Here is a 57,671-nt window from a genome sequence, read left to right as displayed (position 1 = left end):
AAAACGCGGCCTAAGCCGCGTTTTCTCTTGATGCGTACGACTTAGTTTTTGGCTTTGTCGACGATCTTGTTGGCACCGATCCACGGCATCATGGAGCGCAGTTGCTCGCCGATCACTTCGATACCGTGAGCGGCGTTGTTACGACGCTTGGCGGTCATCGAAGGGTAGCCGGTAGCGCCTTCGCTGATGAACATTTTGGCGTATTCGCCGTCCTGAATACGTTTCAGGGCGTTGCGCATGGCCTGACGGGATTCGGCGTTGATCACTTCCGGGCCGGTCACGTACTCGCCGTATTCGGCGTTGTTGGAGATCGAGTAGTTCATGTTGGCGATACCGCCTTCGTACATGAGGTCAACGATCAGCTTCAGTTCGTGCAGGCATTCGAAGTAGGCCATTTCCGGCGCGTAGCCAGCTTCAACCAGGGTTTCGAAACCGGCCTTGACCAGCTCAACGGTACCGCCGCACAGAACGGCTTGTTCGCCGAACAGGTCGGTTTCGGTCTCGTCCTTGAAGGTGGTTTCGATGATGCCGGTACGACCGCCACCAACGCCAGCGGCGTAGGACAGTGCAACGTTTTTGGCGTTGCCCGAAGCGTCCTGGTAGATCGCGATCAGGTCAGGGATGCCGCCGCCTTTGACGAACTCGGAGCGCACGGTGTGGCCCGGTGCTTTCGGCGCGATCATGATCACGTCGAGGTCAGCGCGTGGCACAACCTGGTTGTAGTGAATGGCGAAGCCGTGGGAGAAGGCCAGGGTGGCGCCTTTCTTGATGTTCGGCTCGATTTCGTTCTTGTAGAGCGCGGACTGGAATTCGTCCGGGGTCAGGATCATGACCAGGTCGGCAGCTGCAACGGCGGAAGCAACGTCAGTCACTTTCAGGCCGTGGGCTTCAGCCTTGGCAACAGTCGCCGAGCCTTTGCGCAGGCCGACAGTCACGTCAACGCCGGAATCTTTCAGGTTGCACGCTTGGGCGTGGCCCTGGGAACCGTAGCCGATGATGGCGACTTTCTTGCCCTGGATGATCGACAGGTCACAATCTTTATCGTAATAAACTTTCATGAGGTTCCTCTATATATCCAGGCCGTAAGGCCATTCGCTAATTTGGGTTAGATGCTGAGTACTTTGTCGCCACGGGCAATCCCGGTGACACCACTGCGTACCGTTTCCAGAATCGAGGCCGTCCCGATCGACTGGATGAAGCTGTCCAGCTTGTCGCTTGTACCGGTCAGTTGAACGGTATAAACGCTGGCGCTTACATCAACGATCTGCCCGCGATAAATATCGGTAGTCCGTTTGATCTCGGCACGTTGGGCACCCGTCGCCTTGACTTTAACCAGCATCAGCTCACGCTCGATGTGGGCACTTTCCGATAAGTCGACAAGCTTGACCACTTCGATCAGTTTGTTGAGGTTTTTGGTGATCTGTTCGATCACCTCATCGTGACCAACAGTCGTCAACGTCAGGCGCGACAGGGTCGGGTCTTCGGTTGGTGCTACAGTCAGGCTTTCGATGTTGTAGTTGCGTTGCGAAAACAGGCCGACAACACGAGACAGAGCGCCGGGTTCGTTCTCCAGAAGCAGGGAGATAATGTGCCGCATGATTAGGTACGCTCCGTCTTGTTCAGCCACATGTCGCGCATAGAGCCGTCTTTGATCTGCATCGGGTAGACGTGCTCGCTGGTGTCCACTTGAATATCGAGGAACACCAGGCGGTCCTTCATGGCGAACGCCTCTTCCATCTTCGGCTTCAGATCTTTCAAATCAGTGATGCGCATGCCGACGTGGCCGTAGGCTTCAACCAACTTGATGAAATCCGGCAGCGATTCCATGTAGGAATGGGAGTGACGGCTGTTGTAGCTCATGTCCTGCCACTGACGAACCATGCCCAGCACGCCGTTGTTCAGGCACACGATCTTCACCGGAAGACCGTACTGCAGGCACGTCGACAGCTCCTGGATGTTCATCTGGATGCTGCCCTCACCCGTCACGCAGGCGACGTCAGTGTCCGGGAAGCTCAGTTTCACACCCATGGCCGCTGGGAAACCAAAGCCCATCGTGCCCAGGCCACCGGAGTTGATCCAGCGGTTAGGCTTGTCGAACGTGTAGTACTGCGCAGCGAACATCTGATGCTGGCCCACGTCGGAGGTCACAAAGGCATCGCCCTTGGTCACTTCGCACAGGGTTTCGATCACGGTTTGTGGCTTGATGATGCTGCCGTCGCCCTTGTCGTAAGGGAACAGGCCGCGGTCGCCGCGCCATTCATCGATCTGCTTCCACCAGCTGGCAACCGATTCCTTGTTCGGCGTTTCGCCGATGTCCTTGAGCGCCGCAACCATTTCGGTCAACACGCTTTCTACCGGACCTACGATCGGCACGTCGGCCTTGATGGTCTTGGAGATGGACGCCGGGTCAATGTCGATGTGGATGATCTTGGCATTCGGGCAAAACTTGCTCGGACCGTTGATCACACGATCATCAAACCGCGCGCCCACCGCCAGGATGACGTCGGCGTGGTGCATGGTCAGGTTGGCGGTGTAGCTGCCGTGCATGCCGAGCATGCCGACGAACTGACGGTCCGTACCCGGGAATGCGCCGAGGCCCATCAGGGTATTGGTCACCGGCAGGTTGAGCAGTTTGGCCAATTCGGTCAGAGGTGCAGAACCGCCGCCCAGAATCACGCCACCGCCGGAGTACAACACTGGGCGCTTGGCCGCCAAGAGCATTTCTGCCGCCTTGCGGATTTGCCCCGAGTGCCCACGCACGGCCGGGCTGTAGGAGCGCAGCTTGGCTTTTTTCGGGAAGACGTATTCGAACTTTTCCGCCGGGTTGGTCATGTCTTTCGGGATATCGACCACCACAGGGCCCGGGCGACCGGACTGTGCGAGGTAGAAGGCCTTTTTCATGACTTCCGGGATTTCCGACGCATGCTTGATCATGAAGCTGTGTTTCACGATCGGCCGGGAGATACCGATCATGTCGGTTTCCTGGAATGCATCGGTACCGACCATGGTGCTGGGCACCTGGCCAGAAATGATCACCATCGGGATGGAGTCCATATAGGCAGTCGCGATGCCGGTAATGGCATTGGTTGCGCCTGGGCCGGAGGTTACCAGTACCACACCGGCTTTACCGGTGGCACGGGCATAGCCGTCAGCCATATGGGTCGCGGCCTGTTCGTGGCGAACCAGGATGTGGGTAACAGCCGGTTCCTTGAACAGTGCGTCGTAAACATGCAGCAGAGCACCACCTGGGTACCCGTAGATATAGTCGACGCCTTCGTCACGCAAAAAGCGGACGAGCATCTCACCGCCAGATAAAAGCTCCACGTTGTTCACCTCTAAAACGCCAGAATACCGTCCGTTAAAAACCGACGGGTCTTAATAGGTTTACTTCTCAACAGAGCATGAGCGACGGTGGTCGCCGACTACGTCAGCACTGACTGAGCAAGTATTGGGATCGTCCCAAGTGTTGCGGGCTTTTCCCACCCAGCGCGAGGTAACGCGTTGCGGGTGTTACAGGTCGGCGCGGATATGCGCCTCATGATCTGCTGAGCGGGCCTGCTTCTGGCAGTCCCGATACAGCGGACTTTGGATTCTTCTGTTTCAGCCCCTTCAAGTCAAGCAATAATTGCGCTTTTTTCCAACTAAGCGCATGAGAACGAAGATTAAAGGGGTTTGAGGAGGGATAAAACTCGCCTGAATGTCGTCACGCGGTAGAAATGTGCGCAAGACTGCCGGAAAACCCGGCAGTCAGGCAATTAACGAGCGTCGACGATCAATTGGTCGAACTTTTTCAGCGCATTGCGTAGGCCAAGGCTCTCAAGCGGGCGATCGGCGTAAACCATCTCCGCCATCTCAAGAATCCCTGATGCATTGGGCAACGGCAGGTCCTGCTCGAGGATCTGCTTCATGCGCACCAGGAAGATCCATTGCAACCACTGGTGAAAGTCCAGCGTATCCACCGAAAACGGTTCGACACTGCCAAGCGCTTCAGCGCTGGGGGACACTTCGTCCCACCAACCCTGCACGCGTAACTCACGTTCAATCAGCAACAGCTGTTCGGCAATTGCCGGAAACCGTGCATCCATCAGAGGCTGACCTTGGCTTTTTGCCGCGCCTGGGCAGCACCGGCGGCGTCGCCTTGTGCGGCACGCGCGTCACCAATCAAAGCCCACAGGTTGGCTTGCAGGTCCGGGCGACCGTTGGCCAACGTCAGGCCGCGACGGGCGAACTGCTCGGCTTGCGGCGCGTCGCCCTGGGCCAGGCGCACCTGGGCCAGACGATACAGCACTTGCGGCTCACGCGGCGCCACACGCTGGGCGCGCTCAAGGCTCGACGATGCCCCGTTCAGGTCCCCCCCCGATTGTTGCTGCTGGGCGGTGGTCAACAGAGCCAGTACCGGCCCGTCCAGCTGCTCGTCAGCCGACAGGCCGCCCGCGTTAGACGAAGACGGAATACCGCTCGGCGTCGACGGCGGCATGTTGTAAGTGCCCTGGTTGATCGGCGCGGTCTGGATCGGCGCGGAGCCAGCCGGCCCCGATGTGCTTGGCCCTGGCGTCCAAGGCTCGGCACTGATCGGCGCCGACGTCGCAGCACCGCCGCCCGGCACCATCACCACCACACCCGAATCCTGCGGTATGGACTGAGGCGTAGCCTGGGCAGGACGCTTGACCACGGTCTGACGGAAACCGCCAGTGGCCGAGATACGGTCGTTATTGGAAACGTTCGTGCTTGAGTCCACCACGGGAATGGAACCGCGCTGCACGCTGGAGCAACCGCCGAGCATAACCAGGGCGGTAATAGCTGGAATCCACAACTTGTTCACTTGAAACCCTCTTTGCTTAATGCATCCAGCCCTTGACCCAATCCATCACCGAATCCGCGTCAGCGGGGGCACTGCCACCGCACGCAGCACCAGCAGGTGGCTCGCTGCCGCGAATATACGGCATCTGTACCGCCCCCGGACAGTTGGCGTCGGAGCCTTGTCCCGTGTGCGGATCAATCCACGCCTGCACGATGTTGTCCGGCTGCGGCATGTTAAGCGGCAACGGATCGGCCTTGCGCATGAAACTGGTCCACACCTGCAGCGCACCGGTAGCACCGGTGAACGGGGTTTTGCCGTTATCGTCGCGGCCCAGCCACACCACGGCCAGCACATCCTGGCCGAAGCCTGCGAACCAGCTGTCACGCGAATCGTTACTGGTGCCGGTCTTGCCCGCCAGCGTCAGGTTCGACGGCAGCACGCTGTAGACCGAACGCCCGGTGCCTTCACGCATCACGCGCTGCATGGCGTTCTGAATCAGGTAGATGGAGCCCGCGTCAAAGCGCTGCTGGATCTGGAACGGGTAACGCTTGAGCGGTTCGCCCTCGGCGGTCAGCACACTGCGAATGCCGCGCATCGGGGTATTGAAACCACCGTTGGCGAGGGTCTGGTACATCGTCGCCACTTCCATCGGGGTCATGGCGCCAGCGCCCAGCAGCATCGATGGGAACGCCGGGAACTCACGGGTGATGCCCAGTCGCCCCAGAGTTTTCAGCACATTCGGCACGCCCACTTCAAGCCCAAGGCGCGAGGTGGAGATGTTGTAGGAATGCGCCAGCCCCTGGTACAGGAACACAGTGCCGTGGGAGCGACGATCAAAGTTCTGCGGCGTCCACACCTGGCCATCCGCCCCTTTGACCGACAGCGGGTCATCCGACAGCCAACTGGTCAGGGTGTATTTGCTTGGTTTTTCCAGGGCCGTGAGGTAGACCGCCGGTTTGACCAGCGAGCCGATCGGCCGCACCGCATCCAGCGCACGGTTGAAACCGGCAAAACTGGCCTGGCGGCTGCCGATCATGGCTTGCACTTCACCGGTTTCCGGGTTGGTTACCACCATCGCCGCTTCGACTTCATCCGAGCCTTTGCGGCCGGTCAGGCGTTTAAAGGTGTCGTTGACCGACGCTTCGGCTTTCATCTGCAGGATCGGGTCGAAACTGGTGAAGATCCGCAGGCCTTCTTCGGTCAAGTCTTCGTCGCGGTAGTCTTCACGTAGCTGGCGTTTGACCAGATCGATAAAGCCCGGGAACGAACTGTCGGCCAGCTTGCCGCGAGTGGTAACACCCAGTGGCATTTTTTTCGCCGCCGCGACTTGTTCAGCGGTGGCCACGCCCTGCTGCTCGAGTACATCCAGCACCAGGTTACGGCGCTCAAGCGCACGTTCCGGGTTACGGCGCGGGTTGTAATAGGACGGGCCCTTGACCATCCCCACCAGCAACGCGACTTGATGCAATTTCAATTCGGACAAAGGCTGGCCAAAGAAGAACTGGCTGGCCAGGCCGAAACCGTGCACGGCGCGTTGGCCATCCTGGCCGACGAAGACCTCGTTGAGGTAAGCCTCGAGAATCTCCTGCTTGCTGTAATGCAGCTCCAGCAGCATGGCCATCATGGCTTCGGTGAGTTTACGGGTCAGGCTGCGCTCATTGGTCAGGTAAAAGTTCTTGACCAATTGTTGCGTGAGCGTACTGCCGCCCTGGGTCATCTTGCCGCCGGAAGTGTTAACCCAGATGGCGCGGGCGATCGACTTGGGCGACACACCCCAGTGGCTGTAGAAATCGCGGTCTTCAACGGCGATCAGCGTATCGAGCAGGTACGGTGGCACCTGATCGAGCTTGATCAGGATGCGATCTTCGAGGTTTTTGGGGTAAATACCGCCGATCATCAGCGGTTCAAGGCGTACCACGGGCAGCTTCGAGCCATTGAGCGACGACAGCTCGGCTACGTAATCGCCGGAGAAGCGCACGCGCACCGGCTGGGCTTTCTCCAGGCCTTCATAGAACTGGAAGCCACGGGTATTCAGGTCGACGGTATTGCCGCTGACCGCTGCGGCGCCAGGGCCGTTGCTCACGGGTTCGCGGCGATAGCCCAAGGCGTCGAGTTCGGTAAGGAAGTCTTCCTTGCTCAGCTTTTGGCCGGTGAACAATTCCAGCGGGCGTGCATACACCTTGGCCGGGATGGTCCAGCGCTTGCCGGAGAATTTCTCCTGGACCACGGCGTCGAGGTACACCGCGAAGCCTGCGAGCACCACAAGGCCTACCAGGCTTAGCTTGATGGCCCAGCCCAGCCACGGGCGCAGGCCGCGTGAAGGAGGTTTTTTACGGGAACGGGGAGATCGGGTTCGAGTCATGGCGGCGGATTATACGCACTTTATTGACGATCAACATGAGCCGGACAGCGGTTTGCACGACCGACTGTAACCGCCATAATGCCGGCCATGATTTCCCCCAGACTTTGAAGGATCGCCCGTGAGCCAGTCCCTGATCGCAGCCCTGCAAAACCCGGCTTTGTATCCCCATCCGGTTGAAGCGTTCCAAGTCATTGAGACCCATATTTCCTGGGTCATACTGACCGGCCCGTATGCTTACAAGCTGAAGAAGCCGATGAACTTCGGCTTTCTGGATTTCACCCAACTGGACGACCGCGGCCACTTCTGCCGCGAAGAGCTGCGCCTTAACCAGCGCCTGACTGAAGATTTGTATCTTGACGTGTTGCCAATCACCGGCAGCGCCGAAGCCCCGCAATTGGGCGGTGATGGCCCGGTGATCGAATACGCGCTGAAAATGCGCCAATTCCCGCAAAGCCAACTGCTCAGCACCCTGCAAGCCAATGGCGAGGTCACCAGCGCGCACATTGACGACATGGCCAAGCAGATTGCGCACTTCCACCTCAGCGCACCGAAAGTGCCGCAAGACCACCCCGCCGGCACACCGGATGAAGTGATGGCACCGGTTCGCCAGAACTTCGATCAGATCCGCCCGTTCCTCAGCGACAAAGCCGACCTGGCCCAGCTCGAAGCCCTGCAAGCCTGGGCCGAAGCCAGCTTCGAACGCCTCAAGCCCCTGCTGGCCCAGCGCAAGCTCGAAGGGTTCACTCGCGAATGTCACGGTGATATCCACTTGGGCAACGCCACCTTGATCGATGGCCAAGTAGTGATCTTCGACTGCATCGAGTTCAACGAGCCGTTCCGCTTCACCGATGTGTATGCCGACACGGCCTTCCTGGCGATGGACCTGGAAGACCGCGGCCTCAAATCCCTGGCGCGCCGTTTTATCAGCCAGTACCTGGAACTGACCGGCGACTACCAAGGCCTTGAAGTGCTGAACTTCTATAAAGCCTACCGTGCACTGGTACGCGCCAAGGTGTCGTTGTTCAGCATGCCAAGCGAGGCCAGCCCGGTGCAACGCGCCACCACCCTGCGCCAATACCGCAACTACGCCAACCTGGCGGAAAGCTACAGCACCATTCCGTCGCGCTTCCTGGCGATAACCCACGGTGTTTCGGCCGTCGGTAAAAGCCACGTGGCCATGCGCCTGGTGGAAGCCTTGGGTGCGGTGCGCCTGCGTTCGGATGTGGAACGCAAGCGCCTGTTTGGTGAACAGAAGGTCGAGAACACCCCGCAAGCCGGTATCTACGCCGCCGAAGCCAGCGCCGCCACCTACGCTCGCTTGAATGAAATCGCCGATACCGTCTTGCGTGCTGGCTACCCGGTAGTGCTGGACGCGACCTTCCTGAAAAGCGCACAACGCAACGCCGCTGCCAAGGTTGCCGAGGCCACCGGCGCGCCTTTCCTGATCCTCGATTGCAACGCACCGCAAGCCGTCATCGCTAGCTGGCTGGCGCAACGTCAGGCGGATAAAAACGATCCTTCCGACGCGACACTCACCATTATCGAAGAGCAACAGGCCAACCGTGACCCGCTGACCGCCGAAGAACTGCTGCTGAGCAAACGTGTGGAAACCAACGAGAGCGGCACACTCGACGCTCTGGTAGCGCACATTCGTCAGCGCCTGCCCGGCCTGTAAGAAATATTTCTTGGTCGTGTCGCCGATCTACGGTGCACGACCGAGCAATAGTGGCACTATAATGGCGTCATAATTCCAACAGGAGTCGCCGTCATGAGTCAGCCCAAGCTTCTTGATACTCCGCTCTACGCACTCCTGCATAAAGACGACATCCGCGGCTTCAATCAGGAGCGCCCCAAAGACGGCACCATCGACATGCGCGGTGGCGACTTCCGCGGGCTGGACCTGCGTGACCTGAACGCCACGGGCGTGGATTTCACCGACGCCTACTTCCGCTCTGCCGACCTGCGCGGCCTGGACCTGCGCGAGTGCTCATTGGAAGGTGCCAGCCTGGCCCATGCGCAGATTTCCGGCACCTACTTCTCCCCCGAACTGACGGCTGACGAGATCCTGATGTCGGTCAATTTCGGCACTCGTTTGCGCTACCGCACCAAGTAACTTCATCTTTCGGGCCCCGGCTACGCCTGACGCGTAGCGGCGCCTCCTGCCCGCTTGTCGGCAATACCCTTAAAAATTCTTATAAGCTTTTCAGCCGTTCCTGACCAAAGAACCACGCTTTTCCTACTGAGCGCTACACTCCTTTTCAGGCTTGCCTGGTCACGATACCCACCGCACCATTCGGCCGTCGCAAGGAGGCTTGATGAACGATGAGCTGCAACACCTGAAAAACCTGGGCAAGACGTCGGCGCAGTGGCTGCATGCGGTGGGCATCCACAGTGCGTCCGACTTACGTCGCCTGGGAGCTGTAGATGCCTACCGAGCCGTGCGCACTCGCGGGTTTCGGGCCTCGAAAGTGCTGCTGTACGCAATCGAAGGAGCCTTGATGGACGTGCACTGGAACGACATCCCGACGGAGCGCAAGGAGGCATTGAACCGTCAGCTGGAGGCGATTTCAGCGCGTCAGAAGATTTAGGTCTGCAAGAATTCCCAATGTTTACGGGTAGTTCGAACGTGTGTTTGAGAAAAACCGCAGATCGTCGAAAAACAGAGGTTGACTCTCAAATGAGAATCGTTATGATTATCACAACTGGTCGCGAGATCAGCCGATAACTGAAAGACCATTGGTTCGGACTCTCAGATTATCTCCTCATCAGGCTAATCACGGTTATTTGACCCGGCTCTTGCCGGGTCTTTTTTTACCTGTAAAAAGCCGATTCAGCGCGCAATGATCAACGGATGACCGCGCTCCGGGTGCGGCTGTACCAACACCTCCAAACCAAACACCGCTTTAAGTGGCTCAGGCCGCATCACCTGTGCCGGTGTGTCCAGCGCGTGTGGGCGCCCCTGCTCCAGCAACAGAATCCGGTCGCAATAACGCGCCGCCAGGTTCAGGTCATGGAGAATTACCAGCACCGCAGCGCCGCGATCAGCAAATGTACGTATGGCTTGCAGGGTCGTGTGTTGGTGCAAGGGGTCAAGCATCGAGGTCGGCTCATCCAACAGCAGCGTCTGGCCGGCTTCCCCTGGCCATAACTGCGCCAACACTCGCGCAAGATGCACACGCTGGCGTTCGCCACCCGACAACGCCAGGTAGCTGCGCCCGCTCAAATGGCCCACGTCTGCTGCGTGCAGCGCCGCCTGGATGATTTCGTCATCACGCACGCGTCCGGTCTGATGGGGCAAGCGGCCCATGCCCACAACCTCCTCGACGCGGAATGCGAAATCCAGCGTGGAAGTCTGCGGCAACACTGCCAAACGTTGGGCCCGGTGCGGCCCGCTCCAGTCCGTCAAGGCTTGCTGATCCAGCCACACCTTGCCCTGATCCGGCTTCAGCTCGCCGCACAACGCACCGAGCAGCGTGCTCTTGCCTGCTCCGTTAGGGCCGAGCACACCGAGCACTTCACCCGGCAGCAACTCCAGGGTGACATCCGCCAACACGGTTTTATCGCCACGCCGGACCTGTAACGCTTCTACTCGCAGCATCAGGCGCGCCCTCGCAACAACAAATAAAGAAAAAACGGCGCGCCGATAAAGGCCGTCACGATGCCGATCGGCAGTTCAGCGGGCGCCAGCGCCAGGCGTGCCACCAGGTCTGCAAACAGCAACAGGCTCGCGCCCGCGAGCACAGACGCCGGCAACAGCACCCGATGATCCGGCCCGGCCAACAAGCGCACCAGATGCGGCACCACCAGCCCGACAAACCCGATCATGCCCGCCGCCGCTACCGCTGCACCCACACCCAGGGCTGTGCAGAACACCAGTTCACGCTTGAGCCCTTCAACATTGACCCCAAGGTGATTGGCCTCGGACTCACCCAGCAGCAGTGCATTCAAGGCTTTTGCCCGACGCGGCAACCACAGCGCCACAGCGGCGCTCACCAACAGCAATGGCCACAACCGCGAATAGCTGGCGCCATTGAGGCTGCCCAGGTTCCAGAAGGTCAGGGTACGCAAGGTGGCGTCATCGGCCAGATAGGTAAACAACCCCACCGCCGAACTGGCCAAGGCGGTAAGCGCGATACCGGCCAGCAGCATTGTCGCGACATTGGTCTGACCGTTGCGACGCCCCAGGCGATAGACCAGGGCAGTGACGCCCAAGCCGCCGAGAAATGCGCACAACGACAACAGATAAGGCCCGACCGCATCCGGCAGGCCGCCAAAAAAAGAACCGCCGACGATCGCAATAGCCGCCCCGAGCGCCGCACCGCTGGACACACCGACCAACCCCGGATCGGCCAACGGGTTGCGAAACAAGCCCTGCATCGCCACACCCGACAATGCCAGCACACCGCCCACCGCCAACCCCAGCAAGGTTCGCGGCAGACGAATCTGCCCAAGGATCAATTCGGCCTGCTCCAGGCCTTGGGCTTCAATCGGCACGCCCATCAAGCGCAAGGCGGCCTTGAGCGTATCCAGCAACGGCAGGCTGACCGGCCCCAACGCCAATGAAAGCCAGGTTGCCAGAAGGCATAACAGTGCGAGCCCGATAAACAGCGTTTTCGGTTTAACCAGAGTCGTCATTGGGCAGGTTTAGCCTGGGACGGATAAAACCCGGCAGACAATTGCACCAGGCTTTGCGGCAAACGCGGCCCAAGCCCGCCGACCAGCAGGGTCGGGTCCAGCTCAAACACGCGGCCATTTTTAGCCGCCGGCGTTGACGCCAGAATCGGGTTTTCCTTGAACAAGGCCGCCCGCGCCGCATCGCCGGTGAGGGCACGATCAGCAAACACCAGCACATCAGGGCTCAGACCGGCCAGCGACTCCACCGAAAACGGCTTATAGCCGGTGTGGGTCGCGAGGTTATGCCCGCCCGCCTGCTGCAACAACCAATCGGCGGCCGTGTCCTTGCCCGCGATAAGCGGCTTGCCGCCTGCATGCCCGAGCAACAGCAGCACACCCGGCGCCTTCTGCGTGGCCTGGGCCTTGGCGACCCAGGCTTTCTGCTGATCCAGCTTTTGTTCATATCCGGTAAACAATTCGTTGGCCCTGGTTTCATCACCCAACAGCTTGCCCAGGTGCTGAAGGGTGCCTTTCAAGGTCGGCAAATCCGGCTCGGCCGAGAACATCTCCACCTGCACGCCCGCTCCGCGAATCTGCGCCAGCACCGGCGGCGGCCCCATTTCTTCAGTGCCCACCAACACCTGTGGGCGCAGGCTTAAAACCCCTTCCGCGGACAATTGGCGCTGGTAACCAATGCTCGGCAACGCCTTGAGCGATTCAGGGTGCTGACTGGTGGTATCCACCCCCACCAGCTTTGACTCCCCGCCCAGCGCCGTGACCCATTCCGATAGCGCCCCACCGGCACTGACCCAGCGTTGCGGCAGTTCAGAGGCGTACGCCCCGTGGTTGACCAGCAGTGAGGCAACAAGCGCAATAGCGCTGGTACTCAGGCGCATAACAGGGTTTCCTTCCAAGGGCAGGGCCACTCAAGCACTCATGGATGTGACAGTTAAACCCTGTCTGGCATCGTACAGAGCACCCAATCAGCTAACGGGCGAAGCCGGCATTTGATAATTGTTTGCATTTGAACGTCAAGGCACTTAAGGATCGTTATGAAGTTTCTCTGCCCCTCGGTTGCACTGGCGCCCAACAGCAGCCGCGGTTTTGAAATAGACGGTTGCAAAGTAATCGCCGTGCGCCGTGACGGCGTTGCCTACTTCTACCTCAACCGTTGCCCCCATCGCGGCATCCCGCTGGAATGGCAGCCCGACCAGTTTCTGGACAGCAGCGCCAGCCTGATCCAGTGCGCCACCCACGGCGCCTTGTTCCTGATCGAAAGCGGCGAGTGCATCGCCGGGCCATGCGCGGGTCAAAGCCTTAAAGCCCTGCCCGGCCGTGAAGACGCGCAAGGCCTGTGGGTTGAACTCTAGTCGCCGATCATCACGTCCAGACGCCGGTCGATGATAATTTCCTGCGGCGTGACCCGCGCACCGTAGGCCAACACCTCCACGCCGGCCGCCTTGGCCTCGCGCAGCGCAGCGGCGTAGCCCGCATCGATTTCCGCCGCGGGGCGTACAGCGTCGATCCCCGACAGGTTCACGCAATACAACTGCACCGCCCGCACGCCCTCACGCGCCAGGTGCGCCAATTCACGCAAATGCTTGGCGCCACGTTGGGTCACTGCGTCGGGAAACGCCGCCACCGGCGAGCCGTCAAAGCCCAGGGTGACGCTTTTGACTTCCACATAGGCCGCGCCGTGTGGGTACTCCAGGCGAAAATCGATACGGCTTTTTTCCTGGCCATAAGGCACTTCGCGCTTCAGGGCAGTAAAACCGTTGAGTTCAGTGATCACCCCGGCGCGCAACGCTTCTTCCACCAGTGGGTTGGCACGCGCTGTGTTGACGCACGCCAGCCGACCTTGGGGTGTTTCGGCAATTTCCCAGGTGCCCGGCAACTTGCGCTTGGGGTCTGTGGAGCGACTGAACCAGACCTGGCCGCCCTCCACCATGCAATTGAGCATCGAGCCGGTGTTGGGGCAGTGAATGGTCAGCAACTCGCCGGTCAGCGTTTCGATGTCGGTGAGAAAGCGCTTGTAGCGGCGGATCAGCCGCCCTTCTTCGAGGGGAGGATTAAAGCGCATCAGCCTTGCCAGCTCCGCAAGCCACGGGCGATGCGTTCCACCGCTTCCTGTAGCCGATCGAGGTTTTGCGTGTAGGCAAAACGCACATGGTGGCCGGCCTGATAACGACCGAAATCCAGGCCTGGTGTAAACGCCACATGCTCGGTTTCGAGGAAATGACGGCAAAACGCGAAGGCATCACCGCCGAACGCGCTGATATCGGCGTACAAGTAGAACGCGCCTTCGGGCTCTACGGCGATGCCGAAACCCAACTCGCGCAAGGCTGGCAGCAGGAAATCCCGGCGGCGCCCGAACTCGGCGCGGCGCTCTTCCAGAATGCTCAGGGTTTGCTCGGTGAAACACGCCAGCGCCGCGTACTGGGCCATGCTCGGCGCGCTGATGTAGAGGTTCTGCGCCAGCTTCTCCAATTCGCCCACTGCCGCCGGGGGCGCCACCAGCCAACCGAGGCGCCAGCCGGTCATGCCGAAATACTTCGAAAAACTATTTAAGACGAAGGCCTCGTCGTCGACTTCCAGCACGCTGGCGGCATCGGTGCCGTAGGTGAGGCCGTGATAGATCTCGTCCACCACCAAATGGCCGTTACGCGCCTTGATTGCACTCGACAACCCCGCCAGTTCGTCGCGGCTGAGAATCGTGCCGGTCGGGTTGGCCGGCGAGGCCACCAGCGCGCCAACGCTGTCTGCGTTCCAGTGTTTAGCCACCAGCTCGGCGGTCAATTGGTAGCGCACGTCCGGGCCAACCGGCACCAACTGCGCCGCGCCTTCCACCAGCCGCAGGAAATGTCGGTTACACGGGTAGCCTGGGTCGGCCAACAGCCAATGCTTGCCCGGATCGACCAGCAGGCTGCTGGCCAGCAGCAACGCGCCAGAGCCACCGGGCGTGATCAGGATGCGCTCGGGGTCGACGCTCAGACCGTAGCGCTGCTGGTAAAAACCACTGATGGCCTGGCGCAACTCGGGCAGCCCGCGGGCCGCGGTATAGCGTGTCTTGCCGTTGGCCAGCGCGGCCTGGCCGGCCTGGATAATCGGCTCGGCCGTGGTGAAATCCGGCTCGCCGATCTCCAGGTGGATAACATCATGGCCGGCCGCCTGCAGCTCATTGGCTCGCGCCAGCAACGCCATAACGTGAAAAGGTTCGATGGCGCGACTGCGCGCACTGTAGGGCTGAGCCATTAGCCTTCCTTAGACGGTGAGGACAAAATTCGGATTCTACCGAACCCGCGCGGTAAAACATGCTCTATTGCCTGCTCGGTCCTCCGTGATGAACCGAGCAAGCGCCTGCAAAACGACTAAAATCAACCTTCGAGACACGCTACACCCAGCCATGGCGGGCCATGACAGTTTGCAAGCCTGCCACGTTGGGCCTCGACAACCGGGAGTGGCGCACCCCGAATCTATCTGGTAAGTTCGCCCGCTTGCAGCCGCAGGGCCGGCAGGTGTCGGTGACGTTGCAATCCTGCGCAATGGATTAGAAGAGTGAGAGGCGGTCTATTCATGTCCACCCAAGCAAAGCAACAGCAGACTCAAGGCCTCGGCGGCTTCGAACCCTATGTGGAAAAAAAGGGCGAGGAGTACATGGGTGAGCCCATGCGCGAGCACTTCACCAAGATCCTGAACAAGTGGAAACAGGACTTGATGCAGGAGGTTGATCGTACCGTTGACCACATGAAGGACGAAGCAGCCAACTTTCCTGATCCGGCCGACCGTGCGAGCCAGGAAGAAGAGTTCGCCCTTGAACTGCGAGCGCGTGATCGAGAGCGCAAGCTGATCAAGAAGATCGACAAGACCCTGCAACTGATCAAGGACGAGGAATACGGCTGGTGCGAATCCTGCGGCGTCGAGATTGGTATTCGTCGCCTGGAAGCCCGCCCAACCGCGGACCTGTGCGTAGACTGCAAGACCTTGGCTGAAATCAAGGAAAAACAGGTCGGCAAGTAATCCTGCCGGGCTGAATGCGAAAAACAAAAAATGGGGCGTGCAAACGCTCCATTTTTGTTTCTGGCGCTCAGTGGTTTTCCAGTAGTATCCGGCCCATGACAGCCTCTACCTATATCGGGCGTTTCGCCCCCACGCCCAGCGGCCACCTGCACTTCGGTTCGCTGGTTGCCGCCCTCGCCTCCTACCTCGATGCCCGCGCCAATCACGGCCGCTGGTTGATGCGCATGGAAGACCTCGACCCACCCCGTGAAGAACCCGGCGCCCAGGCGGCGATCCTGCACGCCCTGGAAAGCTATGGCTTCGAGTGGGATGGGGAACTGGTCCGACAAAGCGAACGGCATGAGGCCTACGCCAAAGTCTTGAACGACCTGTTCAACCACGGCCTGGCTTACGCCTGCACCTGCTCGCGTAAACAATTGGAGCCCTACCACGGCATCTATCCAGGCCTGTGCCGCAACCTCGGGCATGAACAGCAAGACGCGGCGATCCGCCTGCGCGTACCGGAGCTGGCGTATCACTTTACCGACCGCGTGCAAGGCGAATTCCGACAGCACCTGGGCCGTGATGTGGGCGATTTCATCATCCGCCGTCGCGATGGCCTGTATGCCTACCAACTGGCAGTGGTACTCGACGATGCCTGGCAAGGTGTCACCGACATCGTGCGCGGCGCCGACCTGCTCGATTCCACGCCGCGCCAGCTTTACCTGCAGGAACTGCTGGGCCTGCGCCAGCCGCGTTACCTGCACGTGCCGCTGATCACTCAGCCGGACGGCAACAAGCTGGGCAAATCCTACCGCTCGCCGCCGTTGACACAAGGCCAGGCCACACCTTTGCTATTAAGAGCGCTGCGCGCCCTCGGCCAGCAACCCGGCAACGAACTGCTGCACGCCAGCCCACGGGAACTGCTGGATTGGGGCATTGCACACTGGGATGCCAGCCAGATCCCGCGCACACTTACCCTGGCCGAAGCGCAATTGAGTTGAAGGCGCTTGCAGCTTGCCAAGCATCCGTTACCATCGCGGCAGTTTTTTAATCAGAGGCCAACATGTACATCTATCGATTGGTCCTGCTGCTGGTCGTCGGGATCTACCTGTTTTCCCCCGCCATCATGGATTGGTGGATCGACGCCACGGGCGCCTGGTATCGCCCTTATCTGCTGTGGCTGATCCTGATCGTCGTGACCTTCATCCTGCAGAGCCAAAAAGATGCCGATGAGCTTTAGCCTCACCCAGATGCTGCTGATCAGCGCCGCCTACCTGGCCGCGTTGTTCGGAGTTGCCTGGATCAGTGAGCGCGGAATGATTCCGCGGGCGATCATTCGCCATCCGTTGACCTATACCTTGTCCCTGGGCGTCTACGCCAGCGCCTGGGCATTTTATGGCACCGTGGGGCTGGCCTATCAGTATGGCTACGGCTTTTTGTCCAGCTACCTGGGCGTGTCCGGCGCGTTTTTGCTGGCGCCGGTGTTGCTGTACCCGATCCTGAAAATCACCCGCACCTATCAGCTATCGTCCCTGGCAGACCTGTTTGCCTTCCGCTTTCGCAGCACCTGGGCTGGCGCGCTGACCACGATTTTCATGCTGATCGGCGTGCTGCCGTTGCTGGCCCTGCAGATCCAGGCCGTGGCCGACTCCATCAGCATCCTCACCCGCGAACCGGTACAGCACCGCGTCGCCCTGGCTTTTTGCGCGCTGATCACGCTGTTCACGATTTTCTTCGGTTCACGCCATATCGCCACGCGCGAGAAGCACGAAGGCCTGGTGTTTGCGATTGCCTTCGAGTCGGTGATCAAGCTGATCGCCATCGGCGGCGTCGGCCTGTATGCGCTGTATGGCGTATTCGACGGCCCGCAACAGCTGGAGCTGTGGCTGCTGCAAAACCAGACCGCCCTCGCCGCCCTGCACACCCCGTTGCAGGAAGGCCCCTGGCGCACGCTGCTGCTGGTGTTTTTCGCTTCGGCGATTGTGATGCCGCACATGTACCACATGACGTTCACCGAGAACCTCAACCCGCGCTCATTGGTCAGCGCCAGCTGGGGCTTGCCGCTGTTCCTGCTGTTGATGAGCCTGGCGGTGCCGCTGATCCTGTGGGCCGGCCTCAAGCTCGGCGCCACTACCAACCCCGAATACTTCACCCTTGGCGTCGGTATTGCCGCCAACAGCAAATCCCTGGCATTGCTGGCTTATGTGGGCGGTTTGTCGGCGGCCAGTGGCTTGATCATCGTCACCACGCTGGCACTCTCCGGCATGGCGCTCAATCACCTGGTGCTGCCGCTGTATCAGCCGCCGGCCGAAGGTAATATCTACCGTTGGCTGAAATGGACGCGCCGCGCGCTGATCGTCGCCATCATCATGGCCGGCTATGGTTTCTACCTGCTGCTGGGCGCCGGGCAAGATCTGGCCAACCTCGGCATCGTCGCGTTTGTCGCGACCTTGCAGTTCTTGCCGGGCGTGTTGTCGGTGCTGTACTGGCCGACCGCCAACCGTCGCGGCTTTATCGCCGGGCTGCTGGCAGGCATTCTGGTGTGGATGGTGACCATGCTGCTGCCGCTGGTCGGCAACCTGCAGGGCTTCTATATTCCGCTGCTGAACATGATCTACGTGTTGGACGACACCAGCTGGCACATGGCGGCGATCGCCTCCTTGGCCGCCAACGTGCTGATGTTTACCTTGATCTCGCTGTTCACCAACGCCAGCCCCGAAGAGACCAGCGCCGCCGAGGCCTGCGCGGTGGACAACGTGCGGCGCCCGCAACGTCGCGAGCTGCACGCGGCCTCACCGCAAGAGTTCGCCACCCAATTGGCCAAGCCGCTGGGCGCCAAGGCTGCGCAAAAGGAAGTCGAGCAGGCGCTGCGCGACCTTTACCTGCCGTTTGACGAGCGCCGCCCGTATGCCCTGCGCCGTTTGCGCGACCGCATTGAGGCCAACCTGTCCGGCCTGATGGGCCCCAGCGTGTCCCAGGACATGGTGGAAACCTTCTTGCCCTACAAGGCCGGCGGCGAAAACTACGTCACCGAAGACATCCATTTCATCGAGAGCCGGCTGGAGGACTACCACTCACGCCTCACCGGCCTTGCCGCCGAACTCGACGCCCTGCGCCGCTACCATCGCCAGACCCTGCAGGAACTGCCGATGGGCGTGTGTTCCCTGGCCAAGGATCAAGAGATCCTGATGTGGAACAAGGCCATGGAAGAACTCACCGGCATCGCCGCCCAGCGTGTGGTGGGTTCACGCCTGAATACCTTGGGCGAGCCTTGGAAAGAACTGCTGCAAGGCTTTATCAACCTGCCCGACGAGCACTTGCACAAACAGCACCTGGCGCTGGACGGCCAGACCCGCTGGCTCAACCTGCACAAAGCCGCGATCGACGAGCCGCTGGCACCGGGTAACAGTGGCCTGGTGTTGCTGGTGGAAGACTTGACCGAAACCCAGATGCTCGAAGACAAGCTGGTGCACTCCGAGCGCCTGGCCAGCATTGGTCGCCTGGCCGCGGGTGTGGCCCATGAAATCGGCAACCCGATCACCGGTATCGCGTGCCTGGCGCAAAACCTGCGCGAAGAGCGCGAGGAAGACGCCGAAATCACCGAAATCAGCGGGCAGATCCTTGAGCAGACCAAGCGTGTGTCACGCATCGTGCAGTCGCTGATGAGCTTCGCCCACGCCGGCGCGCATCAGAACCTGGACGAAGCGGTGTGCCTGGCGGAAGTGGCGCAGGATGCCATTGGGCTGCTGGCCTTGAACCGGCGCAATTTCGAAGTACAGTTTTTTAACCTGTGCGACCCGGACCACTGGGTCGACGGCGACTCCCAACGCTTGGCGCAGGTGCTGATCAACCTGCTTTCAAACGCCCGTGACGCAACCCCTGCCGGCAGTGCGGTACGCGTCAAGAGCGAGGCTTTCGAGCACACGGTCGACTTGATCGTGGAGGACGAAGGCAGCGGTATTCCACAGAACATCATGGACCGATTGTTCGAACCTTTCTTCACCACCAAGGACCCGGGTGAAGGTACCGGTCTGGGCCTTGCACTGGTCTATTCCATCGTTGAAGAGCATTATGGACAAATCACCATCGACAGCCCGGCTGACACCGAAAGCCAACGCGGCACCCGTATTCGGGTGACCTTGCCGCGTCATGTCGAAGCGACGTCCGCTGTGAACTGAGACCGTCGAGAGAATTGAATCAATGCCGCACATTTTGATCGTCGAAGACGAAACCATTATCCGCTCTGCCTTGCGTCGCCTGCTTGAACGTAATCAGTATCAGGTCAGCGAAGCCGGCTCGGTGCAGGAAGCCCAAGAGCGTTTCAGCATTCCCACGTTCGACCTGATTGTCAGCGACCTGCGCCTGCCGGGCGCACCGGGCACCGAGCTGATCAAGCTTGGCCAGGGCACGCCGGTGCTGATCATGACCAGCTATGCCAGCCTGCGCTCGGCGGTGGACTCGATGAAGATGGGCGCGGTGGACTACATCGCCAAGCCTTTCGATCACGACGAAATGCTCCAGGCCGTGGCGCGCATCCTGCGTGACCGTCAGTCGGCCGGCAGTGCTGCGCCCGAGCAGCGCCCCGCCGGCAAGGCCGCCGAGAAGCCGGGTGTGGACAACAGTAATGGCGAGATCGGCATCATCGGCTCCTGCCCACCGATGCAGGACCTGTACAGCAAGATCCGCAAAGTGGCGCCGACCGATTCCAATGTATTGATCCAGGGCGAATCGGGCACCGGTAAAGAGCTGGTAGCCCGCGCCCTGCACAACCTGTCCAAGCGTGCCAAGGCACCGATGATTTCGGTGAACTGCGCGGCGATCCCCGAATCCCTGATCGAGTCCGAACTGTTCGGCCACGAGAAAGGTGCCTTTACCGGCGCCAGCGCCGGGCGTGCAGGGTTGGTCGAAGCGGCGGACGGCGGCACCTTGTTCCTCGACGAAATTGGCGAACTGCCCCTGGAAGCTCAGGCGCGCCTGCTGCGCGTGTTGCAGGAAGGCGAGATTCGCCGCGTCGGCTCGGTGCAATCACAGAAGGTCGATGTGCGCCTGATCGCCGCGACCCACCGTGACCTCAAGAGCCTGGCCAAGATCGGCCAGTTCCGTGAAGACTTGTATTACCGCCTGCACGTCATCGCCCTCAAGCTGCCGGCCCTGCGCGAACGCGGTACCGACGTGAATGAAATCGCCAACGCGTTTCTGCTGCGCCAGAGCGCGCGCATCAACCGTACCGACCTCAGGTTTGCCGCCGACGCCGAGCAGGCGATTCGGCATTACTCGTGGCCGGGTAACGTGCGTGAACTGGAGAACGCGGTCGAGCGTGCGGTGATTTTGTCGGAAAGCCCGGAAATTTCCGCCGAGCTGCTGGGTATCGATATCGAGCTGAGCGACCTGGAAGACGACGATTTCATCGGCCTGGCCCCGCAACAGGGCGGTGGCAGCAATACCAGCCATGAGCCGACCGAAGATCTGTCACTGGAAGACTACTTCCAGCACTTCGTGCTTGAGCATCAGGACCATATGACCGAGACCGAACTGGCGCGCAAGCTGGGCGTGAGCCGCAAGTGCCTGTGGGAACGCCGCCAGCGCCTGGGCATTCCACGGCGCAAGACCGGGGTGGCCAGCGAAAGCTGAGGGCGCGCCCCCACAGGTAACACCCTCAGATGTGAAAAAACTGTTACCGCAGCTTTTTCACGTAACAGAAGCCGGGGCTTACGGTAACGAAGCCCCGGCTTTTTTTCGCCCCTCCAAAAGCCAAAACCAGCTCAAACCCCCGGTTTTGCTGGGCGGAACAAAAGTTGGCACGCACCCTGCTATATGCTTAGTACAAAAACAATAACAAGCTTTGTACAAGACAATAAAAATAAGACGAATCGACTCACGCATAACAAAAACAACACGGCGGAGGCGCAGCTAACTGATTCTTTTGGAGAGGCGTTGCATTTGGGGCTTGCCCCGCAACCAGGCCGAGAACAACAAAAACTGCCCTAAGGCAGAGCCTGAACTGGTTGGATCGTAGATCAGCAACACAGCGACCAAAGCAATCCGTTTGCTCTTGGCTCCCGATTGGGAGTGTCATGAAGGTGAAGCTTCATGGCGAGGGCGATCAACAAAAACAAAAAGCCCGCAACCATAATAAAAATAGAGCACGCAACTACTTCTGGGGGAGCTTCGGCTCCCCTTGTAGTTTCCGGCATTTGACCCGCTCACACCTTTCTTTAAGCTTCTGGCTCAAGCCTTGCAGCTTGTTCCTACACCATCCCTCGACTAAATGCTAGAATCCCCGCCCATCATGCGGTCATTCTTCGTTATGGCCGAACATTCCTTCAAACAGTGCATCCCATGCTGAAGAAGTTGTTCCAGTCATTCCGTTCCCCCTTGCGTCGTACGCAACACATTCGCAGCACGCCTGAAGTGCTTAACAGCAATCAGCATTCATTGCAGCGCGCTCAATTCAGCCGTTATGCGGTGAACATCGTCGAACGTTTGCAGAACGCCGGCTACCAGGCTTATCTGGTGGGCGGCTGCGTACGTGACATGCTGCTCAATATCACGCCCAAGGATTTCGACGTCGCCACCAGCGCCACGCCGGAGCAGGTGCGTGCCGAGTTTCGCAATGCGCGAATCATCGGTCGCCGCTTCAAGTTGGTGCACATCCACTTTGGTCGCGAAATCATCGAGGTCGCGACCTTCCGCGCAGGCCATCCGCAAAACGATGATGAGGAAGACACCAATCAGTCTTCCCGCAACGAGAGCGGCCGTATCCTGCGTGACAACGTGTACGGCACCCTGGAAGAAGACGCGCAGCGCCGCGACTTCACCATCAACGCCCTGTATTACGACCCGGTCAGCGAGCGCATCCTCGATTACGCCAATGGCGTACACGACATTCGCAACAACCTGATCCGTCTGATCGGCGACCCGACGCAGCGTTACCAGGAAGACCCGGTACGCATGCTGCGCGCCGTGCGCTTTGCCGCGAAGCTGAACTTCGGCATCGAGAAACACACCGCTGCGCCGATTCGCGAACTGGCGCCGATGCTGCGGGAAATCCCTTCGGCGCGTCTGTTCGAAGAAGTGCTGAAGTTGTTCCTCTCGGGTTATGCCGCCGACACGTTCGAAATGCTGGTCGACCTGCAGCTGTTCGACCCGCTGTTCCCGGCCAGCGCCGAGGCACTGGAATACAACCCGACGTACACCCACACGCTGATCAGCGAAGCGTTGGTCAACACCGACCTGCGCATCAAGCAGAACAAACCGGTAACGCCGGCGTTCCTGTTTGCCGCCCTGCTGTGGCCCGCCCTGCCCAAGCGCGTATTGCGCCTGCAAGACCGTGGCATGCCGCCGATTCCGGCCATGCAGGAAGCCGCCCACGAGTTGATCGCCGAGCAATGCCAGCGCATCGCCATTCCCAAACGCTTCACCATGCCGATCCGCGAGATCTGGGACATGCAGGAGCGCCTGCCGCGCCGCAGTGGCAAACGCGCCGACCTGTTGCTGGACAACCCGCGCTTCCGTGCCGGCTACGACTTCCTGCTGTTGCGCGAAAGCGCCGGCGAGCAGACCGACGGCCTGGGCGAATGGTGGACCGATTACCAGGACGCCAATGACAGCCAGCGCCGCGACATGATTCGCGACCTCGGCAGCAAAGGCGATGGTGAAGGCGCCGGCCCGAAAAAACGTCGGCGCAGCGGCACCAAGCGCAAACGCAGCGCGGCCGATGCCTCGGGCGCTGCGGGCGAATAAACGTGGAACGTATCTACATTGGCATGGGCAGCAACCTCGCTGCCCCGGACCAGCAATTGCGCAGCGCTGTCGAAGCGCTGGCGCAATTGCCAGACACCAACCTCGTTGGCGTGTCGGCGTTCTATCAAAGTGACTCCCTGCTCCCCGGCCAACCGCGCTACACCAATGCGGTCGCCGCACTGAACAGCGATCTTGCGCCACTGGATCTGCTCGATGCATTGCAAGCCATCGAGAACGACCAGGGCCGCGAGCGCCTGGAACGCTGGGGCCCACGCACCCTGGACCTGGATATCCTGCTGTTTGGCCAGCGCCTGATCGACGAGCCACGCCTCAAGGTGCCGCACTATCAGATGCATCTACGCGCGTTCGTGCTGTACCCGCTGGCAGAACTGGCACCCGCCGACCTGCAACTGCCCAACGGCCAAACACTCAGCGAGCTGCTGGCCGCCTGCCCGTTTGTTGGCCTGGAGCGCCTGCCCCAAGACTGACTCGGTCAATGTGGGAGCTGGCTTGCCTGCGATGCGAGCAACTCGGTACACCCGCCATTGCGCGGTGATGCCATCGCAGGCAAGCCAGCTCCCACCCGTAACAGCGGTAACACCCCACTCGTAACAATGCGGTAACACATCCAATTGACTTCCCGTGTCCTCATCACGACTATAGGCGTCCCGCTGCCGCCAACCCGGCGCTGAAGGGCGCAATCCAGGCCTTATAAGCACTGCTCTCAAGACAGTGCGCCTGTATAAACGAAGACTCACGCGCGTTACTCGCTGTTTCCAAGCGCCTGAACGAGGACCCTTTCCATGCCAGACATTACCCTGACCACCTTGCAGAGCCTCAAGCTCAAAGGTGAAAAAATCACCATGCTGACCTGCTATGACGCCACCTTCGCCCACGCCAGCTGCGAAGCCGGGGTTGAAGTGCTGTTGATTGGCGACTCACTGGGCATGGTTCTTCAAGGGAATGACAGCACCCTGCCGGTCACCACTGACGAACTCGCGTACCACACGGCCAGCGTCAAACGCGGTAACAGCGGCGCCTTCATCATCGCTGACCTGCCGTTCATGGGTTACGCCACCCTTGAACAAACCTTCCAGAACGCCGGCAAGCTGATGCAAGCCGGTGCGCACATGATCAAAGTCGAAGGCGCGGTGTGGCTGGCGGAGTCGATCCGGCTGCTGGCTGAGCGCGGCGTTCCGGTGTGCGTGCACATGGGCCTGACACCGCAGTCGGTAAACATCTTCGGCGGCTACAAGGTGCAAGGCCGCAATGAAGCCCAGGCGCGACAGATGCGTGCCGATGCCATTGCCCTGGAGCAAGCCGGCGCCGCGATGATCCTGCTCGAATGCGTGCCCAGCGAACTGGCGGCAGAAATCACCCAGGCCGTCAAAGTGCCGGTGATCGGCATTGGCGCGGGCTCGGCCACCGACGGCCAAGTGCTGGTGGTACATGACATGCTCGGCCTGTCGCTGACCGGCCGAGCGCCCAAATTCGTGAAAAACTTCATGGCCGGCCAAGACAGCATCCAGGCAGCTCTGGCGGCTTACGTGCGTGAAGTCAAAGCCGTGACCTTCCCAGCCGACGAACACGGGTTCTCTGCATGAACACCGTTAAAACCGTAAGAGAACTGCGCGCCGCCGTCGCCCACGCACGCAGTGCCGGCAAACGCATTGGCTTTGTGCCCACCATGGGCAACCTGCACAGCGGCCACGCCACCCTGGTGACCAAGGCCGCACAACAATCGGACTTTGTGGTGGCGAGCATTTTCGTCAACCCGCTGCAGTTCGGCGCCGGCGAAGACCTGGACAAGTACCCGCGCACGCTGGCGGCCGACCAGGAAAAGCTGCTGCAAGCCGGTTGCAACCTGTTGTTCGCGCCCAGCGTCGACGAAATGTACCCCGGCGGCATGACCGGCCAGACCCGCGTCAGTGTCCCGCAACTGTCCGAAGGCCTGTGCGGCGCCAGCCGGCCTGGGCACTTCGAAGGTGTGGCGACGGTGGTGAGCAAGCTGTTCAACATGGTCCAGCCGGACATGGCCGTGTTTGGCCAGAAGGACTACCAGCAACTGGCGGTCATCCGCGCCATGGTGCATGACCTGAACATGCCCATTCAGATCATCGGCGAGCCTACCGTGCGTGCCGCCGACGGCCTGGCGCTGTCCTCGCGCAACGGTTACCTCAACGAAGAACAGCGCGCGATTGCGCCGGTGCTCTACCGCAGCCTCAGCCAGATTGCGGCGGCTATAAATGGCGGTGAGCAGGATTTCGCCAAGCTGCGTGCCGAGCAGATCGCGCAGATCGAAGCCGCCGGGCTGCGCATGGATTACCTGGAGGTGCGCCAGGGCGTGCACTTGCGTGCGGCCACGCCTGAGGATCGGGATATTGTCATCCTCGTGGCGGCCTATCTGGGTGCGACACGCCTGATCGACAACCTGCATTTGACCCTCAACTGACCCCGCCAGGCACTTCGCCTGTTGCCCTGATCGCTGTGCCGGTATAAAAAAGTACCGGCAACAGCGCAGACAAAGCCAAGACATATCGACACGCTAGGTTTAATGTAATCGCCCTGCGCCATTGTTGGCGCTGACCGGACTCAAACGCCTGATGAAAGACTCAACGTTCCGGATTTAGAAGTGTCCTAAAGGCAAGTCCCCGTAATAAAAGGAAACCCGCAGCGATGGCGTACTACCGCACTCCTCATGACGTTACCGCTCTGCCCGCTTGGCAAGCGCTCAATCAACATCGCCAAGCCATGCAGGATTTCAGCATGCGCGACGCGTTCAATGCCGATCCCCAGCGCTTTTCCCAGTTCACCTTGAGCAGCTGCGGGCTTTTCCTCGATTACTCGAAAAACCTGATCACCGCCGAAACCCGCGCCCTGCTCGTGAACCTGGCCAATGAAGTCGGCCTGAAAGACGCGATCAACGCGCTGTACGCAGGCGAACCGGTCAACTCTTCCGAAGGCCGACCCGCCCTGCACACCGCGCTGCGCCGCCCAGTGGGCGACAAGCTGTCGGTCAACGGCGTGAACATCATGCCGGACGTGCACAAGGTGCTGAACCAGATCACTGACCTGGTCGGCCGCATCCACGACGGCCTGTGGCGGGGTTACACCGAGAAGCCCATCACTGACGTGGTGAATATCGGCATCGGTGGTTCGTTCCTCGGCCCGGAGCTGGTTTCCGAGGCCTTGCTGTCCTACGCCCACAAAGGCGTGCGCTGCCACTATCTGGCGAACATCGACGGCAGCGAGTTCCACGAGCTGACCCAGAAGCTGCGCGCCGAGACCACGCTGTTTATCGTTTCGTCCAAATCCTTCAACACCCTCGAAACCCTGAAAAACGCCCAGGCCGCCCGCGCCTGGTACCTGGCCCAGGGTGGCTCGGAAGCCGAGCTGTATCGCCACTTTATCGCCGTATCGAGCAACAACGCGGCCGCCGTGGCGTTCGGTATCCGTGAAGAGAACATCTTCCCAATGTGGGACTGGGTCGGCGGCCGTTACTCGCTGTGGTCAGCCATTGGCTTGCCAATCGCCCTGGCCATCGGCATGTCCAACTTCAAAGAGCTGTTGTCCGGTGCCTACACCATGGACCAGCACTTCCAGAACGCGTCGTTCGAGCAAAACATGCCGGTGCTGCTGGGCCTGCTGGGCGTGTGGTACGGCAATTTCTGGGGTGCGCAGAGCCATGCGATCCTGCCGTATGACCACTACCTGCGTAACATCACCAAACACTTGCAACAGCTGGACATGGAGTCCAACGGCAAAAGCGTGCGCCAGGACGGTACGCCGGTGTCGACCGATACGGGCCCGGTGATCTGGGGCGGCGTCGGCTGCAACGGTCAGCATGCTTACCACCAGTTGCTGCACCAGGGGACACAACTGATCCCGGCCGACTTCATTGTGCCGATCGTCAGCTTCAACCCGGTGTCCGACCATCACCAGTGGCTGTACGCCAACTGCCTGTCCCAGAGCCAGGCACTGATGCTCGGCAAGACCCGCAGCGAAGCCGAAGCCGAACTGCGCGAAAAAGGCCTGCCGGAAGCCGAAGTGCAGAAGCTGGCGCCCCACAAGGTGATCCCGGGCAACCGTCCGAGCAACACCATCGTGGTCGAGCGCATCAGCCCACGTCGCTTGGGCGCACTGGTCGCCATGTATGAACACAAAGTGTTTGTACAAAGTGTGGTCTGGGGCATCAACGCCTTCGACCAATGGGGCGTGGAGCTGGGCAAGGAGCTGGGCAAAGGCGTCTACAACCGCCTGACCGGCGCCGAAGAAACCCTGGCTGACGATGCGTCGACCCAGGGCCTGATCAACTACTTCCGCGGTCGTCACCGCGGCTGAGGCCGGTACACCAAGGCCAACGTCCGTTTGGACGTTGGCCTTGAACCCTCTCCCCACAGCGTGCATCTTTATGCCTTGTCGCTAAAACAAGAATAAGGACCGCTCATGTTCGATATCCGCACATTCCCCCGCGCCGATGCCGTCCGCCAGGCCGCGCAGCTCAGTCAAGACGAGTACCAGCGCCTCTATCGCCAATCCATTGAGCAACCCGATACTTTCTGGGCCGAACAGGCCAAGGGCTTTCTCGACTGGATCAAACCCTGGCACACCGTGCAACACTCGGACATCACCACCGGCGCCGCCCAGTGGTTTGCCGGCGGCCAACTGAACGTCAGCTACAACTGCATCGACCGTCACCTGGCGCAACGCGCCGACCAGCCGGCCTTTATCTGGGAAGGCGACGATCCTGCAAAGTCCTCCAAAATTTCCTACCGCCAACTTCATCAAAACGTCAGCCGCCTGGCCAATGTGCTGAAAAGCCGTGGGGTGAAAAAAGGCGACCGGGTGTGTATCTACATGCCGATGATCCCGGAAGCCGCCTACGCCATGCTGGCCTGCACACGGATTGGCGCGGTGCACTCGGTGGTGTTCGGCGGCTTCTCTCCGGACGCCCTGCGCGACCGTATCCTCGATGCCGACTGTCGCACCGTGATCACCGCCGATGAAGGCGTGCGCGGCGGCAAGCCGGTGGCGCTGAAAAAAAATGTCGACAAAGCCCTGGCCAGTTGCCCGAACGTCAGCACGGTACTGGTGGTGGAGCGCACGGGTGCGGAACTTGACTGGGTAGAAGGCCGCGACCTCAAGTATCAAGCCGCGCTGGACGCCGCCAGTGCTGATTGCCCGCCCGAGCCGATGGACGCCGAGGACCCGCTGTTTATCCTCTACACCTCCGGCAGCACCGGCAAACCCAAAGGCGTGCTGCACACCACCGGTGGTTACCTGCTGCAAGCGGCGATGACCTTCAAGTACGTGCTCGACTACCGTGACGGCGAAGTGTTCTGGTGCACCGCCGACGTGGGCTGGGTCACCGGCCACAGCTATATCGTGTACGGCCCGCTGGCCAATGGTGCCACTTCGCTGATGTTCGAAGGTGTGCCGAGCTACCCGGACAGCTCGCGTTTCTGGCAGGTCATCGATAAACACCAGGTGAATATCTTCTACACCGCGCCCACCGCACCGCGCCCACCGCACTGCGTGCGCTGATGCGTGAGGGCCACGGGCCACTGCAGAACACCTCGCGCGCCAGCCTGCGCCTGCTGGGCAGCGTCGGTGAGCCGATCAACCCCGAGGCCTGGGATTGGTACTTCAACGCCGTAGGCGAGCAACGCTGCCCGATTGTCGATACCTGGTGGCAGACCGAAACCGGCGGCATCATGCTCAGCCCGCTGGTCAGCGCGCAACGGATCAAACCCGGTTGCGCAACCCAACCCATGTTTGGTGTACAGCCCGTGCTGCTGGATGAGCACGGCAAGGAGCTCAGCGGTGCCGGCAGTGGCGTGCTCGCTATCAAGGCCAGTTGGCCGGGGCAAATCCGCAGCGTCTACGGCGACCCGCAGCGCATGCTCGACACCTATTTCAAACCCTACCCCGGCTACTACTTCACCGGCGACGGTGCGCGCCGCGATGAAGACGGCGACTACTGGATCACCGGCCGCATTGACGACGTGATCAACGTGTCCGGGCACCGCATCGGCACCGCCGAAGTGGAAAGCGCGCTGGTGCTGCATGACCAAGTGGCCGAAGCCGCTGTGGTCGGTTACCCCCACGATGTCAAAGGCCAGGGCATCTATGCGTTTGTCACCCCCATGAACGGCGTCGAGCCCAGCGATGAGCTGAAAAAACATCTGCTGGAGCTGGTCAGCAAGGAAATCGGCAGCTTTGCCAAGCCGGAACTGATCCAATGGGCGCCCGCCTTGCCGAAAACCCGCTCGGGCAAGATCATGCGGCGTATTTTGCGCAAGATCGCCTGCAACGAACTCGACAGCCTCGGCGACACCTCGACCCTGGCCGACCCGAGCGTGGTGGACGGCCTGATCGATAAACGCCTGAACCGATAGGAGCCACCCAGAGTCGCCATGGAATTTATCCGTAGCCGTATCGAAACCCAGTTGATGAGCCTCACCGGCTTGTCACTGGGTCAGCTGGACCTGGAAAACCCCAAGGGCGACCCTGGCCTGTTCGGGCCGGACTCTATCAGTTGGCAGGTGCATGGCGACTTCAGCAGCATGCTGATCGGCGGCATCAGCGCGTTGATGCTGCAAGCCTTGCACCCGCTGGCCCTGGCTGGCGTGTGGGACCACTCAAACTTTCGCCAGGACATGCTCGGTCGCTTGCGCCGCACCTCGCAGTTTATTTCCGGTACCACGTTCGGCTCGCGCCAGGACGCCGAATGGCTGATTGAAAAGGTGCGCACCATCCACCTGCAAGTGGTCGGGCATGCACCGGATGGTCGAGCCTATGCGGCCAGCGACCCGGAGCTGCTGACGTGGGTACACGTGGCGGAGGTCAGCAATTTCCTGGCGGCGCACCTGCGTTATCGCAACCCGCACCTGTCGGGGCGCGACCAGGACCGCTACTACAATGAAATTGCCTTGGTGGCCGAGCGACTGGGCGCCCGCCACGTTCCGCGCTCGCGGCAGGAAATTTCCGAATATATGGCGCGTACTCGTCCGCAACTGCTGTGTGACGATCGCAGCCGCGAAGTGCTGCGCCTGCTGGTCAATGCACCCGCACCCAGCACCTTGGCCAAACCCTTTGGCAGCTTGATGATGCAGGCCGGCATCGACCTGCTGCCGGACTGGGCCAGCGCTATGCTCGGGCAACACCAAAGCTCGATGCAACGCTTGGTGATCCGCGCGGGTGTGAAGCGCAGCGCGCCCTTGCTGCGCTGGGCAATGCGCAATGGTTCGGTGCAACGCGCCCAGCGGCGGATGGGGTTGATGTAGCGCGGAGCCTATAACTGTTAAACTTCGCGCCCTCTTTTACCCGCAAGGCGCGCTCCATGACTCCCTTGAATCAGGCGCTGCGCGCCGCTCTCAACCATCGCCAAGACCTGATCAACGAGCTGCACGCCCAAAACACCGACTGCTACCGGCTGTTTCATGGCAGCCAGGAAGGCGCTGGCGGCTTGACCATCGACCGTTACGGCCCGCAATTGTTGGTGCAAAGCTTCCACCAGTCGCTGCAAACCGAGGAGCTGCTGGACCTGCATCAACAGGTCAATCAGTTCATGGGCCTGGAATTGCAGCTGGTGTACAACGACCGCTCCCGTGGTAACTCGCGCATCGACCGTGAGGACACGGTGTACCGCGCCGAGCCCGCGGCGTTGGCAGATCAGGTCGGCCACGAGTGGGGCCTCAACTACCGTGTACGCGGGCGCCATGCCGGGCAAGACCCACTGCTGTTCCTGGACCTGCGCAACACCCGTGGCTGGGTCAAGGACCACAGTGCCGGCAAAAGCGTGCTGAACCTGTTCGCCTACACCTGTGGCGTAGGCTTGAGCGCCGCAGCCGGGGGCGCAAGCGAGGTGTGCAACCTGGACTTCGCCGAAGGCAACCTGGCGGTCGGGCGCGAAAACGGCCTGCTCAACCCGCACTTGCCGACCATGGCGTTCGTGCAGTCCGACTACTTCCCGGCGATTCGCCAACTGGCCGGTTTGCCGATCACCCAGCGCCGCGGGCAGAAGCTGCCAAGTTATCCACGCCTTGAGCAGCGTCAGTTCGACCTGGTGCTGCTCGACCCACCTGCGTGGGCCAAGAGTGCTTTCGGCACTGTCGACCTGTTGCGCGACTACCAGAGCCTGCTCAAACCCGCACTGCTGACCACCGCCGACAATGGCGTGCTGATCTGCTGCAACAACCTGGCAAAAGTCAGCATGGATGACTGGCGCGAACAGGTGCTGCGGTGCGCCGAAAAAGCCGGCCGACCGGTACGCGAGTGGCAAATCATGACGCCGGGGGCTGACTTCCCTTCGCAAGATCAGCAGCCACCGTTGAAGACCCTGATCCTGCAGTTGTAGTACTTTTCCCAAGGAGCCCGGTACTTCGGAACCGAAAACCCGTGCCATACTCCAAGGCACTCTCGTTCTACATAGATGGCGTCACTCATGCCCAAAGGATTGATCCGCGCCGCTGGCGCCTTGTTGACCGCCCTGGCTCTGTACAGCTTGCTGGGTTTTCTGATTCTGCCGGGCATTGCCCTACGCATTGCCAATCAACAACTGGCCAATTACGCCACGGTGCCGGCCCGCATCGAGCGTATCGAGCTCAACCCGTTCAGCCTGGAACTGACGCTGTGGGGCCTCAAACTCGGCGAGCCGGGCAAGGAGCAAGTCGGTTTCGAGCGCCTGTACGCCAACTTGCAGATCGACAGCCTGTGGACGCGCGCTCTGCACCTGGCAGATGTGCAGCTGGACCAGCCGAAGACTGAAGTGCTGTTCGACAAATCCGGTCAGTTGAACCTGGCGCAGTTGTTCAAACTGCCTCCGAGTGAGCCGACCCCGGCCGACCCGAATGCCAAGCCGTTCCCGCTGCGCATCGACAGCATCAAGCTGGCCGGCGGCTATGTGTACTTTCGCGACCTGCGCCCCAGCGAGCCGATCGAATTCCTCTACGACAAACTCGACTTCGAGCTGAAAAACCTCAGCACCTTGCCCGAAGACAATGCCGACATGACCCTGGTGGCCGCCGGCCCTGAGGGCGGGCAGATTGACTGGAAAGGCAATTTCAGCCTGGTGCCGATCACTTCACAAGGCACCTTGAAAGTCACCGATGGCAAGATGAAAGCCTGGTGGCCGTATGTACGGGACGCCCTGCCGCTGGTGCTTGAAGACGGCGTGCTGAACTTCAGCACCGACTATAAATTCAGCCTGGCCAAAGAAACCGAACTGAACCTGACCAACACCGCCGCGAGCATCGCGCCGTTTGCGATCAAGGCGCCGGATGGCCGGCCACTGGTGCGCCTGGAGCGCCTGGACGTCAGCGACACCACGGTGGACCTGGCCAAGCAGCAAGTGGTGGTCGGCAAGATCCGCAGCAACAAGCTGGAAACCTGGGCCGCCCGCGAAGCCGATGGGCAACTGGACTGGCAGAAACTGTTTGCCAGCCAACCGAGCAAACCGGCCAAGGAACTCAAGCCTGCCAGCGCACCTGCAACCGCCGATACGCCAAACGCCCCACCTGCCGCACCCAGCAAACCCTGGCAAGTGCTGCTCAAGGACGTGCAACTGCGCAACTATCAAGTTCACCTCGCAGACCGTGCTGCCAAACCGGAAGTTGCATTGGAGCTAGGCCCGCTGAATGTCGATATGCAGAACTTCGACAGTCTCAACCGCAGCCCCTTTAGCCTGAAGGTCGACTCCGGCCTGGGCAAGCAAGGCAAGATCAGCGCAACCGGTGAGGTCAACCTCAACCCGGTCAGCGCCAGGTTGAAAGTGAGCACCCAGGACATCGACCTGCGGGTCGCGCAATCCTATATCAGCCCGTTTATCCGCCTGGAACTGCGCAGCGGTATGTTGGGCAGCAACCTCGATGTGAACCTTAAAAGCACCGAGCCCTTGGCGCTGCAGGTCACCGGCCGCGCCCAGGTCGACCAGTTGCACACCCTGGACACCCTCAAGACCCGCGACTTCCTCAAGTGGCAGCGTCTGGTATTCGAAGGCGTGAACTACCAGCACGGCGACAGCCTGTCGATCGACAAGGTCAACCTGCTGCAGCCCTATGCGCGCTTTATGATCAACGACGACCGCACCACCAACATCGATGACTTGCTGATCCCGCAACCGGCCGACAATGGCACCAAGTCGGCAGCCAAACCGGCGGCGAGCAAAGACAAACCGTTGGGTATTCATATCGGGCAAATTGCGATCAACGATGGTTCGGCCAACTTCGCCGACTTCAGCCTCACGCCCAACTTCGCCACGGCTATCCAGCAACTCAACGGGCAGATTGGCACTATCGACAGTCGCCAGGCCAAACCGGCCAGCGTCGACATTAAGGGCAAGGTGGATCGCTACGCGCCGGTGACGATCAAGGGCAGCGTCAACCCGTTTGACCCGATGGCGGCGCTGGATATCGCCACCAGCTTCAAGCGCGTCGAACTGACCACGTTGACTCCGTATTCCGGCAAGTTCGCGGGTTTCCGCATTCGCAAGGGCCGGCTGAACCTCGATTTGCACTACGTGATCACCAAAGGCCAGTTGAAGGCTGAAAACAAAGTGGTGGTTGAGCAATTGCAGTTGGGTGAGAAGGTCGACAGTGCCGATGCCGTCGATTTGCCGATTCGCCTGGCCATTGCGCTGCTCAAGGATACTGACGGCAAGATCTCCATCGAACTGCCAGTAACCGGCGACTTGAATAACCCGCAGTTCAGCGTCATGCCGATTGTGTGGCAGACCCTGCGCAACCTGGTGGTGCGCGCAGCCACGGCGCCGTTCAAGTTTATCGGCGGGCTGGTCAGCGGTGGCGGCTCGGAAGACCTGGGTAACGTGTCGTTTGCCGCAGGCTCCAGCGAGCTGAACAAAGATGCCGAGGGTGCCCTGAACACCTTGGCCAAGGCACTCAAAGAGCGCCCTACCCTGCGCCTTGAAATCGAAGGCACGGCAGCCGCCAGCAGCGATGGCCCTTTCATCGCCGCAGATCGCCTGGAGCGTGAATACCAATACAACTACTACAAAATCCTCCAGCGTCGCGGCGACAAGGTGCCGGCTCAGGCGTCATTGCTGGTGGTGCCGGAGAAGGAAAAAGCGCCATTGCTCGAAGGCATTTACCGCACCCGTCTCAAGCAACAACCACCGGCCGAATGGAAAGACCTGAGCAGTGATGATCGCACCGCGAAGCTGCGGGATGGCTTGATCAAGTTCTGGGGGGCCAGTGATGTGTTGCTGCGCCAACTGGGGCAGGACCGTGCCAGCACTATCAAGGACTACCTGGTGGACAAAGGCCAGCTGGAAGATGACCGGGTGTACTTCATTGATGCCAGCCTGGGGCAGGCGGAGAAAGACGGTCGAGTGGTAACGCCGATGCATTTGGATGCCGAGTAACATTCAGCTAAAACAGATCTAAATGTGGGAGCGGGCTTGCTCGCGAATGCGGTATATCAGGCACATTTCCAGTGACTGACACACCGCATTCGCGAGCAAGCCCGCTCCCACAGTTTTATCTCCACCGGCCATGCAAATGTATTCCAGGCCTGAATAGAACAGGCCCCGACACAAGTGCCGGGGCCTGTAATGACCACATCCGTGTGGTCGGTCGCATGAACTTTAGAGGTGCATCGGGTGGATATCTAACTCACCCTAAGCCGCCGCCGTCTAGCTCAGACGATTCTTTTAGCGTTACTGAGCTTTCAGGCCATCGGCCGATACAGCTTTAACGCCTTTGATTTTCTTGGTGATCGCAACTGCGGTGTCTTTCTGAGCCTGGGTCACGGCAGCAGTCGACGACAGCGACACTACACCTTTGTTGGTTTCGACTTTGATGTCGGTACCAGGAATGCCTTTTTCGGTAACCAGGTCAGCTTTTACTTTGGTGGTGATCCAAGTGTCCGAAGTGGACTCTTTGGCATCTGCTGCTGCGCCTTTGGTTTTGTCGATGTTATCTGCCTTAGTGGCACCGCCAGCCATCAGGCCGTCAGCGGAAACAGCGGTAACACCTTTGATTTTCTTGGTGATCGCTACAGCCGTGGCTTTCTGGGAGTCAGAGATAGCGACTGTGGAGGACAGGGAAACCACGCCTTTGTTGGTTTCAACCTTGATGTCCGAACCAGGAATGCCTTTCTCGGTCAGCAGGTCGGATTTAACTTTGGTAGTGATCCAAGTATCCGAAACGCTTTCCTTAGCCTTGGTGGCTTCACCAGCCGCCAACGTCATAGGGGCTTGGGAAGTCTGAGCAAAGGCTACGTTAGCACCCATGGCCAGAGTCAGAGCGGTAGCGGTAGCGAGAGCGAACTTCTTCATACGAGTAACTCCTGTTTTATGAAAAGTCTGCAGCGTGTAAACCTTGATGCTGCAGCGTTAACAGGGTTATTGCAGGCAGTGTGCCAAGTCACAGAATCATATTAATCCCTTTATAAACAACGACTTATAAAAACAGCTAATTTTCGAAATCGTGCATCTTGCATGAAGTCGACCGTACCTGCATGCAAGTTGCGGCTTTTGGAATTTACTAAGCGACTGATTTCCCGGTACTTTCCTGTGGACATAAAAAAAGGACTCCGAAGAGTCCTCTTTTTCAGCGTAAAGCCAGCGGGTAATTAAACGCCCGAAGCCTTGGCTGCTGCTACGTCCTTGATGGACAGCTTGATACGGCCGCGGTTGTCCACGTCCAGTACCAGCACTTCCACTTCCTGGCCTTCTTTGAGAATGTCGGTCACTTTCTCAACACGAGCGTCGCTCAGCATGGAGATGTGTACCAGACCGTCTTTGCCCGGCAGGATGTTGACGAATGCGCCGAAGTCGACGATGCGCTCAACCTTACCCACGTAGATCTTGCCGATCTCGGCTTCAGCGGTGATGCCCAGAACGCGCTGACGTGCAGCTTCAGCCGCTTCCTTGGTTTCGCCGAAGATCTTGATCGAGCCGTCGTCTTCGATGTCGATCGAAGCCTTGGTTTCTTCACAGATCGCACGGATGGTCGCGCCGCCTTTACCGATAACATCACGGATTTTGTCGGTGTCGATTTTCATCGCGATCATGGTCGGAGCATTTTCCGACAGTTCGGTGCGGGACTGACCAATGATCTGGTTCATCTGACCGAGGATGTTCAGGCGCGCTTCCAGGGCTTGGCCCAGAGCGATTTCCATGATTTCTTCGGTGATGCCTTTGATCTTGATGTCCATCTGCAGCGCGGTAACACCTTTAGCGGTACCGGCTACTTTGAAGTCCATGTCGCCCAGGTGGTCTTCGTCGCCCAGGATGTCGGTCAGGATGGCGAACTTCTCGCCTTCTTTAACCAGGCCCATGGCGATACCGGCAACCGGTGCCTTCATCGGTACACCAGCGTCCATCAGGGCCAGGGAAGCACCGCAAACGGAAGCCATGGAGCTCGAACCGTTGGACTCAGTAATTTCCGACACAACACGGATGGTGTACGGGAACACGTCGGCAGCAGGCAGCATCGCAGCGATCGAACGACGAGCCAGACGGCCGTGACCGATTTCGCGACGACCAGCGCCACCCATGCGACCACACTCGCCTACCGAGAACGGAGGGAAGTTGTAGTGCAGCATGAACGGGTCTTTCTTCTCGCCTTCCAGGGTGTCCAGCAGTTGTGCGTCACGGGCAGTACCCAGTGTTGCAACGACCAGAGCCTGGGTTTCGCCACGGGTGAACAGCGCCGAACCGTGAGTCTTCGGCAGAACGCCGACTTCGATGTTCAGTGGGCGCACGGTGCGCGTGTCGCGACCGTCGATACGTGGCTTGCCGTTAACGATGTTTTCGCGAACGGTGCGGTATTCGATTTCGCCGAAGGCAGCTTTGACTTCGCTGGAAGAAGGCTGGCCTTCTTCACCGGACAGTTTGGCTACAACCTGATCCTTCAGCTCGCCCAGGCGCGCGTAACGGTCGGCCTTGACGGTGATGGTGTAGGCGTCGGAGATGGCAGCACCGAACTCGGAGCGGATAGCGCCCAGCAGTTCAGTCGCTTCAGCTTGTGGAGCCCAGGCCCATGTCGGCTTGGCAGCTTCGGCAGCCAGTTCTTTAACGGCCTTGATCACGGACTGGAACTCGTCGTGAGCAAACAGTACAGCGCCCAGCATCTGGTCTTCGGTCAGCTCTTTGGCTTCCGATTCAACCATCAATACGGCTTCAGAGGTACCGGCAACGACCATGTCCAGGCTCGACGCTTTCTGTTGCTCGTAAGTCGGGTTCAGCAGGTAGCCGGTGCTTTCGTGGAAAGCAACGCGCGCAGCGCCGATCGGGCCATCGAAAGGAATGCCGGAGATGGCCAGGGCAGCCGAGGTACCGATCATCGCAGCGATGTCCGGATCGGTCTTCTTGCTGGTGGAAACGACGGTGCAGACAACCTGCACTTCGTTCATGAAGCCTTCTGGGAACAGCGGACGGATCGGACGGTCGATCAGTCGGGAAGTCAGGGTTTCTTTCTCGGAAGGACGGCCTTCACGCTTGAAGAAACCGCCAGGGATCTTACCGGCAGCGTAAGTCTTTTCCTGGTAGTGAACGGAAAGAGGGAAGAAGCCTTTGCTCGGGTCAGCGGTCTTGGCGCCAACAACGGTCACCAATACGGTCACGTCGTCGTCAACGGTAACCAGCACTGCGCCGGAGGCTTGACGGGCGATACGGCCTGTCTCGAGGGTAACGGTCGACTGACCGAACTGGAATTTTTTGATAACCGGGTTCACGGTGTCCTACCTTCTTTGTGGCTCTTGGGGGAACTTGTCTTCTTGCGAAATTCTTGGGCAATGCCGGGAATCGGCCCGACGCTCGTCCAGGGTAAAACGTGTATCCAGATAAAACTTGAGGCTGGGAGCCTGCCATGGGCCAGCGGGAATCCCACTGACACACGGCAGACAACCAACCTCTAGCGCAATCGCTTATTAGCGACGCAGACCCAGGCGACCGATCAGAGCCTGATAACGACCCAGATCCTTGCCTTTCAGGTAGTCCAGCAGCTTACGGCGCTGGTTTACCATGCGGATCAGACCACGACGGGAGTGGTGATCTTTACCGTTGGCCTTGAAGTGACCTTGCAGCTTGTTGATGTTGTGGGTCAGCAGTGCAACTTGCACTTCTGGCGAACCAGTGTCACCAACAGCTTGCTGATAGTCAGCAACGATTTGTGCTTTTTCTTGAACGTCGAGAGCCATGAGGCAATCCTTTTTTCAGGAAACTACCCAAAGGGCAGTTTCAACAGGCCAGGGACAAATCCCTGTATCTAAAAATGAGTGTTGACCGTGCCTGTTAACAGCCACACTCGTCCGGTCATTCTGACCGAATCAGTCGACGCGGCGCTATACGCCCGTCTTCGCTCACTTCACCGATACCGATAAAGCGACCGTTATGATCCTGTACCCGCACCATACCGAACTTCGGAGCATCCGGGGCACGTACCGGTTGGCCGTTTAGCCAGTAGAACGCGCTGTGCTCCGAGAAGTGCAGCAATGGCCAATCCAGCAAACCGCTGTCCGATGGCATCAGGAAGCGATCAACCGCTTCATTGCCGCCTTCGGCATGTACCGCTTCCAACTCTTCCAGCGTGACCGTCTGGGCCAGGGTGAAAGGTCCGGCTTGAGTACGTCGCAACTCTGCAACGTATGCACCACAGCCCAGTTGCTCACCGATATCTTCCACCAGGGTACGAATATAGGTGCCTTTGCTGCAGTCCACCGCCAGTCGTGCGGTGTCGCCTTCACTGGCGAGCAATTCAAGCCGCGCAATAGTAACAGAACGCGGTTCACGCTCCACTACTTCGCCCGCACGTGCCAGCTTGTAAAGAGGCTGGCCATCACGCTTGAGCGCCGAGTACATCGGCGGTATCTGACTGATTTGCCCACGAAAAGCGGGTAAAACGGCCTCGATATCAGCACGACCAACGGTCACGTCGCGAACCTGCAGAACATCACCTTCGGCATCGGCCGTGGTGGTGGTCTTGCCCAGTTGCATGAGGGTTTCGTAACCCTTGTCGGAATCGAGCAGGTATTGCGAGAACTTGGTGGCCTCGCCAAAGCACAAGGGCAGTACGCCGGTGGCCAAGGGGTCGAGGCTGCCGGTGTGCCCGGCCTTCTCGGCATTGAGCAGCCAGCGAACCTTCTGCAGCGCGGCATTGGAGGTAAAGCCAATGGGCTTGTCGAGCAGAATGATGCCGCTGACGTTGCGACGAATACGTTTGACCTGAGCCACCGCTTACTCCTTGGCGTCTTCAGGTGTGGACGGGTGCTGGCTGTCTTCAGCCACGGCGCGCTCGATCAGTGCCGACAGGTGCGCACCACGCACGACGCTTTCGTCGTAGTGGAAGTGCAACTGGGGAACACTGCGCAGCTTCATTTCACGGGCCAACTGCATACGCAGGAAGCCGGCAGCCGAATTGAGCACCTTGATGCTTTGCGCGATTTCTTCGCTGTTGTCCTGCCCCATCACGGTGATGAAGATCTTGGCGTGACCCACGTCACGGCTCACTTCAACGGCGGTGATGGTGACCAGGCCAACGCGCGGGTCTTTGACTTCGCGACGGATCAGTTGGGCCAGCTCACGCTGCATCTGATCGCCGATACGTTGGGTACGGCTGTATTCTTTTGCCATGTCTTGTTACCTGTTACTGCCACACGGTGAAACCCGTGGGGTCTGAAAGCGGCAAACGCCCGGCCTGACAAAAGCCAGACCGGGCGTTGCGTTTAGAGTCCGTACGCTGCGCGGGGCATTTGCATGCCCACACGCAACGTGGCTCCGGAAGTGCGCGAGTTAGAGGCTGCGAGCAACCTGGACCTTCTCGTAGACTTCGATCTTGTCGCCAGCCTTGACGTCGTTGTAGCTCTTGACGCCGATACCGCATTCCATGCCGGCACGTACTTCGGAAGCGTCATCCTTGAAGCGGCGCAGAGATTCCAGCTCGCCTTCGAAGATAACGATGTCTTCACGCAGTACACGGATCGGACGGTTACGGTACACAGTACCTTCGATAACCATGCAACCGGCGATCGCACCGAATTTCGGCGAGCGGAACACGTCACGCACCTCGGCAACACCCAGGATGTTCTCCCGGACATCGCTGCCAAGCATGCCGGTAAGGGCTTTCTTGACGTCTTCGATGATGTCGTAGATGACGTTGTAGTAACGCATGTCCAGGCCTTCCTGCTCGACGATCTTGCGAGCGCCAGCATCGGCACGCACGTTGAAGCCGAACAGTACAGCGTTGGAAGCCAGTGCCAGGTTGGCGTCGGACTCGGTGATACCACCGACACCGCCACCCACAACGCGCACTTGCACTTCGTCGTTACCCAGGCCGTTCAAGGCGCCGTTCAACGCTTCGAGGGAACCACGAACGTCAGATTTGAGGACGATGTTAAGCGTCTTCTTCTCTGCCTGGCCCATGTTCTCGAAGATGTTTTCCAGCTTGCCGGCGTGAGCACGAGCCAGTTTGACTTCGCGGAACTTGCCTTGACGGAACAGAGCCACTTCACGGGCTTTCTTCTCGTCAGACAGCACGCTCATCTCGTCGCCAGCGTCCGGCGTACCGTCCAGGCCGAGAATCTCGACCGGGATGGAAGGACCGGCTTCCTTGATTGGCTTGCCGTTCTCGTCGAGCATGGCACGTACACGGCCATAGTTCGAACCGACCAGGACCATGTCGCCCTGGCGCAGGGTACCGTCTTGAACCAGAACGGTTGCAACCGGGCCACGACCTTTGTCGAGACGCGATTCAACCACAACACCGCGACCCGGGGCCGATGGCGTTGCTTTGAGTTCCAGGACTTCAGCTTGCAGCAGAACAGCTTCGAGCAGCTCGTCTACACCGGTACCGACTTTCGCCGAAACCGAAACGAACGGCGTATCACCGCCCCACTCTTCAGAAGTCACGCCGTGCACCGACAGTTCGCTACGGATGCGATCGAGATCGGCGCCCGGCTTGTCGATTTTGTTCACTGCAACTACCAGTGGAACACCAGCGGCCTTGGCGTGCTGAACAGCTTCAATGGTCTGCGGCATCACGCCGTCGTCCGCTGCAACTACCAGGATCACGATGTCAGTCGCCTTGGCACCACGAGCACGCATTGCGGTAAACGCAGCGTGGCCAGGGGTGTCCAGGAAGGTGACCATGCCGCGCTCGGTTTCAACGTGGTATGCACCGATGTGCTGGGTGATACCGCCGGCTTCGCCAGCAGCTACCTTGGCACGACGGATGTAATCGAGCAGCGATGTCTTACCATGGTCAACGTGACCCATTACGGTCACAACTGGCGCACGGGAGAACGTCTCACCTTCAAACTTCAGGGACTCGGCCAGGGAATCTTCCAGGGCGGTGTCGCTGACCAGGGTCACTTTGTGGCCCAGTTCTTCGGCTACCAGTTGAGCAGTTTCCTGATCAAGTACCTGGTTGATGGTCGCTGGAGTACCCAGTTTGAACATGAACTTGATGATTTCAGCGGCCTTGACCGACATCTGATTGGCGAGATCGCCAACAGAAATGGTCTCGCCGATCTGCACATCACGCACGACAGGGCCGGTTGGGCTCTGGAATCCGTGGGCGTTGCGCTTTTTCAGCTTGGCCTTGCCGCGACCACCACGACGGAAGCTATCGCTTTCTTCGTCGGTAGTACGTGGGGCAACGCGTGGAGCCGGCGCCTTCTCTTTGACCGAAGCGCGATGCGGAGCGTTTTTACGCTCGCCATCACCACCGCCACTGCGACGATTGTTGTCGTCGGCACGTGGTTTGTCCGGACGACGAGGTTCGTCGCGCTTGCGATCAGCTGCTGGAGCCGGAGCGGCGGCAACCGGAGCGGCCTCACGCACAGCTTCTACAGGAGCGCTAGGCGTGGCGACCGCTTCAGTACCAGCAGGTTGCGCAGCAGCAGGCTGGCGACGCGCTTCTTCTTCGGCGCGACGCTTGGCTTCTTCTTCAGCCTTCTGACGAGCAGCATTTTCTACTGCGCGACGCTCTTCCAGCTCGCGTTTGCGCTCGGCTTCGATTTCTTCCGGGCTGCGCTGTACGAAGACTTTCTTCTTGCGTACTTCAACGCTGATGCTCTTGCTACCAGCAACACGCAGGGTGCTGGTGGTTTTGCGCTGCAATGTAATCTTGCGCGGTTCTTCCACTTTCGCCTTGTGGCTGCTCTTCAAGTGAGTCAGCAAAGACTGCTTCTCACTATCGCTCACACCTTCATCGGCGGCGGTGTGCGGCAGACCTGCCTCACGCATCTGCTGCAACAGGCGCTCTACCGGTGTTTTGACCTCATCGGCCAGTTGTTTCACCGTGACTTGCGTCATGCACTTCTCTCCTCAGGCCGCGCCTAGTTACTCGAACCAATGGGCTCGGGCGGCCATGATCAACTTGCCGGCACGATCATCGTCAATGCCGTCGATGTCGAGCAGATCGTCAATAGACTGCTCGGCCAGGTCTTCGCGGGTAATTACGCCGCGCACCGCCAGTTCCATCGCCAAATCCTTGTCCATACCCTCAAGCGAGAGCAGGTCTTCGGCCGGATGGGCGTCTGCCAGCTTTTCCTCAGTAGCGATGGCTTTAGTCAACAAGCGATCCTTGGCCCGAGCGCGAAGCTCGTTGACGGTGTCTTCGTCAAAGCCGTCGATGTTGAGCATTTCTTCCAACGGTACGTAGGCAATCTCTTCCAGGCTGGTGAAGCCTTCATCAACCAGTACCTGTGCCAGGTCTTCATCGACTTCCAACTCTTCGATGAAGTTGCGCAGGATGTCACCGGTTTCAGCTTGCTGCTTAGCCTGGATGTCCGATTCGGTCATCACGTTCAGGGTCCAGCCGGTCAGTTGGCTGGCCAGACGCACGTTCTGACCACCACGACCAATGGCCTGAGCCAGATTGTCTGCGCCAACGGCGATGTCCATTGCATGGGCATCTTCGTCAACGATAATTGCCGCCACTTCAGCCGGCGACATGGCGTTGATCACGAACTGCGCCGGGTTATCGTCCCACAGAACGATGTCCACACGCTCACCGCCCAACTCGCCCGACACTGCCTGGACGCGCGAACCGCGCATACCAATGCAGGCACCTTGCGGGTCGATGCGCTTGTCCTTGGAGCGGACCGCGATCTTGGCGCGCGAACCCGGGTCGCGGGACGCAGCCATGACTTCGATCAGGCCTTCGGCGATTTCCGGCACTTCGATGCGGAACAGCTCGATCAGCATTTCCGGCGCGGTACGCGACAGGATCAGCTGAGGGCCGCGGTTCTCGGTGCGGATTTCCTTGAGCAGCGCACGCAGACGCACGCCGACACGGAAGGTTTCGCGAGAGATGATGTCTTCGCGGGCCAGCAACGCTTCGGCGTTGTTGCCCAGGTCGACGATCACGTTGTCGCGGGTCACTTTTTTCACGGTGCCGGAGATGATCTCACCCAGGCGTTCGCGATAAGCGTCAACGACTTGAGCGCGCTCAGCTTCGCGAACCTTCTGCACGATAACCTGCTTGGCGGTCTGTGCAGCAATACGGCCGAACTCGATCGACTCGATCTTTTCTTCGACGACATCACCGACCTGGGCGCCCGGATGCGTTTGCGCAACCTTGCTCGGCCAGGTTTCGATGGCCGGATCATCAAGATCGGCTTCTTCGACGACCGTCCAGCGACGGAAAGTCTCATAGGCACCGGTGTGGCGGTTGATTTCCACACGCAGATCAACTTCGTCTTCAAAACGCTTTTTGGTAGCAGTGGCCAGGGCCAGCTCCAGCGCTTCAAAAATCACGTTTGCCGGTACGCCCTTTTCATTGGATACCGACTCAACAACCAGCAGTACTTCTTTGCTCATCGTACGCCTCGCCTTTCGCAAGCCATTGGATCCGCGGGATCCGCGTCTCAGTCAAAACTGGGAATAATGTTGGCCTTGTCGATCATATCGATCGGCAACAGGAATTCATGGTCTTCTACCTGCACCACGACATCCTGTTCTTCTACACCGCGCAGAAGGCCCTGAAAGTTGCGTCGCCCTTCAAAGGGAGAGCGCAGCTTGATCTTCACTTGTTCACCGGCAAATTTTGCAAACTGATCAATAGTGAACAGTGGGCGTTCCATGCCTGGCGAGGAAACTTCGAGGGTGTATTCAACGGCGATTGGATCTTCAACATCCAGCACACCGCTGATCTGACGGCTGACAATGGCACAATCGTCCACCAGCACACCGCCCTCTTTATCGATATAAACGCGCAACATTGAGTGGCGACCTTGAGCCGAAAACTCAATACCCCAGCATTCATAGCCTAGGGCCACGACCACCGGGGCCAGCAAGGCCTGCAACTCTTCTAGCTTGCTCGACACCTGAACCCCCTCGCGCATGTATGTGCATGCTGTGCAAAATAAAAAAATGGGCGAAACGCCCATCCTTGAAACGCCGTCGAACAGCGGCGTTGAAAGTGTCCAGCTAACAAAAAGCCCCTTAAAAGGGGCTCCGCTAAAACTGGTTGCGGGGGCCGGATTTGAACCGACGACCTTCGGGTTATGAGCCCGACGAGCTACCAGACTGCTCCACCCCGCGACAAAGCTGGGGCGGAAGTATACGACCGATCCCTTACAGGGTCAATGTAACCTTCCACCTACAAGAAAGCCCGCAACAGCGGGCTCTCCTGATAATTGGTACCGAGAAGGGGACTCGAACCCCTACACCCTATGGGCACAACCACCTCAAGGTTGCGTGTCTACCAATTCCACCACCTCGGCAATACAGCGTTTACAACCCTTCTTACTTCTGCTCTTGAGCTGGAGGTACGTCAGTCGCTGGAGTAGCCGACTTTTGCTCTTGAAGCACCGGGACATCATCAGAAGCCGGTTTTGCTTTTGGTACTTCCAACACTGCTGGGTTTGGGAGACCTACTTGAGTCAGCACATGAGCTTTCTCTTTAGCAAAGTAACCTAACCCCAAGCTGGTTATGAAGAAACCGGCGGCAAGTATAGCAGTAAACTTACTAAGAAAGGTAGAGGAACCTTGGCTTCCGAACACAGTATTTGAAGCACCTGCACCGAAAGACGCACCAGCATCCGCACCTTTACCCTGTTGCAACAAAACCAGGGCAACTACGCCCAGGGCAGCCAACAGATGAAAAACGACTACGACTGTTTCCAGCATTTTTTCAGTTTCCCGCGGCGCGACAGATCGCACCGAACTCATCTGCATTCAGGGAAGCTCCACCAATGAGCCCCCCATCGATATCCGGCATGCCGAACAGTTCGACCGCATTGGCCGCCTTCACGCTGCCGCCGTATAGAAGCCGCACACCTTGTGCGACTTCAGAATTCTCTGCCGCTAACTGCGCGCGAATGGCTGCGTGCACATCCTGCGCCTGTTGCGGTGTAGCAGTCAGCCCGGTGCCAATGGCCCAGACCGGCTCGTAAGCGATTACTGCCTTTGCAAATGCACCAACACCCAGCTCCTCAATGATGCTGCCCAGCTGACGCGAGACAACCTCCAGAGTCTTGCCCGATTCACGCTGCTCCAGGGTCTCCCCTATGCACAACACGGGAATCAAGCCACAAGCCTGTGCCGCTGCGAACTTGCGATTGAGTGTCCCATCACGCTCGCCCATCATCTGACGGCGCTCGGAGTGCCCGACAAGCACATAGGAACAACCCGCATCAACCAGCTGACTCGGTGAAATCTCACCGGTCAACGCACCTTGCATGGGTTCCACCGCAGAGTTCTGCGCGCCGACCTGAATCGACTTGCCTTTCAAGCCATCAACCACTTGGTTGATATGCAAGCAAGGCGGGAAAACCGCAACATCAACACCGCCAGGCAAGGCCAAGTGACGAAGGCCATTGATCAGCTCAGCGACACTGGCGCGGGTACCGTGCATCTTCCAGTTACCAGCTACCATAGTGCGACGCATGCTGTACCTCGTCGGTCAAAGTGGGCGCAGATGTTACCCAACCACATCATCACTGGCAAGCCGAATTCAGGCGCAAATTTCAGTTACCAGTTTTGCCAGGTCTTCGGCGTGGCCGCGAACCTGCGTTTCGTCCTCGCCTTCGACCATGACACGCACCAACGGCTCTGTGCCGGACTTGCGCAACAACACGCGGCCACGCCCCGCCATTGCGAGGGTCACACGCTCACAGGCGTCTTTGACAGCAGGGTGCTCGATAGGGTTTTCGCCACCGGCAAAGCGCACATTCAGCAGAACCTGCGGGCATTTGCGCAGCGCCTGGCGCGCTTGAGCCAGACTCTCTTTGCGACGACGCAACGACAGCAGCACCTGCAGCGCAGCAATAATGGCATCGCCCGTGGTGGTGTGCTGGAAGCAAACCACATGCCCCGAGTTCTCTCCGCCCACCAGCCAGTTACGTTCCAGCAACTCGGCGATGACATAGCGGTCACCGACATTGGCGCGTACAAACGGAATCCCCAGCTCGGCCAAGGCCAACTCGAGCCCGAGGTTGCTCATCAGCGTGCCAACCACACCGCCTTGCAGCCTGTCACGCTCATGCAGGTCGCGGGCAATGATGAACAACAGCTCATCGCCATCCACCACTGCGCCGGTGTGATCCACCATCAATACGCGGTCACCGTCGCCATCGAAGGCAATGCCGAGGTCAGCGTGCTCAGCCAGGACAGCAGCCTGCAGCTGCTCCATATGCGTCGAGCCGCAGTTATCGTTGATGTTCAAACCATTTGGCTGGGCCGACAGCACCGTCACATCGGCGCCCAGCTCCTTGAATACGCTGGGAGCCACTTTGTAGGTTGCACCGTGAGCGCAGTCGACAACAATTTTGAGGCCGGCAAAATTGGTACTGGTCGGCACGCTGCTCTTGCAAAACTCGATGTAACGGCCCGAGGCATCATTGATACGCGAGACCTTGCCCAGCTTGCTGGACTCAACCACGGTCATCGGCGCATCCAGCAACTCTTCGATCATCAGTTCGATCTCGTCCGGCAGCTTGGTGCCCTGGCCCGAGAAGAACTTGATGCCGTTGTCATCATGGGGATTGTGCGAGGCACTGATCACGATACCGGCTTCAGCGTGGAAGGTACGCGTCAGGTAAGCGATTGCAGGTGTCGGCATGGGCCCCAGCAGCATGACATCGGCGCCTGCGGCAGACAGCCCCGCCTCCAGCGCAGATTCGAACATATAACCCGAGATGCGGGTGTCTTTGCCCACCAGGATGCGGCAAGCGCCCATGCTGCGGAACGCCATACCGGCCGCCCAACCCAGCTTGAGCATAAAATCAGGAGTAATCGGGAATTCGCCGACCCGACCACGAATACCGTCGGTGCCAAAATATTTTTTAGTCATAAGTGCTCCATCATTCTTATTCGGCTGATTCTACCGCGGCCAGCATGCGCACCACATCAACGGTCTCGGCGACGTCATGCACCCGCAAAATACGCGCGCCCTTGGTCACGGCAAGTGCCGCCAACGCCAGGCCACCGTACAACCGCTCACCCACCGGGCGATTCAGGGCCAGCCCTATCATGCTCTTGCGCGACACGCCGACCAACAGGGGTCGACCAAGTGCGTGCAAGGCCTCCATATGCTTGAACAGGCTCAAGTTGTGTTGCAGGGTCTTGGCGAAGCCAAACCCGGGATCCAGGATAATCTGTTCGGCGGCGATACCCACCTTGGTGCACTCAGCCATTCTTTGCGCAAGAAACCCACTCACCTCCCCCACAAGATCATCGTAGTGCGGGCTGTCCTGCATATTGCCGGGCTCTCCCACCATATGCATAAGGCACACCGGCAGCCCGGTGGCCGCCGCCGCATCCAGGGCGCCATCACGCTGAAGGGAGCGCACATCATTGATCAGCCCGGCACCGAGGCGCGCCGTCTCGCGCATTACGGCGGGAGTCGAGGTGTCCACCGAAATGATCACGTCCAGCTCACGGGCAATCCGCTCGACGATTGGCGCAACCCGCTCAAGTTCCTCCAAGGGGGAAACCACGCGAGCGCCCGGCCGAGTTGACTCACCACCGACATCAATCAGTGTCGCGCCGGCCGCCACCATCGCCTCGGCATGACGCAACGCGGCATCCTGCTGGCTGAAGCGGCCGCCGTCAGAAAAAGAATCGGGGGTTACATTAAGAATGCCCATGACATGCGTATGGGCCAAATCAAGAACCCGGTTGCCGCAAGGCAACCGGGTGGAGGACAGCACAGAAGTCATTTCAAACCTTAGTGGTCAGCTGCGGGGCCGCCGATCGGGGCTTCAGGGCGCTCGTTCTGCACCACAGGCGGGGTGCCCGAAGTGCCCGAACCACCTTCCCAATCCCGAGGCTCACGCGGTGCGCGACCCGCCATGATGTCGTCGATCTGATCGGCATCAATGGTTTCGTACTTCATCAGCGCATCGGCCATTGCATCCAGCTTGTCGCGGTTATCCGTCAGGATCTGCTTGGCCGTCCCGTAGCACTGGTCAATGATGCTGCGCACCTCGGAGTCGATCAGTTTGGCCGTCTCACCCGAGAAGCTGGCAGCTTGACCGCCACCACCACGCCCCAGGAACACTTCGCCTTCTTCCTCGGCATACATCAAAGGACCGAGTTTTTCCGACAAGCCCCACTTGGTCACCATGTTCCGTGCGATCTGGCTGGCACGCATGATGTCGTTGGAAGCACCGGTGGTCACACCGTCGAAGCCAAGCGTCATCTCTTCAGCAATCCGGCCGCCATACAGCGAACAGATCTGGCTGATCAGCGCCCGCTTGGAGAGGCTGTAACGATCCTCTTCCGGCAGGAACATGGTCACACCCAGCGCACGCCCACGAGGAATGATCGACACTTTGTAGACCGGGTCATGCTCAGGCACAACGCGACCAACAATGGCGTGACCGGCTTCGTGATAAGCGGTGTTCTGCTTCTCTTTCTCGGACATGACCATGGATTTGCGCTCGGCGCCCATCATGATCTTGTCTTTGGCCAGTTCGAACTCTTTCATTTCAACAATGCGCTTGCCGGTACGGGCAGCGAACAACGAAGCCTCGTTGACCAGGTTGGCCAGGTCGGCACCGGAGAAGCCTGGCGTACCACGGGCAATCACGGCCGGAGCCACGTCGTCACCCATTGGCACTTTGCGCATGTGTACTTTCAGGATCTGCTCACGACCGCGAATATCCGGCAGACCGACCACAACCTGACGGTCGAAACGGCCTGGACGCAGCAACGCCGGGTCGAGTACGTCCGGACGGTTGGTCGCGGCGATGACGATGATGCCATCATTCATTTCGAAGCCGTCCATCTCAACCAGCAATTGGTTGAGGGTCTGCTCGCGCTCATCATGACCGCCACCCATGCCGGCGCCACGATGGCGACCCACGGCATCGATTTCGTCGATGAAGATGATGCACGGCGCGTGCTTCTTGGCCTGCTCGAACATATCGCGGACACGGCTGGCACCGACACCGACGAACATTTCGACGAAGTCAGAACCGGAAATGGTGAAGAACGGCACCTTGGCTTCACCGGCAATTGCCTTGGCCAGCAAGGTTTTACCGGTACCCGGAGGACCGACCATCAGCACGCCGCGAGGAATGCGGCCGCCCAGGCGCTGGAACTTGCCCGGGTCACGCAGGAACTCAACCAGCTCGCCGACTTCTTCCTTGGCTTCATCACAACCTGCGACGTCAGCCAGGGTGGTCTTCACCTGATCTTCGGAAAGCAGGCGCGCCTTACTCTTGCCGAAACTCATCGGCCCGCCCTTGCCTCCCGCACCACCTTGCATCTGGCGCATGAAGAACATGAACACGGCGATAATCACCAGGATCGGGAAGCTCGCTACCAACAACTGAGTCCAGATGCTCTGCTGCTCAGGCTGTTTGCCTTCAACCACTACGTGGTTATCCACCAGGTCGCCGATCAGACCGTTGTCCTGGATTGCCGGACGAATGGTCTTGAAGCTGTCGCCATCGTTGCGCTTGCCGGTGATCACGTAGCCATCAACCGCTACGCGCTCGACCTTGCCATCCTTAACTTGCTGGATGAAGTCGGAATAGTTGAGGGTCTGCGGCTCGTTAGGGCTGGAGAAGTTGTTCATCACCGTCACCAGGACAGCCGCGATGATCAACCACAGGATCAGATTCTTTGCCATATCGTTCAATTAACTACCCTCTGAAGCAAGCTCCGCTAGTGGCGCGCGCTTCGCATGATATTCACCGGCCTAACTTACTACATTACCTACAACTCTGGCAGGCGCCGTCTGTAACCCTTTGTGAAACTTTGACTACACAATATTCGTAAAGCTTCGTGACGAAAGCGATATAAAAAAACCTATCACCCTCCTCGAATTCCTCAAAAACGCTCTTCGCTCTCAGCCCCTTCAACACCACGGAAGCCGCGGCACAGCAGGTATTGCTCGCGCGACCGGTCTCGCGAAGAGTCAGGTTTGCGCGTCTGTACCTTGTCGAACAGCTTGCGGATGTTCTTGTGGTACTCGTCAAAACCTTCGCCCTGGAAGACTTTCACCAGGAAATCACCGCCCGGACGCAAAACCCGACCCGCCAGATCCAGTGCCAACTCGCACAGGAACATAGCGCGCGGCATATCAACGGCCGGTAATCCACTCATATTGGGGGCCATGTCGGAAATCACAAGGTCTACCTGCGAATTTCCCACAGCCTCGAGGATCTCGGCCAACACCGTGTCCTGAGTGAAGTCGCCGTGTACAAAGGTCACATCCGGGATGCTGTCCATCTCAAGGATGTCGGATGCGATCAATCGACCTTGCCCACCAATCAGACGACTGGTCACTTGGGACCAGCCACCAGGGGCTGCGCCAAGGTCAATAACGCTCATACCAGGACGAATCAATTTGTCCTTGTCCTGGATCTCCAGCAGCTTGTAGCTGGCCCGGGAACGGTAGCCGTCCTTTTGCGCCTTTTTGACGTAAGGATCGTTGAAATGTTCTTGTAGCCACTTAAGACTGGTTTTGGAACGGGCCACGGGCCACCTCGAAAATAAAACGGGTCGTGATTAACTGGGCGGTCCCGGACTCGCTCGGGTAAACTGGCCGCCGCTTTTTACAAGATCAGACGCAGGGGTCAGATTATGCCGCTCACTCAAGAGCAGAAGAAACAGTACAAATCCATTGGCCACCATCTGAAACCAGTTCTGATTGTGGCAGACAACGGTTTGACTGAAGGTGTGTTAGCCGAACTGGAACGCGCATTGGGCGATCACGAACTGATCAAGATCAAGGTCAACATCCTTGACCGCGAAGCGCGTTTGGCCGCCATTGCAGAACTGTGCAAGGTCGGCAAAGCGGACCTGGTCCAGGTCATCGGCAAGATGGCACTGCTGTATCGCAAGAACTTCAGCGTCAACAAGCAGCTGTCGAACGTACACCGCTTCAAGTAATACAAGGGTCACGGGCGTGCTTCGCGCGCCCTGCCGCTCCATCCCGGTGCCGGCTGTATAACCAGCACCAGGCCGGAGAACCCTAGCACAAGATAGCTGAATAGCTGCCAGCGCAACGCTTGCGGCAGCCACACATGCACCACGCAGAACATTGCGCACGCATACAGCGCCATCAACAGCAGTTGGCCGCGAATATCCCGCCACAAGCTCTCCAAACCCTCGGCCTTGACCAGCACCAATGCCTGGAGCGTCACGCACGCCGCTGCAAAACCCACCAGCAGCGCACTCAGCATTCCGTTGAGCTCATCAATCAGCAGCGGCGCCAGGCCAATCAGGCCCAACACCGGCAGCACACCGATATGCAACAACCACAGGCCGCCCACCCACAGCATCTGGGCAAGCTGCCAAAGCATGGCGCCCGCACGAAGCGGGCGCCGTCTTTCAGATGTGACGAACTTCAACAATCTCGTACTCGATTACACCACCGGGTGTTTTCACAGCCACCACATCACCCTCTTCCTTGGCAATCAAGGCGCGGGCCAGTGGCGAACCGACGGAGATTTTGCCGAGTTTGAAGTCGGCTTCGTCTTCACCGACGATGTGGTAAACCACGCTTTCGTCAGTTTCGACGTTGGCGATTTCCACGGTGGTGCCAAAAATCACTTTGCCGGTCTTCGGAATGGTCGTTACGTCGATCACCACCGAATTCTGCAGGCGGCCTTCGATATCACGGATCCGCGCCTCAACCATACCCTGCTGCTCACGGGCAGCATGGTATTCGGCGTTTTCCTTCAAATCACCCAGCTCGCGAGCCGTACCGATGTCCTGGCTCAGCTTTGGACGAACGACCTTGGTCAGATGGGCGTGTTCCTCTTCCAGGGCTTTAAAGCCCTGGACGGTCATTGGGTATTTGGTCATGCCTTCAATCCTGCGTGTAGATCCTGCAAGCGACGCACGGTCTTTTCCGGACCGAACTTGAGCGCTTCGCAGATGGCTTCGCCAGCAGCAATGGTGGTGGTGCAGTAGATCTTGTGCTGCAAGGCATTACGACGAATGGAATAGGAGTCCGCGATCGACTGGCGACCTTCGGTGGTGTTGATGATCAGGGTGACTTCGTCATTCTTGATCATGTCGACCACGTGCGGACGGCCTTCCGTTACCTTGTTCACGCGACGTACTTTCAGGCCGGCAGCCTCAATCAGCTTGGCCGTCCCGGCAGTCGCCACGACTTCAAAGCCCAAGTTGATCAGATCACGGGCCACGCCTGCAACCAGTGGCTTGTCATCATCACGCACGCTGATAAACGCAGTACCACCGGTCGGCAGCACTTCGCTGGCGCCCATTTGGGCCTTGGCGAACGCTTCACCGAAGGTATCGCCCACACCCATCACTTCACCGGTGGACTTCATCTCCGGGCCCAGGATCGGGTCCACGCCAGGGAATTTGGCGAAGGGGAACACCGCCTCTTTCACGCTGTAGAAGTTCGGAATGATTTCCTTGGTGAAGCCGATTTCCTTCAGGGTCTTACCGGCCATCACGCGAGCAGCGATCATGGCCAGGGACACACCGATGCACTTGGAAACAAATGGCACGGTACGCGAAGCGCGCGGGTTCACTTCGATGACGTAGATGTCTTCGCCTTGCAGCGCCAACTGAACGTTCATCAGGCCAACCACACCCAGTTCCAGGGCCATTTTCTTGACCTGCTCACGCATCTCGTCCTGGATGTGCGCCGGCAGCGAGTACGGCGGCAGCGAGCAAGCGGAGTCACCGGAGTGAACGCCAGCCTGTTCGATGTGCTGCATGATCGCGCCGATGACGACGTCAGTGCCGTCGCACACCGCATCCACGTCCATTTCGATGGCGCAGTTGAGGAAGTGGTCCAACAGCACCGGGCTGTCGTTCGACACTTTCACCGCATCACGCAGGTAGCGCTTGAGTTCGTCTTCTTCGTAGACGATTTCCATCGCCCGACCGCCCAATACGTAGGACGGACGCACCACCAGCGGGTAGCCGATCTTGCTGGCTGCGCGGATGGCTTCGTCTTCGCTGCGCACGGTGGCGTTTGGCGGCTGACGCAGGTTCAGGCGTTCAACCATTTGCTGGAAACGCTCACGGTCTTCAGCACGGTCGATGGCGTCAGGGCTGGTGCCGATGATCGGCACGCCGGCCGCTTCCAGGGCACGCGCCAGTTTCAGCGGGGTTTGGCCGCCGTACTGCACGATCACGCCTTTTGGCTTCTCGACGCGGCAGATTTCCAGCACGTCTTCCAGGGTGACCGGCTCGAAGTACAGGCGGTCGGAAGTGTCGTAGTCAGTGGAAACGGTTTCGGGGTTGCAGTTGACCATGATGGTCTCGTACCCGTCTTCGCGCAGCGCGAGGGCGGCGTGTACGCAGCAGTAGTCGAACTCGATGCCCTGGCCGATACGGTTCGGACCGCCACCCAGGATGATGATCTTGTCACGGCCCGACGGCGCAGCTTCGCACTCTTCCTCGTAGGTGGAGTACAGGTACGCGGTGTCGGTGGCGAACTCGGCGGCGCAGGTGTCAACGCGCTTGTAGACCGGGAAGATATCCAGCTTGTGGCGATGGGTACGCAGGTTCTTCTCGGTCACACCCAGCAGCTTGGCCAGACGCTGGTCAGAGAAGCCTTTGCGCTTGAGGCGGAACATCAGGTCGCGGTCGATGGAGGACAGACCGAGGGTCTTGACCTTCTCTTCTTCCTTGATCAGATCTTCGATCTGCACCAGGAACCAAGGGTCGATCATGTTCATGCCGAAGATATCTTCAACAGTCATGCCCGCGCGGAACGCGTCAGCCACGTACCAGATACGCTCGGCGCCCGGCACAGTCAGCTCGCGCTTGAGCACGCTCATGCTTTCCGGGTTACTCAGGTCGAGCTTCTCGTCCAGGCCGCAAACACCTACTTCCAGGCCGCGCAGCGCTTTCTGCAGGGATTCCTGGAAGGTCCGGCCGATGGCCATGACTTCACCAACAGACTTCATCTGCGTGGTCAGGCGCGCGTCGGCTTTCGGGAACTTCTCGAAAGCAAAGCGCGGCAGCTTGGTCACAACGTAGTCGATGGACGGCTCGAAAGACGCCGGCGTAGCGCCGCCCGTGATTTCGTTTTGCAGTTCGTCCAGGGTGTAACCGATCGCCAGCTTGGCAGCGATGCGCGCAATCGGGAAACCGGTTGCTTTCGATGCCAGCGCCGAAGAACGCGACACACGCGGGTTCATCTCGATGACGACCATGCGGCCGGTGTCCGGGCAGATACCGAACTGAACGTTTGAACCGCCGGTTTCAACGCCGATCTCACGCAGCACCGCCAACGAGGCGTTACGCATGATCTGGTATTCCTTGTCCGTCAGGGTCTGCGCCGGAGCAACGGTGATCGAGTCGCCGGTGTGCACGCCCATCGGGTCGAAGTTTTCGATGGAGCAGACGATGATGCAGTTGTCCTTTTTGTCGCGGACAACCTCCATCTCGTACTCTTTCCAGCCGATCAGGGATTCGTCGATCAGCAGCTCTTTGGTCGGCGACAGGTCCAGACCACGGGCGCAGATTTCTTCGAACTCTTCACGGTTGTAAGCGATGCCGCCACCGGTGCCGCCCATGGTGAAGGACGGACGGATAATGCACGGAAAGCCCAGCTTTTCGAGAACCGCATTGGCCTCTTCCATGCTGTGGGCAATGCCGGAGCGCGGGCAGTCAAGGCCGATGGATTTCATGGCCTTGTCGAAACGCGAACGGTCTTCAGCCTTGTCGATGGTGTCGGCGTTGGCGCCGATCATCTCTACGCCGAACTTCTCCAGAACGCCTTCGCGCTCCAGGTCCAGGGCGCAGTTCAATGCGGTCTGGCCACCCATGGTCGGCAGCAACGCGTCCGGACGCTCTTTTTCGATGATCTTGGCAACGGTCTGCCACTTGATCGGCTCGATGTAGGTGGCGTCGGCCATGTCCGGGTCGGTCATGATGGTGGCCGGGTTGGAGTTCACCAGGATGACGCGGTAACCCTCCTCGCGCAGGGCTTTACAGGCCTGGGCGCCGGAGTAGTCGAATTCGCAGGCCTGGCCGATCACGATCGGGCCAGCGCCGAGAATCAGGATGCTTTTTATGTCTGTACGTTTTGGCATGGGTTTGTCACTCAAATCCGCAGGTCAGTCGGCAAGCCGTCTTGAACAATCGTTGAAGAGCCTGCGGGGGCCACCGAGGTTCGGGGCCGCCCGCAGGCCTCTCAGTCAGCGTCGCTTGGCCATCTCATTGATGAAACGGTCGAACAGCGGCGCCACGTCGTTCGGGCCAGGGCTGGCTTCAGGGTGGCCCTGGAAGCTGAACGCGCTCTTGTCGGTGCGCTCGATGCCTTGCAAGGAGCCGTCGAACAGCGACTTGTGAATCGCGCGAACGTTGCTCGGCAGGGTGGCTTCATCCACCGCAAAACCGTGGTTCTGGCTGGTGATCATCACAACGCCGGTGTCCAGGTCTTGTACCGGGTGGTTGGCACCGTGATGGCCGTGGCCCATTTTCAGGGTTTTGGCGCCGGAGGCCAGGGCCAGCAGTTGGTGACCGAGGCAGATGCCGAATACCGGAATTTCGGTTTCCAGCACGTCCTTGATGGCCTGGATGGCGTAGTCGCATGGCTCAGGGTCACCCGGGCCGTTGGACAGGAACACGCCGTCCGGTTGCAGGGCCAGCACGTCGCTCGCAGGGGTTTGCGCCGGCACTACGGTCACGCGGCAGCCGCGCTCAACCAGCATGCGCAGGATGTTGTACTTCACGCCGTAGTCGTAGGCCACAACGTGGTATGGCAGATCAGCAGCTTCGAGGGTCGCGTGACTGTCGGTCTTCAAGTCCCAGACAGTGGAGCGCCACTCGTACTTCTCTTTAACGCTGACAACTTTTGCCAGGTCCATGCCTTTCAGGCCTGGGAAACCTTGCGCAGCGGCGATCGCCGCCTCTTCGGAGATACTGTCACCGACCATGATGCAGCCGTTCTGCGAGCCTTTTTCACGCAGAATGCGTGTAAGGCGGCGCGTATCGATACCGGCGATCGCCACAACGTTGTTGGCTTTCAGGTAATCGGACAGCGACATCGTGTTACGCCAGTTGCTCGCAACCAGGGGCAGGTCACGAATCACCAGACCGGCCGACCAGACACGATCAGACTCGACGTCTTCCGGTGTAGTACCGGTGTTGCCGATGTGCGGATAGGTCAGGGTAACGATCTGCTGGGCGTAGGAAGGATCGGTAAGGATTTCCTGATAGCCGGTCATGGCAGTGTTAAACACTACCTCTCCAACGGTTTGACCGTCGGCTCCAATGGCTTCGCCGCGAAAAATGCTGCCATCAGCAAGGGCGAGTATGGCTGGCTTAGTCAAGAAGACCTCCCGTAAATAAAGCCTGAAAGGGCGATCGCAGGTTGTAAAAAAGCGGAGTGACGTATGGACACGTCACCCCGCTTCTTCACTGAATTATTCTGCGCGCTTTTAGTGGACACACTAAAGCTGTAGCTTACAGAAAAAGGCTTTTTGGGTCCACCGCTAATGAGCCTTAAAGGCAGGGGAATGCGACAGGACGTCGCTTAGCGGGTAAAAACGGGGCCTAAGCATAAGCTTGAGGCCCGGTTTTAGCTACTGATTAGTGCAGATCCAGCACGTCGCGCATGTCATACAGACCCGGCTCGCGACCTTCCAGCCAGAGCGCCGCACGCACCGCACCCTTGGCGAATGTCATGCGGCTGGAGGCCTTGTGCGTGATCTCCAGGCGCTCGCCTTCACTGGCAAACAGCACGGTGTGATCACCGACCACATCACCACCGCGCACCGTGGCAAAGCCGATGG

At 59.4% G+C, this 57,671-nt stretch carries 48 protein-coding genes, 2 tRNA genes and 1 pseudogene (1 of these 51 running past the window's edge); 19 read left to right on the top strand and 32 right to left on the bottom strand.

Going from position 1 to position 57,671, the window contains the following annotated elements:
• Positions 1–41: 41 nt before the first annotated feature.
• The 6 genes from ilvC to mrcB form a co-directional block, all read right to left on the bottom strand.
• Complete coding sequence (ilvC, locus tag BFP92_RS00985) at positions 42–1,058, bottom strand: ketol-acid reductoisomerase (protein WP_003176099.1); 1,017 nt, start codon at positions 1,056–1,058, stop codon at positions 42–44.
• A 47-nt stretch (positions 1,059–1,105) separates the two neighbouring features.
• Positions 1,106–1,597, bottom strand: coding sequence for an acetolactate synthase small subunit (gene ilvN / locus BFP92_RS00980; RefSeq protein WP_003176102.1), 492 nt, complete (start codon positions 1,595–1,597; stop codon positions 1,106–1,108).
• A gap of 2 nt (positions 1,598–1,599) precedes the next feature.
• A complete protein-coding gene (locus tag BFP92_RS00975; RefSeq protein WP_065911210.1) occupies positions 1,600–3,324 on the bottom strand; it encodes an acetolactate synthase 3 large subunit in 1,725 nt (574 codons plus the stop codon).
• A gap of 431 nt (positions 3,325–3,755) precedes the next feature.
• The gene (locus tag BFP92_RS00970; protein WP_065911202.1) at positions 3,756–4,085 is read right to left on the bottom strand and encodes a YqcC family protein; all 330 of its coding nucleotides are present in this window, start codon (positions 4,083–4,085) and stop codon (positions 3,756–3,758) included.
• Positions 4,085–4,822: a tetratricopeptide repeat protein gene (locus BFP92_RS00965; protein WP_065911201.1), complete on the bottom strand. Its 738-nt coding sequence runs from the start codon at positions 4,820–4,822 to the stop codon at positions 4,085–4,087. The genes BFP92_RS00970 and BFP92_RS00965 overlap by 1 nt, the downstream gene beginning before the upstream one ends.
• Before the next feature lie 16 nt (positions 4,823–4,838).
• Complete coding sequence (gene mrcB / locus BFP92_RS00960) at positions 4,839–7,163, bottom strand: penicillin-binding protein 1B (RefSeq protein WP_056859778.1); 2,325 nt, start codon at positions 7,161–7,163, stop codon at positions 4,839–4,841.
• 118 nt (positions 7,164–7,281) lie between these two features.
• On the opposite strand from mrcB, the gene BFP92_RS00955 reads away from it, so the two are divergent.
• The 3 genes from BFP92_RS00955 (at position 7,282) to BFP92_RS00945 (ending at position 9,751) form a co-directional block, all read left to right on the top strand.
• On the top strand, positions 7,282–8,838 hold the full coding sequence (locus BFP92_RS00955; protein ID WP_065911200.1) for a bifunctional aminoglycoside phosphotransferase/ATP-binding protein: 1,557 nt from the start codon (positions 7,282–7,284) through the stop codon (positions 8,836–8,838).
• A gap of 93 nt (positions 8,839–8,931) precedes the next feature.
• A complete protein-coding gene (locus BFP92_RS00950) occupies positions 8,932–9,276 on the top strand; it encodes a pentapeptide repeat-containing protein (protein ID WP_056859776.1) in 345 nt (114 codons plus the stop codon).
• A gap of 202 nt (positions 9,277–9,478) precedes the next feature.
• Positions 9,479–9,751 carry a TfoX/Sxy family protein gene (locus BFP92_RS00945; RefSeq protein WP_017139226.1) on the top strand — a complete coding sequence of 91 codons (273 nt, stop codon included), beginning with the start codon at positions 9,479–9,481 and terminating at the stop codon, positions 9,749–9,751.
• Positions 9,752–9,993: 242 nt separating this feature from the next.
• On the opposite strand, the gene BFP92_RS00940 is transcribed toward BFP92_RS00945, so the two are convergent.
• The 3 genes from BFP92_RS00940 to BFP92_RS00930 are packed head-to-tail and all read right to left on the bottom strand — an operon-like array spanning position 9,994 to position 12,673.
• On the bottom strand, positions 9,994–10,761 hold the full coding sequence (locus BFP92_RS00940; protein WP_065911199.1) for a heme ABC transporter ATP-binding protein: 768 nt from the start codon (positions 10,759–10,761) through the stop codon (positions 9,994–9,996).
• Positions 10,761–11,798: a FecCD family ABC transporter permease gene (locus BFP92_RS00935; RefSeq protein ID WP_065911198.1), complete on the bottom strand. Its 1,038-nt coding sequence runs from the start codon at positions 11,796–11,798 to the stop codon at positions 10,761–10,763. The genes BFP92_RS00940 and BFP92_RS00935 overlap by 1 nt, the downstream gene beginning before the upstream one ends.
• Complete coding sequence (locus BFP92_RS00930; protein ID WP_065911197.1) at positions 11,795–12,673, bottom strand: heme/hemin ABC transporter substrate-binding protein; 879 nt, start codon at positions 12,671–12,673, stop codon at positions 11,795–11,797. The genes BFP92_RS00935 and BFP92_RS00930 overlap by 4 nt, the downstream gene beginning before the upstream one ends.
• Before the next feature lie 156 nt (positions 12,674–12,829).
• On the opposite strand from BFP92_RS00930, the gene BFP92_RS00925 reads away from it, so the two are divergent.
• Positions 12,830–13,147, top strand: coding sequence for a Rieske (2Fe-2S) protein (locus BFP92_RS00925; protein WP_065911196.1), 318 nt, complete (start codon positions 12,830–12,832; stop codon positions 13,145–13,147).
• Here BFP92_RS00925 and sfsA read toward each other — a convergent pair.
• Positions 13,144–13,857: a DNA/RNA nuclease SfsA gene (sfsA, locus tag BFP92_RS00920; protein WP_065911195.1), complete on the bottom strand. Its 714-nt coding sequence runs from the start codon at positions 13,855–13,857 to the stop codon at positions 13,144–13,146. The two genes, BFP92_RS00925 and sfsA, sit on opposite strands and share 4 nt — an antisense overlap.
• Positions 13,857–15,029 carry a pyridoxal phosphate-dependent aminotransferase gene (locus BFP92_RS00915; RefSeq protein ID WP_065911194.1) on the bottom strand — a complete coding sequence of 391 codons (1,173 nt, stop codon included), beginning with the start codon at positions 15,027–15,029 and terminating at the stop codon, positions 13,857–13,859. Before BFP92_RS00915 ends, sfsA begins: the two co-directional genes overlap by 1 nt.
• A gap of 321 nt (positions 15,030–15,350) precedes the next feature.
• Here BFP92_RS00915 and dksA point away from each other — a divergent pair, with 321 nt between their 5' ends.
• From dksA to BFP92_RS00850, 14 genes and pseudogenes are all read left to right on the top strand, one after another.
• Positions 15,351–15,794, top strand: a complete 444-nt coding sequence (dksA, locus tag BFP92_RS00910) for an RNA polymerase-binding protein DksA (protein ID WP_003194150.1) — start codon at positions 15,351–15,353, stop codon at positions 15,792–15,794.
• 95 nt (positions 15,795–15,889) lie between these two features.
• A complete protein-coding gene (gene gluQRS, locus BFP92_RS00905; protein WP_065911193.1) occupies positions 15,890–16,777 on the top strand; it encodes a tRNA glutamyl-Q(34) synthetase GluQRS in 888 nt (295 codons plus the stop codon).
• Positions 16,778–16,839: 62 nt separating this feature from the next.
• Complete coding sequence (locus BFP92_RS30975) at positions 16,840–17,016, top strand: hypothetical protein (protein WP_003176118.1); 177 nt, start codon at positions 16,840–16,842, stop codon at positions 17,014–17,016.
• Positions 17,000–19,954: a sensor histidine kinase gene (locus BFP92_RS00900; protein ID WP_163005508.1), complete on the top strand. Its 2,955-nt coding sequence runs from the start codon at positions 17,000–17,002 to the stop codon at positions 19,952–19,954. Before BFP92_RS30975 ends, BFP92_RS00900 begins: the two co-directional genes overlap by 17 nt.
• A 22-nt stretch (positions 19,955–19,976) precedes the next feature.
• Positions 19,977–21,407 (top strand): sigma-54-dependent transcriptional regulator, encoded by a 1,431-nt coding sequence (locus BFP92_RS00895; protein ID WP_065911191.1) that lies wholly within the window; start codon positions 19,977–19,979, stop codon positions 21,405–21,407.
• A 708-nt stretch (positions 21,408–22,115) separates the two neighbouring features.
• Entirely contained in the window at positions 22,116–23,519 is a 1,404-nt protein-coding gene (locus BFP92_RS00890; protein WP_056859766.1) for a polynucleotide adenylyltransferase PcnB, read from the top strand.
• Positions 23,520–23,521: 2 nt separating this feature from the next.
• A complete protein-coding gene (gene folK, locus BFP92_RS00885; protein WP_065911190.1) occupies positions 23,522–24,007 on the top strand; it encodes a 2-amino-4-hydroxy-6-hydroxymethyldihydropteridine diphosphokinase in 486 nt (161 codons plus the stop codon).
• A gap of 315 nt (positions 24,008–24,322) precedes the next feature.
• On the top strand, positions 24,323–25,123 hold the full coding sequence (gene panB, locus BFP92_RS00880; protein WP_065911189.1) for a 3-methyl-2-oxobutanoate hydroxymethyltransferase: 801 nt from the start codon (positions 24,323–24,325) through the stop codon (positions 25,121–25,123).
• The gene (gene panC / locus BFP92_RS00875) at positions 25,120–25,971 is read left to right on the top strand and encodes a pantoate--beta-alanine ligase (RefSeq protein ID WP_065911188.1); all 852 of its coding nucleotides are present in this window, start codon (positions 25,120–25,122) and stop codon (positions 25,969–25,971) included. The genes panB and panC overlap by 4 nt, the downstream gene beginning before the upstream one ends.
• 224 nt (positions 25,972–26,195) lie before the next feature.
• Positions 26,196–27,860 (top strand): glucose-6-phosphate isomerase, encoded by a 1,665-nt coding sequence (gene pgi / locus BFP92_RS00870; RefSeq protein ID WP_065911187.1) that lies wholly within the window; start codon positions 26,196–26,198, stop codon positions 27,858–27,860.
• Between the two features lie 105 nt (positions 27,861–27,965).
• Positions 27,966–29,917 (top strand): annotated as a pseudogene (acs, locus tag BFP92_RS00865) (acetate--CoA ligase).
• Between the two features lie 18 nt (positions 29,918–29,935).
• Positions 29,936–30,805 carry an oxygenase MpaB family protein gene (locus BFP92_RS00860; RefSeq protein ID WP_065911186.1) on the top strand — a complete coding sequence of 290 codons (870 nt, stop codon included), beginning with the start codon at positions 29,936–29,938 and terminating at the stop codon, positions 30,803–30,805.
• A 56-nt stretch (positions 30,806–30,861) separates the two neighbouring features.
• Positions 30,862–31,878 (top strand): class I SAM-dependent rRNA methyltransferase, encoded by a 1,017-nt coding sequence (locus BFP92_RS00855; protein WP_065911185.1) that lies wholly within the window; start codon positions 30,862–30,864, stop codon positions 31,876–31,878.
• 87 nt (positions 31,879–31,965) lie between these two features.
• Positions 31,966–34,899, top strand: a complete 2,934-nt coding sequence (locus BFP92_RS00850) for a DUF748 domain-containing protein (RefSeq protein WP_065911184.1) — start codon at positions 31,966–31,968, stop codon at positions 34,897–34,899.
• A gap of 294 nt (positions 34,900–35,193) precedes the next feature.
• Here the strand turns inward: BFP92_RS00850 and BFP92_RS00845 are convergent, their stop codons facing one another.
• From BFP92_RS00845 to rlmE, 16 genes are all read right to left on the bottom strand, one after another.
• Complete coding sequence (locus BFP92_RS00845; RefSeq protein ID WP_065911183.1) at positions 35,194–35,814, bottom strand: BON domain-containing protein; 621 nt, start codon at positions 35,812–35,814, stop codon at positions 35,194–35,196.
• 296 nt (positions 35,815–36,110) lie between these two features.
• The gene (pnp, locus tag BFP92_RS00840; RefSeq protein WP_056858281.1) at positions 36,111–38,216 is read right to left on the bottom strand and encodes a polyribonucleotide nucleotidyltransferase; all 2,106 of its coding nucleotides are present in this window, start codon (positions 38,214–38,216) and stop codon (positions 36,111–36,113) included.
• A 195-nt stretch (positions 38,217–38,411) separates the two neighbouring features.
• Positions 38,412–38,681 carry a 30S ribosomal protein S15 gene (gene rpsO / locus BFP92_RS00835; protein ID WP_003176135.1) on the bottom strand — a complete coding sequence of 90 codons (270 nt, stop codon included), beginning with the start codon at positions 38,679–38,681 and terminating at the stop codon, positions 38,412–38,414.
• A 115-nt stretch (positions 38,682–38,796) separates the two neighbouring features.
• The gene (gene truB, locus BFP92_RS00830; RefSeq protein WP_065911182.1) at positions 38,797–39,714 is read right to left on the bottom strand and encodes a tRNA pseudouridine(55) synthase TruB; all 918 of its coding nucleotides are present in this window, start codon (positions 39,712–39,714) and stop codon (positions 38,797–38,799) included.
• A 3-nt stretch (positions 39,715–39,717) separates the two neighbouring features.
• Entirely contained in the window at positions 39,718–40,113 is a 396-nt protein-coding gene (gene rbfA / locus BFP92_RS00825) for a 30S ribosome-binding factor RbfA (RefSeq protein WP_003176137.1), read from the bottom strand.
• Between the two features lie 159 nt (positions 40,114–40,272).
• A complete protein-coding gene (gene infB, locus BFP92_RS00820; RefSeq protein ID WP_065911181.1) occupies positions 40,273–42,795 on the bottom strand; it encodes a translation initiation factor IF-2 in 2,523 nt (840 codons plus the stop codon).
• Between the two features lie 27 nt (positions 42,796–42,822).
• Entirely contained in the window at positions 42,823–44,304 is a 1,482-nt protein-coding gene (nusA, locus tag BFP92_RS00815; protein WP_043051766.1) for a transcription termination factor NusA, read from the bottom strand.
• 47 nt (positions 44,305–44,351) lie between these two features.
• A complete protein-coding gene (rimP, locus tag BFP92_RS00810) occupies positions 44,352–44,810 on the bottom strand; it encodes a ribosome maturation factor RimP (RefSeq protein WP_032865935.1) in 459 nt (152 codons plus the stop codon).
• Between the two features lie 140 nt (positions 44,811–44,950).
• Positions 44,951–45,027 (bottom strand) — tRNA-Met (locus BFP92_RS00805).
• Positions 45,028–45,123: 96 nt separating this feature from the next.
• Positions 45,124–45,209: transfer RNA gene (locus tag BFP92_RS00800), tRNA-Leu, on the bottom strand.
• A 22-nt stretch (positions 45,210–45,231) separates the two neighbouring features.
• Positions 45,232–45,615, bottom strand: coding sequence for a preprotein translocase subunit SecG (gene secG / locus BFP92_RS00795; protein ID WP_010206600.1), 384 nt, complete (start codon positions 45,613–45,615; stop codon positions 45,232–45,234).
• Positions 45,616–45,619: 4 nt separating this feature from the next.
• Positions 45,620–46,375, bottom strand: a complete 756-nt coding sequence (gene tpiA, locus BFP92_RS00790; RefSeq protein WP_043051841.1) for a triose-phosphate isomerase — start codon at positions 46,373–46,375, stop codon at positions 45,620–45,622.
• Between the two features lie 66 nt (positions 46,376–46,441).
• Positions 46,442–47,779, bottom strand: a complete 1,338-nt coding sequence (gene glmM, locus BFP92_RS00785; protein ID WP_065911180.1) for a phosphoglucosamine mutase — start codon at positions 47,777–47,779, stop codon at positions 46,442–46,444.
• A gap of 16 nt (positions 47,780–47,795) precedes the next feature.
• Complete coding sequence (gene folP / locus BFP92_RS00780) at positions 47,796–48,647, bottom strand: dihydropteroate synthase (RefSeq protein WP_065911179.1); 852 nt, start codon at positions 48,645–48,647, stop codon at positions 47,796–47,798.
• An 8-nt stretch (positions 48,648–48,655) separates the two neighbouring features.
• The gene (gene ftsH / locus BFP92_RS00775; RefSeq protein ID WP_032865933.1) at positions 48,656–50,566 is read right to left on the bottom strand and encodes an ATP-dependent zinc metalloprotease FtsH; all 1,911 of its coding nucleotides are present in this window, start codon (positions 50,564–50,566) and stop codon (positions 48,656–48,658) included.
• Between the two features lie 200 nt (positions 50,567–50,766).
• On the bottom strand, positions 50,767–51,417 hold the full coding sequence (gene rlmE / locus BFP92_RS00770; RefSeq protein ID WP_017139255.1) for a 23S rRNA (uridine(2552)-2'-O)-methyltransferase RlmE: 651 nt from the start codon (positions 51,415–51,417) through the stop codon (positions 50,767–50,769).
• Positions 51,418–51,522: 105 nt separating this feature from the next.
• On the opposite strand from rlmE, the gene BFP92_RS00765 reads away from it, so the two are divergent.
• Positions 51,523–51,831 carry a YhbY family RNA-binding protein gene (locus BFP92_RS00765; protein ID WP_017139256.1) on the top strand — a complete coding sequence of 103 codons (309 nt, stop codon included), beginning with the start codon at positions 51,523–51,525 and terminating at the stop codon, positions 51,829–51,831.
• An 8-nt stretch (positions 51,832–51,839) separates the two neighbouring features.
• Here BFP92_RS00765 and BFP92_RS00760 read toward each other — a convergent pair whose 3' ends face one another.
• From BFP92_RS00760 to dapB, 5 genes are all read right to left on the bottom strand, one after another.
• Positions 51,840–52,244, bottom strand: coding sequence for a hypothetical protein (locus tag BFP92_RS00760; RefSeq protein ID WP_056858278.1), 405 nt, complete (start codon positions 52,242–52,244; stop codon positions 51,840–51,842).
• Positions 52,245–52,272: 28 nt separating this feature from the next.
• Positions 52,273–52,749 (bottom strand): transcription elongation factor GreA, encoded by a 477-nt coding sequence (greA, locus tag BFP92_RS00755; protein ID WP_025857108.1) that lies wholly within the window; start codon positions 52,747–52,749, stop codon positions 52,273–52,275.
• Positions 52,746–55,967 (bottom strand): carbamoyl-phosphate synthase large subunit, encoded by a 3,222-nt coding sequence (gene carB, locus BFP92_RS00750; RefSeq protein ID WP_058419962.1) that lies wholly within the window; start codon positions 55,965–55,967, stop codon positions 52,746–52,748. Before carB ends, greA begins: the two co-directional genes overlap by 4 nt.
• A 105-nt stretch (positions 55,968–56,072) precedes the next feature.
• Positions 56,073–57,209, bottom strand: coding sequence for a glutamine-hydrolyzing carbamoyl-phosphate synthase small subunit (carA, locus tag BFP92_RS00745; RefSeq protein ID WP_065911178.1), 1,137 nt, complete (start codon positions 57,207–57,209; stop codon positions 56,073–56,075).
• A 259-nt stretch (positions 57,210–57,468) separates the two neighbouring features.
• Positions 57,469–57,671, bottom strand: partial view of a 4-hydroxy-tetrahydrodipicolinate reductase gene (gene dapB, locus BFP92_RS00740; protein ID WP_065911177.1) — the 3' portion only. 604 nt of this gene lie beyond the right edge of the window; the window shows 203 of its 807 coding nt (coding positions 605–807); its start codon lies off the right edge, out of view; the stop codon is at positions 57,469–57,471.

The organism is Pseudomonas sp. 58 R 3, from assembly GCF_900006605.1.
GTDB classification, from domain to species: Bacteria; Pseudomonadota; Gammaproteobacteria; order Pseudomonadales; family Pseudomonadaceae; genus Aquipseudomonas; species Aquipseudomonas salomonii.
Note: the sequence above shows the minus strand (reverse complement) of the source record. Positions and strands in the feature narration are given on the sequence as shown.

Bases quoted from the DNA above. Each gene is read 5' to 3' on its own strand.
- ilvC (WP_003176099.1), bottom strand. From the start codon at position 1,058: ATGAAAGTTTATTACGATAAAGATTGTGACCTGTCGATCATCCAGGGC.
- ilvN (WP_003176102.1), bottom strand. From the start codon at position 1,597: ATGCGGCACATTATCTCCCTGCTTCTGGAGAACGAACCCGGCGCTCTG.
- BFP92_RS00970 (WP_065911202.1), bottom strand. From the start codon at position 4,085: ATGGATGCACGGTTTCCGGCAATTGCCGAACAGCTGTTGCTGATTGAA.
- mrcB (WP_056859778.1), bottom strand. From the start codon at position 7,163: ATGACTCGAACCCGATCTCCCCGTTCCCGTAAAAAACCTCCTTCACGC.
- BFP92_RS00950 (WP_056859776.1), top strand. From the start codon at position 8,932: ATGAGTCAGCCCAAGCTTCTTGATACTCCGCTCTACGCACTCCTGCAT.
- BFP92_RS00945 (WP_017139226.1), top strand. From the start codon at position 9,479: ATGAACGATGAGCTGCAACACCTGAAAAACCTGGGCAAGACGTCGGCG.
- BFP92_RS00940 (WP_065911199.1), bottom strand. From the start codon at position 10,761: ATGCTGCGAGTAGAAGCGTTACAGGTCCGGCGTGGCGATAAAACCGTG.
- BFP92_RS00935 (WP_065911198.1), bottom strand. From the start codon at position 11,798: ATGACGACTCTGGTTAAACCGAAAACGCTGTTTATCGGGCTCGCACTG.
- BFP92_RS00930 (WP_065911197.1), bottom strand. From the start codon at position 12,673: ATGCGCCTGAGTACCAGCGCTATTGCGCTTGTTGCCTCACTGCTGGTC.
- BFP92_RS00925 (WP_065911196.1), top strand. From the start codon at position 12,830: ATGAAGTTTCTCTGCCCCTCGGTTGCACTGGCGCCCAACAGCAGCCGC.
- sfsA (WP_065911195.1), bottom strand. From the start codon at position 13,857: ATGCGCTTTAATCCTCCCCTCGAAGAAGGGCGGCTGATCCGCCGCTAC.
- BFP92_RS00915 (WP_065911194.1), bottom strand. From the start codon at position 15,029: ATGGCTCAGCCCTACAGTGCGCGCAGTCGCGCCATCGAACCTTTTCAC.
- dksA (WP_003194150.1), top strand. From the start codon at position 15,351: ATGTCCACCCAAGCAAAGCAACAGCAGACTCAAGGCCTCGGCGGCTTC.
- gluQRS (WP_065911193.1), top strand. From the start codon at position 15,890: ATGACAGCCTCTACCTATATCGGGCGTTTCGCCCCCACGCCCAGCGGC.
- BFP92_RS30975 (WP_003176118.1), top strand. From the start codon at position 16,840: ATGTACATCTATCGATTGGTCCTGCTGCTGGTCGTCGGGATCTACCTG.
- BFP92_RS00900 (WP_163005508.1), top strand. From the start codon at position 17,000: ATGCCGATGAGCTTTAGCCTCACCCAGATGCTGCTGATCAGCGCCGCC.
- BFP92_RS00895 (WP_065911191.1), top strand. From the start codon at position 19,977: ATGCCGCACATTTTGATCGTCGAAGACGAAACCATTATCCGCTCTGCC.
- BFP92_RS00890 (WP_056859766.1), top strand. From the start codon at position 22,116: ATGCTGAAGAAGTTGTTCCAGTCATTCCGTTCCCCCTTGCGTCGTACG.
- panB (WP_065911189.1), top strand. From the start codon at position 24,323: ATGCCAGACATTACCCTGACCACCTTGCAGAGCCTCAAGCTCAAAGGT.
- panC (WP_065911188.1), top strand. From the start codon at position 25,120: ATGAACACCGTTAAAACCGTAAGAGAACTGCGCGCCGCCGTCGCCCAC.
- pgi (WP_065911187.1), top strand. From the start codon at position 26,196: ATGGCGTACTACCGCACTCCTCATGACGTTACCGCTCTGCCCGCTTGG.
- BFP92_RS00860 (WP_065911186.1), top strand. From the start codon at position 29,936: ATGGAATTTATCCGTAGCCGTATCGAAACCCAGTTGATGAGCCTCACC.
- BFP92_RS00855 (WP_065911185.1), top strand. From the start codon at position 30,862: ATGACTCCCTTGAATCAGGCGCTGCGCGCCGCTCTCAACCATCGCCAA.
- BFP92_RS00850 (WP_065911184.1), top strand. From the start codon at position 31,966: ATGCCCAAAGGATTGATCCGCGCCGCTGGCGCCTTGTTGACCGCCCTG.
- BFP92_RS00845 (WP_065911183.1), bottom strand. From the start codon at position 35,814: ATGAAGAAGTTCGCTCTCGCTACCGCTACCGCTCTGACTCTGGCCATG.
- rpsO (WP_003176135.1), bottom strand. From the start codon at position 38,681: ATGGCTCTCGACGTTCAAGAAAAAGCACAAATCGTTGCTGACTATCAG.
- rbfA (WP_003176137.1), bottom strand. From the start codon at position 40,113: ATGGCAAAAGAATACAGCCGTACCCAACGTATCGGCGATCAGATGCAG.
- infB (WP_065911181.1), bottom strand. From the start codon at position 42,795: ATGACGCAAGTCACGGTGAAACAACTGGCCGATGAGGTCAAAACACCG.
- nusA (WP_043051766.1), bottom strand. From the start codon at position 44,304: ATGAGCAAAGAAGTACTGCTGGTTGTTGAGTCGGTATCCAATGAAAAG.
- secG (WP_010206600.1), bottom strand. From the start codon at position 45,615: ATGCTGGAAACAGTCGTAGTCGTTTTTCATCTGTTGGCTGCCCTGGGC.
- tpiA (WP_043051841.1), bottom strand. From the start codon at position 46,375: ATGCGTCGCACTATGGTAGCTGGTAACTGGAAGATGCACGGTACCCGC.
- glmM (WP_065911180.1), bottom strand. From the start codon at position 47,779: ATGACTAAAAAATATTTTGGCACCGACGGTATTCGTGGTCGGGTCGGC.
- folP (WP_065911179.1), bottom strand. From the start codon at position 48,647: ATGACTTCTGTGCTGTCCTCCACCCGGTTGCCTTGCGGCAACCGGGTT.
- ftsH (WP_032865933.1), bottom strand. From the start codon at position 50,566: ATGGCAAAGAATCTGATCCTGTGGTTGATCATCGCGGCTGTCCTGGTG.
- BFP92_RS00765 (WP_017139256.1), top strand. From the start codon at position 51,523: ATGCCGCTCACTCAAGAGCAGAAGAAACAGTACAAATCCATTGGCCAC.
- BFP92_RS00760 (WP_056858278.1), bottom strand. From the start codon at position 52,244: ATGCTTTGGCAGCTTGCCCAGATGCTGTGGGTGGGCGGCCTGTGGTTG.
- greA (WP_025857108.1), bottom strand. From the start codon at position 52,749: ATGACCAAATACCCAATGACCGTCCAGGGCTTTAAAGCCCTGGAAGAG.
- carB (WP_058419962.1), bottom strand. From the start codon at position 55,967: ATGCCAAAACGTACAGACATAAAAAGCATCCTGATTCTCGGCGCTGGC.